Annotated in this window: 35 protein-coding genes; 16 read left to right on the plus strand and 19 right to left on the minus strand. The window is 72.2% G+C overall.

What is annotated here, in order from left to right:
• Positions 1-354 precede the first annotated feature (354 nt).
• Positions 355-1,362 carry a stage II sporulation protein M gene (locus AB0C46_RS37320; protein WP_362833560.1) on the minus strand — a complete coding sequence of 336 codons (1,008 nt, stop codon included), beginning with the start codon at positions 1,360-1,362 and terminating at the stop codon, positions 355-357.
• Positions 1,363-1,475: 113 nt separating this feature from the next.
• Between AB0C46_RS37320 and AB0C46_RS37325 the strand changes: the two genes are divergently transcribed.
• On the plus strand, positions 1,476-2,612 hold the full coding sequence (locus AB0C46_RS37325; RefSeq protein ID WP_362833561.1) for an RDD family protein: 1,137 nt from the start codon (positions 1,476-1,478) through the stop codon (positions 2,610-2,612).
• A gap of 751 nt (positions 2,613-3,363) precedes the next feature.
• Here the strand turns inward: AB0C46_RS37325 and AB0C46_RS37330 are convergent.
• Together AB0C46_RS37330 and ahcY are read right to left on the minus strand one after the other, a co-directional pair.
• Positions 3,364-3,978, minus strand: a complete 615-nt coding sequence (locus AB0C46_RS37330) for a hypothetical protein (RefSeq protein ID WP_362833562.1) — start codon at positions 3,976-3,978, stop codon at positions 3,364-3,366.
• 174 nt (positions 3,979-4,152) lie between these two features.
• A complete protein-coding gene (gene ahcY, locus AB0C46_RS37335; RefSeq protein WP_362833563.1) occupies positions 4,153-5,610 on the minus strand; it encodes an adenosylhomocysteinase in 1,458 nt (485 codons plus the stop codon).
• A 455-nt stretch (positions 5,611-6,065) separates the two neighbouring features.
• Between ahcY and AB0C46_RS37340 the strand changes: the two genes are divergently transcribed.
• Positions 6,066-8,402 (plus strand): fructose-specific PTS transporter subunit EIIC, encoded by a 2,337-nt coding sequence (locus AB0C46_RS37340; RefSeq protein WP_362833564.1) that lies wholly within the window; start codon positions 6,066-6,068, stop codon positions 8,400-8,402.
• 586 nt (positions 8,403-8,988) lie between these two features.
• On the opposite strand, the gene AB0C46_RS37345 is transcribed toward AB0C46_RS37340, so the two are convergent.
• The 6 genes from AB0C46_RS37345 to AB0C46_RS37370 form a co-directional block, all read right to left on the minus strand.
• Positions 8,989-9,951, minus strand: coding sequence for a cation diffusion facilitator family transporter (locus AB0C46_RS37345; RefSeq protein WP_362833565.1), 963 nt, complete (start codon positions 9,949-9,951; stop codon positions 8,989-8,991).
• 168 nt (positions 9,952-10,119) lie between these two features.
• The gene (manA, locus tag AB0C46_RS37350) at positions 10,120-11,367 is read right to left on the minus strand and encodes a mannose-6-phosphate isomerase, class I (RefSeq protein WP_362833566.1); all 1,248 of its coding nucleotides are present in this window, start codon (positions 11,365-11,367) and stop codon (positions 10,120-10,122) included.
• Between the two features lie 75 nt (positions 11,368-11,442).
• Positions 11,443-12,579: an SIS domain-containing protein gene (locus AB0C46_RS37355; RefSeq protein WP_362833567.1), complete on the minus strand. Its 1,137-nt coding sequence runs from the start codon at positions 12,577-12,579 to the stop codon at positions 11,443-11,445.
• A gap of 77 nt (positions 12,580-12,656) precedes the next feature.
• Positions 12,657-12,854: a Trm112 family protein gene (locus AB0C46_RS37360; protein WP_362833568.1), complete on the minus strand. Its 198-nt coding sequence runs from the start codon at positions 12,852-12,854 to the stop codon at positions 12,657-12,659.
• 186 nt (positions 12,855-13,040) lie between these two features.
• Positions 13,041-14,399, minus strand: a complete 1,359-nt coding sequence (locus AB0C46_RS37365) for a phosphomannomutase/phosphoglucomutase (RefSeq protein ID WP_362833569.1) — start codon at positions 14,397-14,399, stop codon at positions 13,041-13,043.
• Positions 14,400-14,561: 162 nt separating this feature from the next.
• Positions 14,562-15,002 carry a DUF3499 domain-containing protein gene (locus tag AB0C46_RS37370; protein WP_362833570.1) on the minus strand — a complete coding sequence of 147 codons (441 nt, stop codon included), beginning with the start codon at positions 15,000-15,002 and terminating at the stop codon, positions 14,562-14,564.
• A gap of 259 nt (positions 15,003-15,261) precedes the next feature.
• Here AB0C46_RS37370 and AB0C46_RS37375 point away from each other — a divergent pair, with 259 nt between their 5' ends.
• Positions 15,262-15,720 carry a metallopeptidase family protein gene (locus AB0C46_RS37375; RefSeq protein ID WP_362833571.1) on the plus strand — a complete coding sequence of 153 codons (459 nt, stop codon included), beginning with the start codon at positions 15,262-15,264 and terminating at the stop codon, positions 15,718-15,720.
• A gap of 33 nt (positions 15,721-15,753) precedes the next feature.
• Here AB0C46_RS37375 and AB0C46_RS37380 read toward each other — a convergent pair whose 3' ends face one another.
• The 3 genes from AB0C46_RS37380 to AB0C46_RS37390 form a co-directional block, all read right to left on the minus strand.
• The gene (locus tag AB0C46_RS37380; protein ID WP_362833572.1) at positions 15,754-17,310 is read right to left on the minus strand and encodes a DUF5719 family protein; all 1,557 of its coding nucleotides are present in this window, start codon (positions 17,308-17,310) and stop codon (positions 15,754-15,756) included.
• Positions 17,307-21,197: a glycosyltransferase gene (locus tag AB0C46_RS37385; protein WP_362833573.1), complete on the minus strand. Its 3,891-nt coding sequence runs from the start codon at positions 21,195-21,197 to the stop codon at positions 17,307-17,309. Before AB0C46_RS37385 ends, AB0C46_RS37380 begins: the two co-directional genes overlap by 4 nt.
• Positions 21,198-21,514: 317 nt before the next feature.
• Positions 21,515-21,778, minus strand: a complete 264-nt coding sequence (locus AB0C46_RS37390) for a WhiB family transcriptional regulator (protein ID WP_003983763.1) — start codon at positions 21,776-21,778, stop codon at positions 21,515-21,517.
• A 693-nt stretch (positions 21,779-22,471) separates the two neighbouring features.
• Here AB0C46_RS37390 and AB0C46_RS37395 point away from each other — a divergent pair.
• The 3 genes from AB0C46_RS37395 (at position 22,472) to AB0C46_RS37405 (ending at position 25,408) form a co-directional block, all read left to right on the plus strand.
• Positions 22,472-22,981, plus strand: coding sequence for a cysteine dioxygenase family protein (locus AB0C46_RS37395; protein ID WP_362833574.1), 510 nt, complete (start codon positions 22,472-22,474; stop codon positions 22,979-22,981).
• Positions 22,982-23,123: 142 nt separating this feature from the next.
• Positions 23,124-24,080, plus strand: coding sequence for a 2-phospho-L-lactate transferase (gene cofD / locus AB0C46_RS37400; RefSeq protein WP_362833575.1), 957 nt, complete (start codon positions 23,124-23,126; stop codon positions 24,078-24,080).
• Positions 24,077-25,408, plus strand: a complete 1,332-nt coding sequence (locus AB0C46_RS37405; protein ID WP_362833576.1) for a coenzyme F420-0:L-glutamate ligase — start codon at positions 24,077-24,079, stop codon at positions 25,406-25,408. The genes cofD and AB0C46_RS37405 overlap by 4 nt, the downstream gene beginning before the upstream one ends.
• Positions 25,409-25,426: 18 nt before the next feature.
• Here the strand turns inward: AB0C46_RS37405 and AB0C46_RS37410 are convergent, their stop codons facing one another.
• From AB0C46_RS37410 to AB0C46_RS37420, 3 genes are all read right to left on the minus strand, one after another.
• Entirely contained in the window at positions 25,427-26,332 is a 906-nt protein-coding gene (locus tag AB0C46_RS37410) for a DNA-3-methyladenine glycosylase 2 family protein (RefSeq protein WP_362833577.1), read from the minus strand.
• Positions 26,333-26,620: 288 nt separating this feature from the next.
• A complete protein-coding gene (locus AB0C46_RS37415; protein ID WP_362833578.1) occupies positions 26,621-27,703 on the minus strand; it encodes an NDP-sugar synthase in 1,083 nt (360 codons plus the stop codon).
• A gap of 313 nt (positions 27,704-28,016) precedes the next feature.
• A complete protein-coding gene (locus AB0C46_RS37420; RefSeq protein WP_362833579.1) occupies positions 28,017-29,363 on the minus strand; it encodes a peptidoglycan recognition protein in 1,347 nt (448 codons plus the stop codon).
• A 129-nt stretch (positions 29,364-29,492) separates the two neighbouring features.
• On the opposite strand from AB0C46_RS37420, the gene AB0C46_RS37425 reads away from it, so the two are divergent.
• The 4 genes from AB0C46_RS37425 (at position 29,493) to AB0C46_RS37440 (ending at position 35,410) form a co-directional block, all read left to right on the plus strand.
• A complete protein-coding gene (locus tag AB0C46_RS37425; RefSeq protein ID WP_362833580.1) occupies positions 29,493-30,254 on the plus strand; it encodes a TIGR03089 family protein in 762 nt (253 codons plus the stop codon).
• 160 nt (positions 30,255-30,414) lie between these two features.
• On the plus strand, positions 30,415-31,653 hold the full coding sequence (locus tag AB0C46_RS37430; protein ID WP_362833581.1) for an LCP family protein: 1,239 nt from the start codon (positions 30,415-30,417) through the stop codon (positions 31,651-31,653).
• Positions 31,654-31,877: 224 nt separating this feature from the next.
• A complete protein-coding gene (locus tag AB0C46_RS37435; RefSeq protein WP_362833582.1) occupies positions 31,878-33,650 on the plus strand; it encodes an LCP family protein in 1,773 nt (590 codons plus the stop codon).
• 71 nt (positions 33,651-33,721) lie between these two features.
• On the plus strand, positions 33,722-35,410 hold the full coding sequence (locus tag AB0C46_RS37440; RefSeq protein ID WP_362833583.1) for an LCP family protein: 1,689 nt from the start codon (positions 33,722-33,724) through the stop codon (positions 35,408-35,410).
• A 100-nt stretch (positions 35,411-35,510) separates the two neighbouring features.
• Here the strand turns inward: AB0C46_RS37440 and AB0C46_RS37445 are convergent, their stop codons facing one another.
• A complete protein-coding gene (locus AB0C46_RS37445; RefSeq protein ID WP_362833584.1) occupies positions 35,511-36,542 on the minus strand; it encodes a glycosyltransferase family 2 protein in 1,032 nt (343 codons plus the stop codon).
• A 298-nt stretch (positions 36,543-36,840) separates the two neighbouring features.
• Between AB0C46_RS37445 and AB0C46_RS37450 the strand changes: the two genes are divergently transcribed.
• The 3 genes from AB0C46_RS37450 to AB0C46_RS37460 are packed head-to-tail and all read left to right on the plus strand — an operon-like array spanning position 36,841 to position 39,376.
• Positions 36,841-38,301: an LCP family protein gene (locus AB0C46_RS37450; protein WP_362833585.1), complete on the plus strand. Its 1,461-nt coding sequence runs from the start codon at positions 36,841-36,843 to the stop codon at positions 38,299-38,301.
• Positions 38,298-38,756 (plus strand): hypothetical protein, encoded by a 459-nt coding sequence (locus AB0C46_RS37455; RefSeq protein WP_362833586.1) that lies wholly within the window; start codon positions 38,298-38,300, stop codon positions 38,754-38,756. The genes AB0C46_RS37450 and AB0C46_RS37455 overlap by 4 nt, the downstream gene beginning before the upstream one ends.
• A 38-nt stretch (positions 38,757-38,794) precedes the next feature.
• Positions 38,795-39,376: a VanZ family protein gene (locus AB0C46_RS37460; protein ID WP_362833587.1), complete on the plus strand. Its 582-nt coding sequence runs from the start codon at positions 38,795-38,797 to the stop codon at positions 39,374-39,376.
• Here AB0C46_RS37460 and AB0C46_RS37465 read toward each other — a convergent pair.
• A complete protein-coding gene (locus tag AB0C46_RS37465; protein ID WP_362833588.1) occupies positions 39,327-39,881 on the minus strand; it encodes an acyl-CoA thioesterase in 555 nt (184 codons plus the stop codon). The two genes, AB0C46_RS37460 and AB0C46_RS37465, sit on opposite strands and share 50 nt — an antisense overlap.
• A gap of 273 nt (positions 39,882-40,154) precedes the next feature.
• Here AB0C46_RS37465 and AB0C46_RS37470 point away from each other — a divergent pair, with 273 nt between their 5' ends.
• Positions 40,155-41,438 (plus strand): LCP family protein, encoded by a 1,284-nt coding sequence (locus tag AB0C46_RS37470; protein WP_362833589.1) that lies wholly within the window; start codon positions 40,155-40,157, stop codon positions 41,436-41,438.
• Between the two features lie 62 nt (positions 41,439-41,500).
• On the opposite strand, the gene AB0C46_RS37475 is transcribed toward AB0C46_RS37470, so the two are convergent.
• Entirely contained in the window at positions 41,501-42,676 is a 1,176-nt protein-coding gene (locus AB0C46_RS37475; protein WP_018087089.1) for an acyl-CoA dehydrogenase family protein, read from the minus strand.
• A gap of 209 nt (positions 42,677-42,885) precedes the next feature.
• On the opposite strand from AB0C46_RS37475, the gene AB0C46_RS37480 reads away from it, so the two are divergent.
• On the plus strand, positions 42,886-44,253 hold the full coding sequence (locus AB0C46_RS37480; protein ID WP_362833590.1) for a UDP-glucose/GDP-mannose dehydrogenase family protein: 1,368 nt from the start codon (positions 42,886-42,888) through the stop codon (positions 44,251-44,253).
• A 15-nt stretch (positions 44,254-44,268) separates the two neighbouring features.
• Here the strand turns inward: AB0C46_RS37480 and AB0C46_RS37485 are convergent, their stop codons facing one another.
• Entirely contained in the window at positions 44,269-44,820 is a 552-nt protein-coding gene (locus AB0C46_RS37485; protein ID WP_362833591.1) for a CGNR zinc finger domain-containing protein, read from the minus strand.
• A gap of 73 nt (positions 44,821-44,893) precedes the next feature.
• On the opposite strand from AB0C46_RS37485, the gene AB0C46_RS37490 reads away from it, so the two are divergent.
• Positions 44,894-45,262, plus strand: coding sequence for a VOC family protein (locus tag AB0C46_RS37490; RefSeq protein ID WP_362833592.1), 369 nt, complete (start codon positions 44,894-44,896; stop codon positions 45,260-45,262).
• The last annotated feature ends 136 nt before the right edge of the window (positions 45,263-45,398 follow it).

Genomic DNA, 45,398 nt, shown 5'->3' on the forward strand with positions numbered 1-45,398 from the left:
TTGGAGCGGGTCGGCCGTTTCGCTTTCGCTTTCCGGCCTTTCCGACTCTACCAGATCCGTTTCGGTCCGTTGCCGGTCCGAATTCGTTTCCGATTCCCCGTCGGGGGGGTGCCTTTTGGCTTTTCCGACTTTATCAGAAGGGATTCGGCCGAATTGATCGGCCGGGGCTTCCGGTAAGTGGTCGGTTGCGCTTCGCCGAATTGAAATTCCGGCCGAAGCGGAGAAGAGACTAACCGTTGCGGATGAACTTGTCCAGTTCCTTGCAACCGTTCGAATCTACCTCCCCCTGCTGCCCGTGTCAACGGGTTTGTGGGGCGAAGGGAAGATTAGCAGGTCAGCAGGGCTCGATGCACATCACGCGGCGGTCGGCAGGGCCGCTTCGCGGTCGGAGAGGTCGACGTCGCCGGTGGCTCCGGCGCGTACTGCGCGGCCTCCCAGGACGTAGACGTACAGGAGGAAGGCCAGTTCGGCGGCTATGCCGATGCCGATGCGGGCCCAGGTGGGGAGGCCTGAAGGGGTGACGAAGCCTTCGAGGGCGCCGGATATGAAAAGAACGGCGGCGAGTCCGATGGCGACGCCGAGGGCGGAGCGGCCTTCCTCAGCCAGCGCCGTACGGCGAGTGCGTGGGCCGGGGTCGATGAGGGTCCAGCCCAGGCGGAGGCCGATGCCGGCGGCGACGAAGACGGCGGTCAGTTCGAGGAGGCCGTGCGGAAGGATCAAGCCAAGGAAGGTATCGAGGCGGCCCGCTGAGGACATCAGGCCGATGCCGACGCCCAGGTTGAGCATGTTCTGGAAGAGGATCCACAGGACGGGGAGGCCTGCGAAGGCGCCGAGGACGAGGCACAGGGCGACGGCCTGGGCGTTGTTCGTCCATACCTGAGCGGCGAAGGATGCGGCGGGGTGGCTGGAGTAGTAGGTCTCGTACTGGCCACCGGGGCGGGTCATGGCGCGGAGGTCCTCCGGGGCACCGATGGCTGCCTGGACCTCGGGGTGTGCGGCTATCCACCAGCCGATGAGAGCGGCGACCGCGGTGGAGAGGATCGCGGTGGGGATCCACCACTGGCGCAGGCGGTAGACGGCTGCGGGGAAGGCCGTGGTGAAGAAGCGGGCGGTGTCGCGCCAGGAGGCCTTGCGGGCACCGGTGACCGCACTGCGGGCGCGGGCCACGAGGGATGTGAGGCGGCTGGTCAGCGTGGGGTCGGGGGCGCTGGAGAGGAGGAGGGAGAGGTGTGTGGTGGTGCGTTGGTAGAGGGCGACCAGTTCGTCGGCCTCGGCTCCTGTGAGGCGGCGTTTGCGGCGCAGCAGCGTTTCGAGGCGGTCCCATTCGGCGCTGTGGGCCGTGACGAAGACATCGAGGTCCATAGGGTGTCGCTCCTCGCAGCGCCGTGGGTGAGTGCCGGGTCAGCTTGGCAGACTGGCCGTGTCCGGCGTGGGGTGGGCGGGATTTCGGGGATCGAGAGGGAGTGGGGCGCGGCGTGAGTGAACTCGTCACGGGTGAAGCGGTGGTGCTCGGGCTGCGGCCCGCCAGGCTGCCGAGCCGGGGGCTGGCGGTGGCGGTCGATGTGGCCGTGGCCTGGGTGATCTACATCGGCATCTCGCTGATGCTGGTGAGCGCGACCTCGTCGATGGACAGTGCGGCGGTCGCGGCCGTGTCGGTGGCGGCCTTCGTGCTGGTGCAGGCCGGGATCCCGATCGTCGTCGAGACGCTGAGCCAGGGCCGGTCGCTGGGAAAGGTGATCTGCGGCCTGCGGGTCGTACGGGAGGACGGCGGACCGATCCGGTTCCGGCATGCGTTGGTGCGCGGGGCGATGGGGGCCATCGAGATCGTGATGACGATGGGAGTGGTGGCGGCCATCGCTTCGTTGGTGTCGGCGCGGGGGCGCCGGGTGGGTGATGTGTTCGCCGGAACGCTGGTCATCCGGGAGCGGATGCCCGTGGCGGAGGCCGGGACGGCGCTGCCGCCACCGCCTCCGTGGCTGGTGGCGGAGCTCGGGGCACTGGATCTTTCGCGGGTCCCCGATGGGTGGTGGCTGACGCTGCGGCAGTACCTGGCGCGGATGGGACAGCTGGATCCGCAGGTCGGCGGGGCGATGGCGGGGCGACTGGCGGAGGACTTGCACGGATTCACCGGGGTGCCGGGTCCTGCGGGGGTGCATCCGGTGGCGTATCTGGCGGCGGTGGCCGGGGAACGGCAGGCGCGGGAGTCGCAGCGGGCGTTCGGGGGGTCGGCGGTGGCCGGTCCGTCGGGGGTTGTCGGGCCGTCGGGGATTGTCGGGCCGTTGTCTGCGGGGTGGGGAGAGGGGGGTCCCGGCGGGTGGTCCGGTGCTGGGGGTGGTGGGGCTCGGGCCGGTGAGTCGTGGTCGTCGGTCGGGTCCATGGAGGGGGCGGGGGAAGTCTTGTCGTCCGGGCGTGGGGATGTGGCGTCGGCGGCGGGCGGGGCCTGGGCTCCGCCGGGGGGTGGAGCAGGGGCTCCTGGGGCTGTGGCTGGTGACGGGGTGATGCGTGGTGACGGTGCCGGGCATGCGGGGGCGCCGGTGCGGGGGCGTGCGGGTGATCAAAGGGACGGTGGAGGAGGGCGGCTGCCGCGTACGGGGTTTGCGCCGCCGGTGTGAGGTGGCCGGGAGTGAGTCGGGGCGGGGTGTGCTGGGCTCGCGGCAAAGGAACGGCCCGTCCGGGGCCCGTGGGCGCGGTCGGCTGCGGCCTCCGTCCCGTTCTCCGTCCCGTTGCCGGCGGTGAGCGCGTAGAGCACGGTGTCCTGGCCCTGTGGGTTGCAGGGGGCCGCACGCTCAAGGCGTAGGTGCAGCTGCATGCGCGGGAGGGGACGGCGGGTCGGGATGGGGCGGGGCGGCAGCTGAGGACGCCGCCGGGGTGGGGCAGTCGTGCAGTGTCCGCGGATGCGCCGTGGCAGCGGTGTGCCGGGAGCGGGCCGTTGCGCCGACCGTCGTCGCACTCGGCGGGCGGCGATTGGGGGCTGAGCAGCGGGGCGATGTGTCGGGGGTAAGGCGGTGTGACGCGTCGGGGTTCCGGGGGCGCGTCGGGGTTCCGGGGGTGTGCCGCGTTCGGTCTGGCGCCCAGTGGAGGCCAGTGAGCTGATCCGGTGCGGGCGCGGCGGCGGTGGCTTACGAACGGGCTTGGTGTGCCCGGGCTGTGCCCGGCAGTCGGCTGCCGGGTGTCGTGCCGGGGCAGCTGGGGACGGTGGGACCCCTGCACTCAGCCGCTGCATGACCTGAGTTGTGGGGGCGGGGGCCAGCCGTCGGCGCACTCGGCGTGCGCGGTGTGCTCGGTGTGCTCGGTGTGCTCGGTGTGTGGACTTGGCGCTGTTCACGGGAGGGGTGAGAGCGGCGGAGCCGAGCGGGTGGTGGGTCAGGGGAAGGTCGACGGTGGGGATTCGAGGGATTCGAGTTCGATGCCGGGGGCGGAGAGGACCACGTCACCCGCGATGTGGACGCTGTGCTGTTCGCCGGTCTCCAGGTCGTTGACCTGGTATTCGTCGGCGATGAGCGGGGCGTTGTCAGTGGCGTGTGGTGTGCTTTTCAGCAGGGCCCAGGACTGGTCGAGCGTGCGGGGGGCGAGGACGGGGGGTGTGAAGGCGACTAGGCGAGTGCGGACGGCGCCGGCGCCGAGGGCGGGGCGCAGCAGGCGGGCGGTGGCGATGAGGAACGCGGGGGACGCGCCGGTGAAGGCGTGGGCCGGGACATTGCCTTCGGTGGCGTGTTCACCGGTCGGGTCGGTGCGTACCCAGGTGACGCCGTCCAGGGCGGCGGCGCGGACCTGCCAGGCGGAGGCGTGCAGTTCCAGGCGGATGGGGCGGCCGAGTTCGTCGAGGGTGAGGTCGACGGAGCCGATGTGGTCGCCGGACGGGTTGACGATCTGGGAGACATAGCGCCAGCCGGAGGGGCCGGTGGCGCAGTGGAAGTGCTCTTCACCCAGGGGGGTGTGATCGTGCGGGTCGTGGAGGGAGTAGTGGCCGCGGGGCATGAGGGGGTGCAGTCCTTCGGCCGGCGACGGGCCGGTGAGTCGGGGATGGCGGGTCTGTATGGGGACCTTACGGGCCAGGCCCCCGCCGCGAGGGGCGAGGGCCTGGTGTCACCGGCTGCTGTGGGTGAGCACCAGCTGGTCAGGGGAGCTGACCGGCCGGTGTTCGCCGCTGGATCAGTAGCGGTAGTGGTCGGGCTTGTACGGGCCCTCGACCTGGACGCCGATGTAGGCGGCCTGCTCGGGGCGCAGCTCGGTGAGCTTGACGCCCAGCGCGTCGAGGTGGAGCCGGGCGACCTTCTCGTCGAGGTGCTTGGGCAGCACGTAGACGTCGGTCGGGTACTCCTCGGGCTTGGTGAACAGCTCGATCTGGGCCAGCGTCTGGTCCGCGAACGAGTTGGACATCACGAAGGAGGGGTGACCGGTGGCGTTGCCCAGGTTGAGCAGACGGCCCTCGGACAGCACGATCAGGACCTTGCCGTCGGGGTGGGTCCAGGTGTGCACCTGCGGCTTGACCTCGTCCTTGACGATGCCCTCGAGCTTCGCCAGACCGGCCATGTCGATCTCGTTGTCGAAGTGACCGATGTTGCCGACGATCGCCTGGTGCTTCATCCGCGCCATGTGCGACGCCATGATGATGTCCTTGTTGCCCGTCGTGGTGACGAAGATGTCGGCGGTCTCGACGACCTCCTCCAGGGTGGTGACCTGGTAGCCGTCCATCGCCGCCTGCAGCGCGCAGATCGGGTCGATCTCGGTGATGATGACCCGGGCGCCCTGGCCGCGCAGCGACTCCGCGCAGCCCTTGCCGACGTCGCCGTAGCCGCAGACCACGGCGGTCTTGCCGCCGATGAGGACGTCGGTGGCGCGGTTGATGCCGTCGATCAGGGAGTGGCGGCAGCCGTACTTGTTGTCGAACTTCGACTTGGTGACGGCGTCGTTCACGTTGATCGCCGGGAAGAGCAGGTCACCGTCGCGGTGCATCTCGTAGAGACGGTGCACGCCGGTGGTGGTCTCCTCGGTCACACCGCGGATCTCGGAGGCCAGGTTCGTCCACTTCTGCGGGGACTCCGCCAGCGTGCGGGTCAGCAGCTCCAGGACCGCACGGTGCTCGTCGCTCTCCGCGGTCTCGATCGCGGGGACCTTGCCGGCCTTCTCGTACTCGACGCCCTTGTGGACCAGGAGGGTGGCGTCGCCACCGTCGTCGAGGATCATGTTCGGGCCGCCGGTGGGCGAGTTGGGCCAGGTCAGCGCCTGCTCCGTGCACCACCAGTACTCCTCCAGGGACTCGCCCTTCCAGGCGAAGACCGGGAGGCCCTGCGGCGCGTCGGGCGTGCCGTTCGGGCCCACCGCGATGGCCGCGGCGGCGTGGTCCTGGGTGGAGAAGATGTTGCAGGACGCCCAGCGGACCTCGGCGCCCAGAGCGGCCAGGGTCTCGATCAGGACCGCGGTCTGCACGGTCATGTGCAGGGAACCGGTGATGCGGGCACCGGCCAGCGGCTGGGTGTCGGCGTACTCCTTGCGGATCGCCATCAGACCGGGCATCTCATGCTCGGCGAGGGTGATCTCCTTGCGGCCGAAAGCGGCGAGGGACAGGTCGGCGACCTTGAAGTCCTGGCCGGTGGCTGCTGTCGTCATGCGGGCTGCTCCTCGAGCGTCGAGGTGGATGGGCGGGCAGTCTGCGGCGCGGGCTGGGGTCCCCCCAGCTACCACTGGGAGAGTTCGAGCGTACGCGGAAGCGGACGCACCTCTCCCCCTGGCCACAGCGCAGTCCGTCGGAGGCCCTCTCTCCCTCGGCCGGTCCGCGGTGCGGGCCGCCCGACCGCCATCAGCAGCGACGTCTGGCACTGGTCACGAATCTACACCGATCGGCCCAGTGAACCCCAGCCCGGAGGGGCCGGTCCGGTGTGGTCCCGGCCATGGAGGGGCGCGGGAACGGACCGTGATTCCCGGGTTCGGGTGGGCCGGCGACCGCTATGCCGGCTGCCGCGGACCGGCGGCGTCGGAGGGGTTTGCGGGCGCTGTGCCGTCATGCAGGATGCCTGGAGCGCGGGACCACTTGCACGACCGCGCGCACGAATAAGGAGAGCCACGTGACCACCAGTCCAGCTGAGCCCCTCAAGGGCGCGGGGACGAGCGGGCAAGGGCTGAAGCTGCTCGCAGTGACCGCCTGCCCGACCGGTATCGCCCACACGTACATGGCCGCGGAAAAGCTGGCCCAGGCGGCCCGGTCCCTCGGGCACGAGATCAAGGTGGAGACGCAGGGCTCCATCGGGGCTGAGAATCTCCTGTCTGACAACGATGTCAGGGACGCGGACGCCGTGATCATCGCCGCGGACAAGGACGTCGACCGCAGCCGGTTCCTCGGCAAGAGGGTCTTGGCAGTCGGGGTCGCCGAGGGCATTCGCCACCCCGAGCAGCTGATCGAGCGGGTGCGGAGCGCACCGGTGTACGGGGGCGAGGAGGGCGCCGGGGCCGGTGCGGGGACCGACGCGGCCCCGGCTCGCGGAGGCGCCGGCGGCGGCAAGGAACGCAGCGTCGGGTACAAGGCGCTGATGAACGGCGTCAGTTACATGATCCCGTTCGTGGTGGTCGGCGGGCTGCTGATCGCGATCTCGCTGGCGCTGGGCGGGCATCCGCAGGCCGGCGGCGGTCTGGTGATCCCCGACGGTTCGTTCTGGAAGCACGTCAATGACATCGGCGTCATCGGCTTCACGCTGATGGTGCCGGTCCTGTCCGGCTATATCGCTTATGCGATCGGCGACCGGCCCGCGCTGGTGCCGGGCATGATCGGCGGCTGGATCGCCAACACCGGCTCGCTGTACGACTCCAAGGCGGGCGCGGGCTTCATCGGCGCGATCGTCACCGGCTTCCTGGCCGGCTATCTGGTGCAGTGGATCAAGAAGGTCGAGGTCCCCAAGTTCGTCCGGCCGATCATGCCGATCATCGTGATCCCGATCGTGGCGACGACGGCGCTCGGACTGTTCTTCATCTACGTGATCGGCAGGCCCATCTCCTGGGTGTTCACCCATCTCACCGACTGGCTCGGCGGGATGACCGGGTCCAGCGCGATTCTGCTCGGTGCCCTCCTCGGCCTCATGATCGCGTTCGATATGGGCGGTCCGGTCAACAAGACCGCGTTCCTGTTCGGTGCGGGACTGATCGCGTCGGGCAACCAGACCGTGATGGGCATGTGTGCCGCGGCGATACCGGTGATGCCGCTCGGCCAGGGGCTGGCCACGCTGGTCCGCCGCCGCCTGTACTCCGAGCAGGAGCGGGAGACGGGCATGGCGGCGCTGTTCATGGGGCTCTTCGGGATCTCGGAGGGCGCGATTCCGTTCGCCGCGGCGCGGCCCGCGCAGGTCATACCGGCGAACATGCTCGGTGGTGCGGTGGCCGGCGCCCTCGCCGGGATGACCGCGGTGACGGACGCGGTGCCGCACGGCGGCCCGATCGTGGCGGTGCTGGGTGCGGTCGGCGGCGTGCCGGCGTTCTTCCTCGCCGTGGTGGCCGGCACCGTGGTCACGGCGCTGACGACGGTGATGCTGGTGGATGTGGCGGAGCGGCGGAAGGGCGGGGTGAGGGCGGATTCCGGTGCTGACGTGCGTGCGGATGTGCATGCGGATGTGCGTGGCGATGTCGCCGCCACCACGGGTTTCCCGGCGGCCGCCCGTGCGGTGCCGGTGGCGGCCGGGGGCGGGGTGAGCGCCGGAGCCGTTGGCGGTGTCGGCGTGGCGTCCCGTACGGGCGCGGCGGCGGTTTCCGTTCCCGCGCCGCCTCCCGCTCCGGAGCGGGAGGCGGACGGCCCGGCCGCTGACACCGCCGTCACCGCCGACACCGCCGTCACCGCCGTCACCGCCGTCACCGCCGTCACCGCCGTCACCGCCGTCACCGCCGTCACCGCCGTCACCGCCGTCACCGCCGTCACCGCCGGCCACGATGTCAGCGACGACGCCCCCGACGCCCCCGACGTCGAGGTGCTCTCCGGTTACCTCACCGCGCAGACCGTCAAGACGCAGCTCGTTGCCGACGAGAAGGAAGCGGCGATCCGCGAGATGGCCGAACTGGTGGCCGGTACCGGCAAGGTGGCGGACGTCGACGAGCTGGTCCGGGTGGCGCTGGCCCGTGAGGCACAGGGCACGACCGGGCTCGGTGAGGAGATCGCCATCCCGCACGCCAAGACGGACGCGGTGACCGCTCCGGTCGTCGGCTTCGCACGGTCGGCGGACGGCATCGACTGGGGTTCGCCCGACGGCACCCGCGCCAGGCTGGTCTTCCTGATCTCGGTGCCGGAGGCGGCGGCCGGGGACGAACATCTGCGCATCCTGGCGCTGCTGTCGCGGAAGCTGATGGACGCGGACTTCCGGGCCCGGCTGCGGGGCGCGGAGGACGAGGCGGCGGTTCTGCGCGTTCTCGGGGAGATCCAGTAGGGCGTGGGCGAACACATCCCGTAGGGGAGGCGCGGGCCCCCTGCGGAGCCTCAACGTGGTGGGGTCGGGGCGGTATTCCCGTGGCTCGTGGCATTCCTGTGGCCCGTGGCATTCCCGCCCCTGGCGGCACTCTCGTGGCCCTCGGCACTCCCGGGGCTCGCAACGTGGTCGACGGGGCTCCGTGGCTCGCAACCTGGCCGACCGGGCTCCGTAGCTCGCAACCTGGCCGACCGGGCTCCGTAGCTCGCAACGCGGGGCCACATGGCTGGGCGTCGTACGTCGAAGGCCCCCGCGCTCCTGGGGAGTGCGGGGGCCTTGCCGTGTTCTGGAGGACTGGGCGGCCCGGTGGGTCTGCGGGGCTTGGCCATCGTCCGGAGGGCCGGGGCTCAGTCCGGTGAGCCTGCGGCCGCTCAGCAGTCCACCAGACCGGCCGGGCCCATCGGGTCGGCTGGGCGACCGGACTCACCGCCCAGCAGCCCCAACGACTCAGCAGCCCCCAGCCGCCCCGCCTGCCCCAGCCGCCCTGCCTGGCCCAGTCAGCCCGCCTGGCCCAGTCGGCCCGCCCGGCTCAGTCAGCCCGCCCGGCTCAGTTTCCGCCCGAGGTCTTGGACGGGTCGGCGCCGGCGGCGGCGGCCGTGGCCTCGTTGTAGATGTCCGGCTCCAGGTAGATGACCCGGGCGATCGGCACGGCCTCGCGGATGCGGGCCTCGGCGGCATTGATGGCGTCCGCGATCTCGGTGGCGGTGCCGTCGTGCTGTACCGCGATCTTGGCAGCGACCAGCAGCTCCTCGGGGCCGAGGTGGAGCGTCCGCATGTGGATGACGCGGGTGACGACCTGGCCGTCGACGACCGCGGCGCGGATCTTGGCGATCTGCTCGGGGCCGGCCGCCTCGCCCAGCAGCAGCGACTTGGTCTCCGCGGCCAGGACCAGGGCGATCAGCACCAGCAGCGCGCCGATGCACATGGTGCCGATGCCGTCCCAGACGGCATCGCCGGTGGCGAGGGTCAGGCCGACGCCGCCCAGCGCGAGGACCAGACCGACCAGTGCACCGAAGTCCTCCAGCAGCACGACCGGCAGCTCGGGGGCCTTGGCGCGGCGGACGAACTGGGCCCAGGTCTGCTTACCGCGCAGCTCGTTGGACTCCTTGATGGCCGTACGGAAGGAGAAGCTCTCGGCGATGATCGCGAAGACCAGGACGCCGACCGGCCAGTACCAGTTGTCCAGCGCGTGCGGGTCGTGGATCTTCTCGTAGCCCTCGTAGAGCGCGAAGACGCCGCCGATGGTGAACAGGACGATGGAGACCAGGAAGCCGTAGATGTAGCGCTCGCGGCCGTAGCCGAAGGGGTGCTCGGCGGTCGCCGCGCGCTTGGCCTTCTTGCCGCCGAGCAGCAGCAGGCCCTGGTTGCCGGAGTCCGCGAGGGAGTGCACGCCTTCCGCGAGCATCGAGGACGAGCCGCTGAAGGCGAAGGCCACGAACTTCGCTGCGGCAATCGCCAGGTTGGCGCCCAGCGCCGCAACGATCGCCTTTGTCCCGCCTGATGCGCTCATAGGTGCCGCATATCCCTTCCGTCGTCCGGGCTTTACCGCCCCTTTAATGCTGTGCGGCGGTCATTGTTGCAGCCCGGCCCGGAGCAGTCGCCAGGAGGCCACCTGGCGGACGGTTTCCGGCCGGTCGTACGGGCTTCCCGGGGTGTGCCGCCCCGCGCAGCGGCGGGGCTACGCCACCACCGTCGCGCGGAAGAGCGTGCCGTCTCCCGCGAGGGTGATCCGCTCGCCGGCCGGTACGAACGCGGACTCACCGGGGGCCAGGGTCAGCCCGGCCCCGGACCCGGACCCGGCGTCCGCCTCCGCCCCCGCCTCCGCGTCCGCCTCCGCCCCCGCTTCCCGCAGCTGGACGGTGCCCGCCGTGCACAGCAGGATCTGCGGCGTACGGGAGGCGAGCGGGTGCGGTGCGGCGCCGGGGGCCAGCGCGAAGCGGGAGAGCCGGAACTCGTCGATGGGGGTCTCGTAGACCTCCTCGCCGTTGACGTCCTCGGGGCGCAGCACGCCCGCGTCACCGGCCTCGAAGCGGACCACCCGCAGCAGTTCCGGTACGTCCACGTGCTTGGGGGTCAGACCGCAGCGCAGCACATTGTCGGAGTTGGCCATCAGCTCGACCCCGAGGCCGCTGAGGTACGCGTGCGGGATGCCGGCGCCGAGGAACATTGCCTCGCCGGGCTGGAGCCGGACGTGGTTGAGCAGCATGGCGGCGAGCACGCCGGGGTCGCCCGGGTAGTGGTGGGCGAGGCCGGCGTATGCGGCGTAGGCGTCGGCGTGCGGTCCTGCCTTGGCTGCCGGCTGGTCGATGGCGACGGCGACGCGCTCGACGGTCCCGGCGATCGCATGGTGCTCGGCGCTCAGTACGGCGGTGAGGACCTCGCGCAGCGCGTCCTCCTCGGGGGTGGCGCGCAGGATGTCGATGTAGGGCTTGAGGTCGTCGACGCCCAGGCCCTCCAGGAGGTCGGCGGCCTGCGCCGGGTGCCGGAAGCCGCACAGACCGTCGAAGGGGGTGAGCGCGACGATCAGCTCGGGCTTGTGGTTGGCGTCCTTGTAGTTGCGGTGGGCGGCGTCGATCGGGACGCCGCGCCGCTCCTCGTCGGCGAAGCCCTCCTGGGCCTGCGCGAGGTCGGGGTGGACCTGGAGGGAGAGCGGCGAGCCGGCCGCGAGCAGTTTGAGGAGGAAGGGCAGCCGGGGGCCGAAGGCGCGGACGGTGTCGGCGCCCAGTTCGGTCCCGGGGGCGGCGTCGATCACCTCGGCCAGGGAGACGGGGCCGGTGCCGCGGTCGATGCGGGAGGGGGCGCCGGGGTGGGCGCCCATCCACATCTCGGCCTGGGGTTCGCCGGTCGGTGCGGTGCCCAGGAGCTCCGGGATGGCAGTGGTGGAGCCCCATGCGTAGGGGCGCACGGTATTGGCGAGGCGGTCCATGGAGCGGCTGCTTCCTGACGGTCGTACGTGCTGCGGGGTGCTACGGGCCTGCGGGTGCGGGCCGACCGTCAAAGATCACTCGGTCCCGGCGAGCGCCAGGTAAACGGCGGCGAAATCCACGATGGCCAGTAGCTCAGCGGCCTTCTCCAGGTCGCTGCCGGCGTCGGCTTCCAGCTCGCTGACGGCCGTGTCGCGTTCCTCGGCGAGTGCCTGGGCGGCGCGGGTGGCGGACAGCCGGCCCGGCTCCTCCTCGCGCAGCAGCACGACCCTGGCGTGCATCGCGGCGGGCTGTTCGACCCGGTCGCGGAAGAAGTCGTCCGGGTCGGCGCCGGCGGCCAGGGCGCCGGCCAGCAGGGTGCGGTGGGTGGCGAGCGCCTCGGGCAGCTCGGCGGCGAGCGCGGGGCGGCCGGCCAGTCCGGCGAGTTCGGTGGCGAAGTGCCGGCCGACGGCGCCGGCGACGGTGCCTTCGGTCCAGATCAGCGGGAGCGCGTCGGCGAGGTCGGCGGCCAGCGCCTTGCCGGGGTTGGTGTACGTGGGGATGGCCGGGCCGCAGCGTTCGGCGAGCTGGTCGAGGCGGTCGGCGAGCTTGCCCAGGGCCTCCGGCGGGGCGCTGAGCAGGCCGATCCGGTCGGCGAGCGAGAGCAGCGGGATGAGCACCGACCAGAGGGTGCCGGGGGCGGCCGGCGGGGCGCCCTCGACGTCGAATTCAGCGTCGTAGGGGGTGGTCGCCAGGGGGACGGCGAGGCCGCGGGCCTGGGTGACGGCGTCGGCGAGCGGGCCGCCGGCCGGGGTGACGGCGACGACGGCGCAGCCGCGGCGGGAGGCCTGCTCGACCAGCTCGGCGAGGCCGGGGTCGGCGGCGTCCGGGCCGGGGAGCAGCAGCAGGTCCAGGGGTCCGGCCCAGCCGGGCAGCGCCCAGCGCAGCGCACCGGGCAGCGGGGCGACGCCGGTGGGCTGGAGGTGGGTGACCGGGCAGCTGCCGCCGCCGAGCGCCCTGAGGAGGTCCGCCACGCCGGCTGCGGCCGGGCCGGGGCCGGCGACGAGTACGGCGCGCGGCCGCCCGTCGGGGGTCAGCTCGGGGATGCCGGACTCGGCGGCGCTGCGGGCCGCGGTACGGACCCGGGCGCCGGATTCGGCGACGCCGCGCAGCAGGCCGAAGCGGTCGGCTCCGGCCAGCGCGTCAGGGGTGTCGAGGAGTGACTCGTCGAGCATGGTGGGCGCGGCCTCCGAATCGCCGGAACGGGCGGGGGTGTGCCGGGCGGTGCCGGGGCGGGCCCGGCGGCGCCCGGTCAGGCGGGGCGGCGGGCTTCGTCGACGAGGAGTACGGGGATGCCGTCCCGGACGGGGTAGGCGAGGCCGCAGTCGCCGGAGGTGCAGATCAGCTCGGGGTCGGAAGCGGGACCCGGGGAGTCTCCGGTCCGGTCCTGGAGCGGGGCATGGCACGCCGGGCAGGCAAGGATCTGGATCAAGCTGGCTTCGACCGGCATGGAGGCTGCTCCTTCGGGGCGGTTGCGGCTTGGCCAGCGTACCGCCGGACGGGGGGAGGAGGCTTGCTCGACGGGGATTCGGGGTGGTGCACGGGGGTGCGGGCGGCAGAGATGCCGCTGCCGCCCGCCCCCTCGGTGCGGTGCTCGGGTTCCCGCCGCGGTCGTCGTGCGGCGGGGCGCCGGGGGTCAGCCGCGGATGATCGCCAGGGCCTCGTCGCGGACCCGGTCGGCGGTGGCGGTGTCGCGGGCCTCGACGTTCAGCCGGAGCAGCGGCTCGGTGTTCGAGGCGCGGACGTTGAACCACCAGTCGTCGGCGGTGATGGTCAGCCCGTCCAGCTCGTCGAGGGTGACGCCTTCGCGGCCCTCGTAGGCGGTCTTGATCGCGGCGAGCCGGCCGGTCTGGTCGTCGACGGTGCTGTTGATCTCGCCGGAGGCCGCGTACCGGTCGTACTGGGCGACGAGCTGCGACAGCGGGCCCTCCTGGCCGCCGAGGGCCGCCAGGACGTGCATCGCGGCGAGCATGCCGGTGTCGGCGTTCCAGAAGTCGCGGAAGTAGTAGTGCGCGGAGTGCTCGCCGCCGAAGATCGCGCCGGTGGTGGCCATCTCCTCCTTGATGAAGGAGTGCCCGACGCGGGTCCGGACGGGCTCGCCGCCGTTCTCCTTGACGACCTCCGGCACCGACCAGGAGGTGATCAGGTTGTGGATGACCGTGCCGCCGGGGTGCTTGACCAGCTCGCGGGCGGCGACCAGGGCGGTGATCGCGGACGGGGAGACCGGGTCGCCGTTCTCGTCGACGACGAAGCAGCGGTCCGCGTCGCCGTCGAAGGCGAGGCCGAGGTCCGCGCCGGTCTCGCGGACGCGCGCCTGGAGGTCGACGATGTTCTTGGGATCCAGCGGGTTGGCCTCGTGGTTCGGGAACGAGCCGTCCAACTCGAAGTACATCGCGTCCAGTTCGAGGGGCAGGCCCTCGAAGACGGTCGGTACGGTGTGGCCGCCCATGCCGTTGCCCGCGTCCACCACGACCTTCAGCGGGCGGATGCCGCTCAGGTCCACCAGGCCGCGCAGATGGGCGGCGTAGTCGCCCAGGACGTCGCGCTGTGTGATCGTGCCGGGTGCGGCGGCCGGCTCCGGGGCGCCCTCGTCCGACCAGCGCTCGACCAGCGCGCGGATGTCGGCGAGGCCGGTGTCCTGGCCGACGGGGGCCGCGCCGGCCCGGCACATCTTGATGCCGTTGTACTGGGCCGGGTTGTGCGAGGCGGTGAACATGGCGCCGGGCAGGCCCAGTGAGCCGCTGGCGAAGTACAGCTCGTCGGTCGAGCAGAGACCGATCTCCGTGACGTCCGCGCCGCGGGCGGCCGCGCCGCGCGCGAAGGCGCCCGACAGGCCGGGCGAGGAGGGCCGCATGTCGTGTCCGATCACGATCGCGTCCGCGGCGGTGATCTCGGCGAAGGCCGCTCCGAACAGCTCGGCCAGGGGTTCGTCCCACTGGGTGGGGACGACGCCGCGTACGTCATACGCCTTCACGATCTGCGACAGATCAGTCACAGCCAGCCCTCCTGGAGAGTCTCTATGTAACTCCCAACCTACCGGGCGGCCCTGTGTGAGGGCCGGGCATCCCCGTGCCCGGGGCACTGCGGCGCCGCGGTTGCCCGGAAGCGGCGGGCGGGCGGGTGCGGTGACGGGGGCCGGGGATTCCGCCCTCGCCGGTCAGGAATCCGGTGAGCGCAGCACCCGGAGATGGCCGCGGCGGGCGACCTCCATGGGGTGGGTGTCGCGGCCGCCGGGGGCGTGGGTGCCGCCGGCGGCGCGTTCCTGGGGGCGGGCCGCTTCGCGTACGGCATTCGCCAGGGCTTCGAGATCGTCGCCGCTGGGGCGGGCCGGGCCGGAGTCGAGCGCGAGGCGGACGACCTCCCAGCCGCGGGGCGCGGTCAGCCGCTCGGAGTGCTCGGCGCACAGGTCGTAGCAGTGCGGTTCGGCGTAGGTGGCGAGCGGTCCGAGCACAGCGGTCGAATCCGCATAGACGTACGTCAGCGTTGCGACGGCGGGGCGGCCGCACGCAGTGCGCGAACAGCGACGTACAGGGCTCACGACGTTGGACGGTACCGCACTCTTGAGCGGGCCGCGATGACTCTCCCCCGGCTCACCCAACCGTGTCGTCCCGCTTCGTCCGATGCGTCTGACCTGCACCCGCTCGACCTGACCTGGACCGGCCGGGCCGGGACGGACCGCGTAGGGCGCGGAATCCCGTCACAACTCGATGCATTTCCTGCCATTCCGGCGTCGATCTGCGATCTCATACAGAGATGCAAACGAACACAACGCGGACACGTGCGGTCAGTCGACGACATGCCACGTGTTGTCGCGCTCCCCGGTGTCCGGGGGTCCTTGACGGCTACGCTCGATGTTGATGGACAGCCCTGTACCTCCCCGACCGCCGGAGCCGCGGCTCCGCCGCCGCGACCGCCACGGCCGCGGCATGCGCGGCCCGATCGCGCCGCCCCAGGTGCCGCTGTCGGTGACCCGGGCCGAGGCCTTCGTGGATCTTGTGTATGACTCCCGGGACCGGCTGGAGCGGCGCTGGCCGCAGCTCTCCCAGGTCGACTTCCTGGTCCTGGAGGTGCCCGGTTTCGGCCCGGACGACGGGCCGGACGCGACCGCCGACGCGGAGACCGTGCCGCTGGGGCGGATGCTGCCGGCCGCGGGCGGACATCGCGACCGGATTGTGATCTACCGGAGGCCGGTGGAGATCCGTACGAAGAGCCGCGACGAGCGGGCGATGCTGGTCCACGAGGTGGTGGTCGAGCAGGTCGCCGAACTCCTGGGGCTGGCCCCGGAGTCGGTGGACCCGCGCTACGGCCAGGAGTGAGGCCGCCGCGCGGGTCCGGTGACGGGTCCGCGGTCAGTTCGTGAGGACCGACAGATCCTGGCCGGCGGTCGGGACGAGGACCGAGCCGCGGTCGTCGGGCAGCGGCTGGACGGTGAACGCGGGCACCCCTCCCTGGGGGCGGGCGAGCATGCGGGCCGCGTGGACAGGACCGCTGCCGGGCTCCGGCTCCACCGTCAGGGCGTAGGTCCCCTTCAGGCCCTGCGGGCGGGGCGGTTCGACGTCGAGGCTGGTACCGCCCTTGACCGTGTAGGTCTTGGTGGCCGGGGTGCCGCCGCCGCTGCCGGCCGACGCGGTGACCTTCACCTTGGCGTCCTTGCCCTTCTCCGGCGCGACCAGCGAGAGGGTGCTGCCCCGGTCGCGGTTGTCGGCGGCGGTGGCGCGCTTCTCGACCGGCCGGGTCGCGGGGATGAACGCCATCTCCTGCTTGGCGCCCTTGCCCCGGGTGACCCGCAGCGCGGCCGTGACCGGGGCCTTGGAGTCACCGTCGGAGGGCGTGAGCACCAGCGAGCCGGCCTCGCCCTTGGTGAGGTCCTTGAGATCCACGGCGGTGGTCATCCCGCTCTTGAGGTGCAGGGTCTCCAGCCCGGCCGGCGTGATCAGCCCGGTCGGGGTGGCCAGTTGCACCTTCAGATCGGCGTCGGACTCACCGGGGGCGAGAGCGACCAGCCGGACCGAGGTGGCGTCCTTCGGGACGCCGGGCAGCACCACGCTCGGCGACGGGTCGGCGGCGGGCGGCAGCCAGTCGCTGCCGAGCTTGCTGTCGCTCGCCTGGACGGCGGCGCCGACCCGGCCCTCGCGGGCGACGACATGCAGCGAGGCGTTGGTGGTCGGGGTGGTGGTCAGGGTGGAGAGCAGCACCGGGACCGTGGCGTGCGGCGGCACCGAGATGTCCTCACCCGCCGAACCCGCCAACGACCCGTCCTTGCCGTGGAGTTCGAGGTCGACGACGGCCGGGGTCGCATCGGGGTTGGTGAGGTGGACGTAGTCCTGGCGGTCGGTGGCGGTGCTGACACCGGGGAACCAGAACGTGGTGTCGGGAGTGGTGCAGCTCAGCCCGAGGAGGCCGCGGCCCGCGCCGGCGGCGACGGAGCTGGTCTGCTGCACCGTCCAGCCGGGCGCGAGGGTGCCGTCAGCGGCACCCACGAGGGCGGGGGCATCGGGGCTGTCGGTGGTCGCGGTGACCGGCTTGCCGGCCTCCTGGAGGGGCACGACGGGCTTGGTGTCGCGGGGGGCGACGGTCTGCCCGGCGGCGGCGCCCTTGCCCTTGCCGTTCTTCTTGCCCTTGCCGCCGGTGTCCCGCACGGTACCGGCGGGCAGCAGCTCGGCGGTGCCCTTCTTGCCGTCCGCGCCGGCCGCGGCGCCCTTGGGGGCGAAGGCGGTGTAGGCGGTCTCGCCGACCTCGGAGGAGGTCGGGGCCGGGCAGAGCAGCGCGGAGCGCTGGACGGGCAGCCGGCTGCTGCCGCGGGGGGCGTCCCGGTCGCCGCCGTCCGGGGCGGCCACGGCGGCGACGCCGGTGACCGCGGCCAGCGCGACGGCCACGCCGATCAGGGACATCATGGTGCGCTTCACTGCTGGTCGCTCCCGTCACGGCGCGGCTCGGGATAGGAGCCGGAGTACCCCGGGTACTCGGTGCCGTCGTCGTAGGGCTGCTGGTGCTGCGGCCCGCCGTCGCCGTACTGCTGCTGCCCGTAGCCGTACGGGTCGTAGGCGCCCGCCTGGAAGGGGTCCGCGTACGGGTCGGGGGCCTGGTAGGGATCGGCCGGCGGGTACGGCTGGCCGTACTGCCCGGCCTGGTACGGGTCGGCGGGTGCGTAGGGCTGCTGTCCGGCCGGGTCGGCGGGTGCGTAAGGCTGCTGTCCGGCCGGGTCGGCGGGTGCGTAAGGCTGCTGTCCGGCCGGGTGGCCCGGTGGCACGGCGCCGTCCGGTACGCCCTGCTGGGCGGCCTGCCACTCCTCGTAGGACGGCTGCTGGGGCACCGCCGCATACGGGTCGCCGGGGGCCGTGGGGGCGGTGGGGGCGCCCGCCTGGACCGCGTCCTGGGCGGGGGGCGCCGGGGCGGCCATCGGGTCGGCGGCCGGGGCGGGCGGCTGCTCGCCCCCGCGCGCCGCGGGGCTGCCGGGCCCGGCGCCCTCGGGGGCACCGGCCGCCTCGGCCTGGGCCCGCAGGCGCCGCGCCCGGCGGCCGTCACCGGACACCGCAGCGGCCTGGGCGGCGGCCGTGTCCTCCGGCAGGTCGTCGTCGATCTCCCGGCGGCGGCCCGGCAGCGCCAGCACCACCAGGACGACGGCGAGCAGGCCCTGGGCCCACAGCCAGAGGGTGTGGCCGATCGGGTTCTCGTGGGTGAGGTCGAGGGTGCCGCCCTCCGCGGGGAGCGCGAAGCCCTGGGCCCAGCCGTCGACGGTCAGGGGCTTGAGCGGGGTGCCGTTGAGGGTGGCCTGCCAGCCCTCGTCGGCGGCGTCGGCGAGGCGCAGCACCCGGCCGACGTCACCGCCGGTCACCTTGGTGTGCGCCTCGACGGGGCCGGACGGTACGGCGACGGGTGCGGCGGCCTCGCCCGCGCTGGTGCCGTCCTTGGCCTCGCCCGGGACGATCGAGACCCGCGAGACCCGGCGGTCGACGCGCCACAGGGCGCTGCCGTCGTCCTGGCTGAGCCGGGTCAGGCCCGGGGTCGCGTCCAGCACCCGGCCCATTTCGCGCGGCGCCCCGTCCCTGACCAGGACATAGCGGACCGCATAGCCGCCGAGCTGGTTGGTCTGGTCGGCGCCGGAGCCGGCCACAAGGTGGGCGACGATGCCGCCGAGCCGCTTGTCCTCGCCCGCCGAGGCGGCCAGATCGGCGTCACCGAGCCGGGCACCGGAGCCGCGGACGAGGGAGTAGTCCACATGGCCGGGCGAGCCGTCGAGGACCAGGGTGCGGGCCCGGTCGGCGGTGCCGGACTCCTCGGCGACGAACGCCGGGACCTGCTCCGGGGTGCGCCGCTCCAGCGGACCGGAGGCGCCGGTGATCATCCAGCTGGCCGCGGCGTAGACGGGGGCGAGCACGGATGCCAGCGCGATCAGCACGGCGACCGGCTGCTTCCAGCCGAAGCCGAGGCTGGCCATCCGGGTCCGGATGCCCTCGGCGCCGATCGCCGCGGCAGACAGCAGCGCCAGGCCGTAGACCAGCATCGCGGGCCCGGTCCAGCCGGAGCCGTTGCCCAGCGCCGCGAGCAGCAGCCCGGTCAGCGCCACCGCCCAGGCGGTGCGGATCGCGCGCTGCCGCTCGTCGCGCAGGGTCGCGGCGAGCGCAGCCAGCACGATGCCGAAGAGCAGCACCCCGCCGGCGGCCTTGGGACCGCCGGGGCTGAGCCCGATGAGGTCGAGCACGGAGGCGGAACCGGCGCCGTAGTCGAGCCCGGCCTCCTGGAAGAAGCCGGCAGGCCGGCTCAGCAACGACAGCGACCAGGGCGCGAGCACCACGAGCGGCACCACGGCCACGACCAGGAAGCGCAGCCCGTAGGCGAGCAGCTGGTCGCGGTTTCCGTCGAGGAAGCGCAGCACCAGCAGACCGATGCCGAGCAGCACCGCGATCGGCCAGACGACCGGGGTGAAGGCCATGGTGAAGGTGATCAGCAGCGTGTACGCCCAGGTGGCGCGCCAGCCGGGCCGGGTGCCGGAGGGCAGCCGCAGTCCGCCGGCGGCGATCGCGGCACGCGCCATCAGGGGCAGCAGGATGGCGAGCACCGCGGTGCCCAGCCGGCCGCCCGCCAGCGCGCCGGCGGCCGCAGGCAGGAAGGCGTACGCGATGCTCCCCCAGGCCCGCAGCAGCCGGGAGGCGACCAGCGGGCGGGAGGCGAAGTAGGCGGTGAGTCCGGCCAGCGGGACGGAGCAGACCAGCAGCAGGGTGACGGCGAAGCCGGTGCTGCCGAAGAAGATGCTCGACACCAGGGCGACGATCGCCAGGTAGGGGGGCGCGGAGGCGCTGCCGCCGACGCCGACCGCATGCCAGCTGTCGAGGTAGGCCGACCACAGGTCGGACACGCTGCCGGGCGCGGGCAGCATCGCACCGCCGGTCAGTGCGCCGGAGCCGAGCAGTCCGCGGCAGGCGACCAGCGAGACCAGCAGGAGCAGGAGGAAGAGCACCGGGGCCGGTTTGCGGGCGATCCGCTTGAGCCGGGCGAACTGCTCGACCTCCAGGAAGTCGGCGTCATCGCCGCCGGGCCCGGACTCGACCGCGCCGTGCCGGCCGGCCGAGGCCACATCCGGCGCGGCGCGCCCGGCGAGGTTGCCGGCGACCTGTTCGACGGTGGCCCGGACGGTCGCGCCGGGGGGCGGGAAGAGCGGCCGCAGCTCGCTCGCGTCGACCGCGGGCCGGCCTCTCCGCTTGCGTGCGGCGAGGATCTTGCCGGGCCGCAGCAGGGTGCCGAAGAGTCCGGCGAGTTCATCGAGCGCCTGGCCGGGGACCTTGCCGACGAGGTAGGCGAGCACCCGCAGGAAGGTGCCGGTCAGCAGCCGCAGCAGGACGTACGGAAGGGTCGCGCCGCGGGTGTTGGCGAGCAGGGTGTAGACGGCGCCGGCCTTGTCGACGCGGTGCGGGTTGGCGACCGAGCGGCCGACGCAGTCGATGGGGCGGCGTTCGCGGGCGGACGCCTCGGCGTGCCGCAGGATGGCTTCCGGCGCGACCAGGACCTGATGCCCGGCGGCCTGGGCGCGCCAGCACAGGTCGACGTCGTCACGCATCAGGGGCAGCCGGCGGTCGAAGCCGCTCAACTCCTCGTAGACATCACGGCGGATGAGCATGCCGGCGGTGGAGACGGACAGCACCGGGCGGACCTGGTCGTGCTGGCCCTGGTCCTGTTCGCGGCGGTCCAGGCCGGTCCAACGGCGGCCGCTGCGCGCGATGCTGACCCCCGCTTCGAGCAGCTGCCGGCGGTCGTACCAGCTGCGCAGCTTGGGGCCGACGATGACGCTGGAGGGGCTGGCGTCGGCGACCCGCAGCAGCTCGGCGAGCGCGTCCGGCTCGGGTGCGCAGTCGTCGTGCAGCAGCCACAGCCACTGGACCGGTTCGCCGTGCGGCAACTCCGGCATCTCGTACGCCTCGTCGCGCCAGGTGCGGCTGACCGGGTCCCAGCCGCTGGGCCGGCGCAGATACGGCAGATCGTCGGGGGTGAGCACGGGGGCCGTGCGGACGGCTTCGTCGACGGCGGTGCCGAACCCGGAGCGGCGGGCGAGGTGCAGCACCCGCTGGTCCCCGATGGCCTCGGCGAGCAGCTGGGCGGAGTTGTCCGCGCTGCCGGTGTCGGCGCCGATGACGTTCTGCACCGGGCGCTCCTGGCCGAGCAGGCCGGTGAGCGCGTCGGGCAGCCAGCGGGCACCGTCATGGGAGACGATCACGGCGGTGACGACGTGCCGCGGGAACTCTGGGGTGGCAGCTGCGTATGAGGCGGCCTGGGCCGCCGACTGGCTGTGCACGGACATCGAGGTACGGGCCCTCCGGACCCGGGAGTTCGAAGGCCCGCGGCGAAGTCGCGCTGGGCCCCCGCCCCCGGAAGACACTGCGACGGACTACGAGGCGACGCGCGCGCCCTGTAGGGCGGCGGCGCATCTCGGACGGGGCCCCACACTAATGGTTCGCGCCGGTGCCCCGACCGGGTCCGTACACAGCAGTCCGCCTCCGGCGAGCAGGTCGCTGGAGGCGGAGAGTTCGCTATAGGGGGATATGGGGAGTTGAGGGGGTGCGGCGGCGTGGTCCGGGAGGCCGCGCGCCGTCGGTCCGGCCGGCTGCGCTGTCATCGTCAGACGGCGGCCTTCTTGAGCCGGCGCCGCTCGCGCTCGGACAGACCGCCCCAAATGCCGAAGCGCTCGTCGTTGGCGAGCGCGTACTCAAGGCATTCGGACCGGACTTCGCAGGCGAGACAGACCTTCTTGGCCTCGCGGGTGGAGCCACCCTTCTCCGGGAAGAAGGACTCGGGGTCGGTCTGGGCGCACAGTGCGCGCTCCTGCCAGCCGAGCTCCTCATCCGCCTCCTCGACCAGCAATTCCTGGAACAGCTCGGTCATGTGCGCCCCTCGTCTGTCTTTACGTCCCCGTGATCAAGCCGTGATCGATTTCGGCTGAACGACACGAGTGAAATTACAAGTGTGGTGATCCGGGCCAGTCAAGCCGAGATCTGCTATTGAGCCTCTTATTCACTCGGCGGAACCAAGCGGATGCGGAAAGTGTTCAAATCAGTAAAAACCAGGACACTTTCCCAGGCGTGCCACCCTGCACGTCCTCTTCACTCACCAAGACGCGATCAGGCGGCGTTCACGTTGCACCCCGCGCGCCGAAGCGGGGGAGATCACAGACCGATCACGGGACCGCAACGGCGTTTGAAAGCGCGGTTGCCGGTCGATGTCTCCGCGTCCGTAGCTGCACAAACCTTTCGCCGGGCGGAGCAACCGGATGAGGTGAAAGATTTATGGCAAACCAGACATCCAGTTGACATCACGTCGCGGACCCGGTCTCCTTGACCCCATGCCAGCGACTCCCGCGCTCCGACTGACCCGTGCCTACGGGTCGCTCTGCGCTGCGCAGTCCCGCTGTCGCTGTTCCAGCTGTTGAAGCCACTGAGCTCCAGCCTTTCCGCTCGCACCACCCCGCAGCGCCCCTGCTCCGTGTCGCCGCGCCGCGCTCCCCACAGGGAAAGCCCGCGCCGGCGCCGCAGCCCCGTTCGCGTCACCCCAGCACTTCCGCCGAGGAACCCGAAACCCATGAACAGCGACGTCCAGATCGCCGGCGACCCGCTCGCCATCCCCCACCTGCTGCCGCCCGTCCCCGCCCACCCGGCCACCGTCGCCGGCTTCGCGGGGCTGGCCCGCTCCCTCGCCGCCGACCGCGCCGCCTGGGCGCCACTGGTCCGCTACGACGCCACCACCCGCTGGTACCACCGGCTGCGTACGGGACCGGGCTACGAGGTGTGGCTGCTCAGCTGGGTGCCCGGGCAGGGCAGCGGGCGGCACGACCACGGGGCGTCCTCCGGTGTGCTGACCGTCCTGGAAGGCGAGTTGACCGAACACGCCGAGGACGGGCCCCGTACGCTCACGGCCGGCGCCCAGCGGGTGTTCGCCCCCGGCTACGTCCACGAGGTCGTCAACGACGCCCTGACGCCGGCCGTCAGCCTCCACGTGTACTTCCCGGGGCTGACCAATATGCCGATGCATCCCAGCCAGGCCACGGACGCCGGCGCCGCCACCACCCCACCCGGGGTACCGGCCCCCTGACACCGCCTCGCCCCGCCCTGCCACGCCCACCCGTCGCCCGGCCACCACCCCTCATCGAGTCAGCCTTCGGCTGACACACTGCCCACCCGTCGCCCGGCCACCACCCCTCATCGAGTCAGCCTTCGGCTGACACACTGTCTCTATGCGAATCGTGGTTCTGGCCGGCGGTATCGGCGGCGCCCGCTTTCTGCGGGGACTGAAGGCAGCGGCTCCGGACGCGGACCTCACCGTCATCGGGAACACCGGCGACGACATCCATCTGTTCGGGCTCAAGGTGTGTCCCGACCTCGACACCGTGATGTACACGCTCGGCGGCGGCATCAACGAGGAGCAGGGCTGGGGCCGCGCCGACGAAACCTTCCGGGTGAAGGAGGAGTTGGCCGCCTACGGCGTCGGCCCCGAGTGGTTCGGGCTCGGTGACCGGGACTTCGCCACCCACATCGTGCGGACCCAGATGCTGAGTGCCGGATATCCGCTCAGCGCCGTCACTGAGGCACTGTGCGCGCGCTGGAAGCCCGGTGTGCGGCTGCTGCCGATGTCCGACGACCGGATCGAGACCCATGTGGCCGTCGACGAAGACGGCGAGCGCAAGGCGGTCCACTTCCAGGAGTACTGGGTGCGGCTGCGCGCCTCGGTGCCCGCACATGCCGTGGTGCCGGTCGGTGCCGATCAGGCCAAGCCCGCGCCGGGCGTGCTGGAGGCCATCGCAGCGGCAGATGTGGTGCTGTTCCCGCCGTCCAACCCGGTGGTCAGCATCGGGACGATCCTGGCGGTGCCCGGTATCCGGGAGGCCATCGCGGACGCCGGGGTGCCGGTGATCGGGCTCTCGCCGATCGTCGGCGGCGCCCCCGTCCGCGGAATGGCCGACAAGGTGCTGGCGGCGGTGGGGGTGGAGGCGACCGCCGCGGCCGTCGCCCGCCACTACGGGTCCGGGCTGCTGGACGGCTGGCTGGTCGACTCCGTCGACGCGGGTGCGGTGGCCGAGGTCGAGGCGGCCGGTATCCGCTGCCGGGCCGTGCCGCTGATGATGACGGATCTGGACGCCACGACCGCGATGGTGCGCGAGGCGCTGGAGCTGGCCGCGGAGGTCCGGGCGTGAAGGACGCCTCCGAGGTGCCCGCTTACCGGGTGTGGGCGCTGCCGGGAGTGCCCGAGGTGCGGCCCGGCGACGACCTCGTCAAGCTGATCGCGGCGGCGGCGACCGCCGAAGGGCTGCCCCAACTCGCCGACGGTGACGTGCTGTTGGTGACCTCGAAGATCGTCAGCAAGGCCGAGGGCCGGGTGGTCGAGGCCGCCGACCGCGAGGCGGCGATCGACCAGGAGACGGTGCGGGTGGTGGCGCGCCGCGGCACCCTGCGGATCGTGCAGAACCGGCAGGGGCTGGTGATGGCCGCGGCCGGTGTCGATGCCTCCAACACCCCGTCGGGGACGGTGCTGTTGCTGCCGGAGGATCCGGACGCCTCGGCGCGCGCCCTGCGCGCCGGCCTGCGCACCGCACTCGGCGTCGACGTCGGTGTCGTCATCAGCGACACCTCCGGCCGGCCGTGGCGCAACGGGCTCACCGATGTCGCCATCGGCGCGGCCGGGGTGCGGGTGCTGGACGATCTGCGCGGCGGCACGGACGCATACGGCAATCCGCTCAGCGCGACGGTGGTGGCCACCGCCGACGAGCTGGCCGCCGCGGGCGACCTGGTGAAGGGCAAGGCGGCCGGACTGCCGGTCGCGGTGGTGCGGGGTCTTCCCCACGTCGTCGGGGAGCACGACGACATGGCCGGGGCGCGCGTCATGGTGCGCAGCCCCGAGGACGACATGTTCCGGCTGGGCACCTCGGAAGCCGTACGGGAAGCGGTGACGGCACGGCGTACGGTCCGCGCCTTCACCGGCGAACCGGTCGACCCGGGGGCGGTCCGGCGCGCGGTGGCGGCGGCGGTCACCGCCCCGGCGCCGCACCACACCACGCCCTGGCGGTTCGTGCTGCTGGAGTCGCCGCAGGCGCGGGTGCGGCTCCTGGACGCGATGCGGGACGCCTGGATCGCGGATCTGCGCCGGGACGGCAAGTCGGAGGAGTCCATCGCCAAGCGGATCCGGCGCGGCGATGTGCTGCGCGCCGCGCCGTATCTGGCGGTGCCGTGCATGGTGACGGACGGCTCGCACCCCTACCCCGACGCGCGGCGGAGCACGGCGGAGCGCGAGATGTTCATCGTGGCCAACGGCGCGGGGATCCAGAACTTCCTGGTCGCGCTGGCGGGCGAACACCTCGGCTCCGCCTGGGTCTCGTCGACGATGTTCTGCCGGGACGTCGTCCGGGACGTGCTGGGGCTGCCGGCGGACTGGGAGCCGATGGGGGCGGTGGCCATCGGACGTCCGGCGGCGGCACCGCCGCCGCGCCCGGCACGGACCGCCGACGACTTCGTCGTCGTGCGCTGACCCGCGCCCGCGCGCCGGTCACAGCCGGGCGATGTCCCCCACCGGGAAGCGCGGGGCGCGGCGCGGCGGGACGCGGCCGGACAGCAGGATCAGCCGGGCGGCGCGGTGCCGCTGGCCCTCGTAGGGCGCGAGGAGTGCGAGCATCTCCTCGTCCGTGGTGCCGCGGCGGCCGGTGAGGGCATAGCCGATGATCTTCGGCAGATGCAGATCGCCGACCGTGATCGCGTCCGGGGCGCCGAGGGTGCGCTGCAGCGTCTCCGCGGCGGTCCAGGGGCCGATGCCGGGCAGCGCCGTCAGCCGCCGGGTGGCGTCCGCGAGGTCCATCCGCGCGGCCTCCTCCATCCGGCGGGCGGCCCGCACGGCACGCAGGATCGCGGACGAGCGCTTGGCGTCGACGCCCGCGCGGTGCCACTCCCAGGAGGGGATCAGCGCCCAGCCGCGCGGCTCCGGCATCACCCGCATCCGCGCCCAGGGGCCGGGGGCGGGCTCGCCGTGCCGCTGCAGCAGCAGCCGCCAGGCGCGGTACGCCTCGTCGCTGGTGACCTTCTGCTCCAGGATCGAGGGGATCAGCGACTCCAGGACCAGGCCGGTCCGCGCGAGCCGGACACCGGGGTGGCGGCGGCGGGCCTCATGGACGATGCGGTGCCGGGCGGTCAGCTGCGCCGGGTCGTCGGCCTCCCCCAGCAGCTCGGGGAGGCGCTCCAGCAGCCAGTCGGCGCCCGGTCCCCAGGCCTCGGCCTCGACCTGGCCGGCGGCGGGGCGGGCCGCGATACGGAGCGTGCCGGGGCCCTCGGGGGTACGGCAGGCGCGCCACAGCTCGCCGTCGCGCACCGCGAACGCGGGGTCGCCGGGGCCGCGCTGCAGCACACCCAGCGTGCGGTGCAGGTCGAACGGGCCGGGCGGGTCCCAGGTGCGGGCGGGCATGCGGCCAGGTTAGGCGATGGGGGTGACGGCGGGGGCGGGCCGTCGGGGGTGGGTGTAGGGGGTGGGTGCAGGGGGGCCGTAGGGGGTGGCCGAACACATTCCGTAGGGGTGGTGAGTGCCCCCTCGGGGCCCACAACGTGGTGGTGCCGGGCGGCATTCCCGTGGTGGGCCGCTCCTGTGGTGCGTCACTCCTGTGGTGCGCCGCTCCCCTGGTACGCCGCTCCCCTGGCGCCGCTCCCGTGATGCGCCGCAGGAGCGGCAGGAGCCGCAGAAGCGGCAGGGCGTGGCCTACTGGTCGGACGAGAAGCGCACCGAGCCGGCGGGGATGTCGGCGTCGCACCAGATGCGGATGCCGTCGCGCAGTTCGTTGTCGGCACCGATCCGCGCGCCGTCGCCGATGACCGCACCGTCCAGGACCGTACGGGCCCCGATGTGCGCGCCGGCGCCGATCAGCGCGTCACGGATCCGGGCGCCCGGCTCGATGACCGCGCCGTCGAGGACGGCGCTGCCGTCGATCTCGGCGCCGGCGCCGATGACGGTGCGCGGGCCGACGACGGTGCCGCCGGTGAGCTTGGCGTCGGCGGCGACCTCGGCGGTCTCCAGGATCAGGCGGTCGCCGCAGCGGCCGGGCACCGCCGGGGACGGGGCGCGGCCGAGGACCAGATCGGCGGAGCCGCGGACGAAGGCCTGCGGGGTGCCGAGGTCCAGCCAGTACGTGGAGTCGACCATGCCCTGGAGGTGGGCGCCGTCGGCGAGCAGGCCGGGGAAGGTTTCGCGTTCGACGGAGACCGGGCGGCCGGCCGGGATGGTGTCGATGACCGACCGGTTGAAGACATAGGCACCGGCGTTGATCTGGTCGGTGACGATCTCCTCGGGGGTCTGCGGCTTCTCCAGGAAGGCGGTGACCCGGCCGGTGTCGTCGGTGGGCACCAGGCCGAAGGCGCGCGGGTCCTCGACCCGGGTGAGGTGCAGCGAGACATCGGCGCCGGAGGTGCGGTGGGTGCCGACGAGGGCGGCGATGTCCAGGCCGGTGAGGATGTCACCGTTGAAGATCAGTACCGGGTCGTCGGGCGCGGAGTGCAGCCGCGAGGCGACATTGCGGATGGCGCCGCCGGTGCCCAGCGGCTCCTGCTCGGTGACGTACTCCAGGTGCAGGCCGAGCGCCGATCCGTCGCCGAAATACGGCTCGAAGACCTCGGCGAGGTAGGAGGTGGCGAGGACGATGTGCTCGACGCCGGCGGCCCGGGCGCGGGCCAGCTGGTGGGTGAGGAACGGCACTCCGGCCGCCGGGACCATGGGCTTGGGCGTATGCACCGTCAGCGGGCGCAGCCGGGTGCCTTTGCCGCCGACCAGGAGGATCGCTTCAGTCACCTTGTCGTCTCTGCTTCCTGCTGGGGTCGGCCGATCGGCCGACCAGTGTAGGCAGACGGGCCTGCGGGCGCCCTCGGCGGTGGGGGTGCCCCCGTGCCGTTCCGGCCACGGGAGGAGCGCGGGCCCGGGAGTGCGAACGTCGTCGCGGCCGGGGCCGCTCCGGCCCTGATCCGCCGGACAGGACCTGAGACGTGCCGGCGGCCGGAATGGTTGAGCGGCCCCCTGCATGAGCGGCCCCCTGCACCGTGCACCGTGACCGACCTGTGCAAAGCCCGGAAGGTGCCGTCGTGCCGGCCGGCAGCGGATCAGCGGATCAGCGGCTCTGCAGGGCGGCCGCGGCGACGCGGGTGGCGGCGAGCTTGTCGTAGAGGTGGACGCCGGGGCAGTCGGTGGTGAAGCCGTCCCGGTGGCCGGAGATGACGTGCAGGGGGACCTTGGTGCCCTTGGGGAAGCGGTTTCCGCCACCGGACAGCAGCTTGACGGTGGCGCGCGGATCGACGCTGTAGAGGCCGAGCTTCCAGGCCGTCAGACGGGCGATGGCTTCGACGGCGGGCTGCGGCGGCTCGTCGTCGGTGAAGGTGCCGAGGACGGCGATCCCGGTGCTGTCGGTGTTGAACCCGAGGGTGTGGGCGCCCATCACGGCTTTGGCGACGCCGCCCGCGCGGCCCTCGTAGACCGTTCCGCACTTGTCGATGAGGAAGTTGTAGCCGATGTCCCGCCAGTGGTTGCTCTTGACGTGGAAGCGGTACATGGCGCGGATCAGCGAAGGGGCCTCGGTGCATTCGTAGTTGTTGCCCGAGCCGCTGTGGTGGACGAAGGCGGCGCGGACGGTACGGGTGTAGGTGAAGGCCTTCTCGCGCAGCTGCTCGTCGGCGCCCCAGCCGGCCCGGGTGACGATCCGCGGGCGCGGGCCGACGTAGGTGCGGGCCGCCGGCGCCCCGTCCGCCGCGTCGATGTCGGTCTGGGAGGCGGCCTGGTCGAGTGCCGGGATCTCGGTGGCGCCGAGCGGGGCGAGCTTGGTGTTGGCGGCGGAGGCCGCGGTGGCCTCGGGGGTGAGCGGGGCCGGGGGGTCGGCGTGTGCGCCGCGGACGGCACGCGGCGCCCTGCCGGGGTCGACGAGTTCCAGCCGCAGCCCGCCGGGGAGGGTGGCCCGTGCGCGGTTGCGGGACTCGGGGGTGATGCGCAGTTGGACGGCGTCGGAGTCGCCGACCCACAGCGGCGAGGTGCTGCCGCGTACCGCGCTGTCGTGCCGCTCGGCGGAACCGAGGTCGGGGGCGTCGTCGTTGTGGACCTGTACGTCCTGCCAGCCGGACCAGTCGTGGCTGCCGCTGGCGCGGGTGCGGACCTGGACCCGGCCCCGCAGCTCGGCGGCGGCGTCGTCCCAGACGACTCCGAGGAGGGAGAACGGCCGTACGGTGCGGGCCGGCAGGCCGAGTGGCTGGGGAGTGGGCGCCGGGGTGGTGTCACGGGCGTCGGGGCGCGGGGCGGGTGCGCCGAGCGCCGCCACCGGCAGGGACTGGGTGCTGCCCGGCAGCTCACCGGAGCGCGTGGGGCGCGGCGCGGCGGCGGGGCCGGCGCTCGCACCGGCCGTCGGTGCGAGGGGCAGGGCGAGGGCGGCGGTGCACACGGCGCCGAGACAGATCGCAAGGAAGGGGCGCATGGACAAAATCCTGGACATGGCCGGAGCGAACGCGCCAACGGTGATCTGACGGGGCATCGGCCGATCCGGTGGCGCGGGCCTGCCGGGCCCGACCCGCCGCCAACCGCCGCCGCGGCTACCCTGGCCGCGATGAACGCCACCGATCGCACCCCCGCCGACCTGCTGAGTTCCGCGCTCGCCGCGGACCCGGCCCGCCCGCTGGTGACCTTCTACGACGACGCCACCGGCGAGCGCGTGGAACTGTCCGTCGCGACCTTCGCCAATTGGGTGGCCAAGACCGCCAACTACCTCCAGGGCGACCTGGCCGCCGAACCCGGCGACCGGCTCGCGCTGCTGCTGCCCGCGCACTGGCAGACCGCCGTCTGGCTGCTGGCCTGTTCGTCCGTGGGCGTGGTGGCGGAGGTGGACGGCGATCCGGCCGCCGCCGATCTCGTCGTCGCCGGGCCCGACCGGCTCGATGCGGCGCTCGCCTGCTCCGGCGAGCGGGTGGCGCTGGCGCTGCGCCCGCTGGGCGGCCGCTTCCCGCAGCCGCCGGCGGGCTTCGCGGACTACGCCGTCGAGGTGCCGGGCCAGGGTGACCGGTTCGCGCCGTTCGCGCCGGTGGACCCGGGTGCCGCGGCGCTGGTCGTCGGCGGCGAGGAGCTGACCGGGGCCGGCAGCGTGGCGCGCGCGCTGGCCGACGCGGGCGCGGCCGGGCTGCCGGAGGTACCGCGGGTGCTGTCGGGGCTGGGGTACGACACCTGGCAGGGCCTGTCGTACGGGCTGTACGCGCCGCTGGTGACCGGCGGCTCCGTGGTGCTGTGCCGCCACCTGGACCGGCTGGGCGCCGAGGCCGCGGCCGACCGGGAGAACAGCGAGAAGATCACGTTCCGGGCGCCGCTGTCGCACTGAGAAACGGCGCTCCCCCGTCCGGCGGACCGGACGCCCCCAGGGCGGGCCGGTACGTCCGTTTCGGTCCATGATCTTGAGTACGTACAACCCTGCGCGGGTTTCGTCCGTCTCTTGTTCCGTCCGGGCCCTGCGTGCGGGCGCGACGCCGACTCCGTGAGGGATGGACGCACAGGTGACCGATACCCCCGAGCCCCCCAGGTTCGCCGGCTGGGCCGCGCGCCCGGCCGGGGGGCCGGGAGCGGGTGGGCCGGGGCCGCCGCGCGTCCCGCCGCACCGATGGCACTGGCGTCGCTGGGCCGCGCTCGGCATCGCCGGTTTCGTGCTGGCCGGGGCCGGTACCGGCTGGGCGGTGTACGCCAAGCTCAACGGCAATATCCACACCGACAGTGCCACCGAGCGGGAGCTGCGGAAGTGGGAGTCCGAGCGGCCGCCGGCGGGCCCGCCGAACGCCGGGAACGTGCTGCTGATCGGCTCCGACAGCCGTAACGGCGGCAACGGCAGATACGGCCACAGCCGCGGGCAGCGCTCGGACACCACGATGCTGCTGCACCTCGCGGCGGACCGGAAGAGCGCCACCGCGGTGAGCATCCCGCGGGATCTGATGGTGGAGGTGCCGCACTGCAAGCGCCCGGACGGTACGGAGACCGAGCCGCGGCCGGCCCAGTTCAACGGGGCGTTCGCGGCCGGCGGCCCGGCCTGCACGATCCGTACGGTCGAGAAGCTGACCGGGATCCGCATCGACCACTACCTGATCATCGACTTCGTGGGCTTCACGAGGATGGTGGACGCGGTGGACGGTGTGGAGGTCTGTCTGCCCCGGCCGGTCCACGATCCCGAGGCGCATCTCACGCTGCCCGCCGGCCGGCAGACCCTGCACGGTGAGGCAGCGCTCGGTTACGTACGGGCACGAAAGAGCCTGGGCAACGGCAGCGATACCCAGCGCATGGAGAGGCAACAGCGATTTCTTGGCGCACTCGTGAAGAAAGTGCAGAGCAATGGTGTCCTGCTCAATCCGACCCGGCTGTATCCGGTGCTGGATGCCGCGACGAGTTCCCTGACCACGGACACCGCGCTGGCTTCCCTGAGGGGGCTGTACGAATTGGTGCGCAGCGCCCGCCGCATTCCCACCGACCGGATCCAGTTCATGACCGTGCCGCGGCAGGAGTACCGCCTGGACCCCAACCGCGATGAGCTGGTGCAACCGGACGCCGGACGGCTCTTCGGGCAGTTGCGCAGGGATCTTCCGGTGACCGTGACGCCCCCGCACGACGCCGGGGAGGAACCGGTCCGCACCGGAAACGGATCGTCGGACGACCGGCCGGGCGAACCGCCCGCGCCCTCGCCGAGTTCGGGCCCGACCTTTCCCGGGACGACGGCGGAACACGGGATCTGCGAATAAAGATGCCGCAAAACAAGCCGACGACTCGAATGGATTGGGCGGATTGCCCAGTTGTAGGTAAGTGGAATTTGTCACGAGCGTCGCGGGGCGCTGAACTGGGCGGATAGTGTGAGCGATCCGGTCGCACGACCAAGCTGACCGATGACCGAGCAATGCACGATCGACCGACCCGAGCGCCTTGAGGGGATGGCGCCGCGTGGCACCGACGGAGGATTCAAGGCACCGTGGACGCGCAAGGCCGTGGGCGGGCGGGCGACAACAATGTCGATCCCGCCGATCAGTGGGTGTTCGATCCGGACACCGGCAATTACGAACTGCGGCTTGACCCTGCCGGTCAAGCCGCCGCTCGGCCCTCCGACCGCACTGCGGCCGGCAGACGCGCCGCCCGGAAGCGGGACGCCGATGCCGGCGACACCGACACCCGTCCGCTGCCGACCCAGCGCGAGCGCCGGGGCGGGAGCGCGGCGGACGGAGACAGCGAGCAGCCGGCCGGCGGCCGGGCAGCGCGCCGGGCCGCCGCCAACCGCACGGCGACGGCGACAGCGGCGGAGGCGGGCCCGGCGAGCCGCCGTAAGCGCAGGCCGAAGAAGTCGGGGAAGAAGCGGGCGCTGCACTGGACCGCCGGTGTGGTGGGCTTCGTCCTCGTCGCCGGCTGCGGCGCCGCGTACTTCATCTACCAGCAGCTGGACGGCAACATCTCCAAGGTCGACGTCGGCGTGGAGAACGACGCGGTGTCCGACGGCCCGGTGAACCTCCTGATCATCGGGACCGACTCCCGCTCCGGGAAGGGCAACGGGGGCTACGGCGACGCGGGCAGCGTGGGGCACGCGGACACCACGATCCTGATGCACATCTCCAAGGACCGGACGAACGCGACGGCGATGAGCATCCCGCGCGACATGATCACCGACATCCCCAGCTGCCCGACGAAGCAGAAGGACGGCTCGACGAAGAACATCCCCGGTCAGCAGGGGGTGCGCTTCAACACCAGCCTGGGCCAGGAGGGCCGGGATCCCGGCTGCACCTGGCGCACCGTCGAGAAGATGACCGGGCTGAAGATCAACCACTTCATGATGGCCGACTTCAACGCGGTCAAGGAGCTGTCCAACGCGGTGGACGGCGTCGAGGTGTGCGCGGCCAAGGACATCAACGACCCCAAGTCGCACCTGAAGTTGAAGGCCGGCCGGCACACCGTCAAGGGCGAGCAGGCGCTGGCGTTCGTCCGTACCCGGCACACCGTCGGCTTCGGCAGCGACCTGAGCCGTATCGAGCTGCAGCAGCAGTTCCTCAGCTCGCTGATCCGCAAGCTGAAGTCCAGCGCCTTCAGCAGCCCCGGCAAGCTCTACGACGTCAGCCAGGCGGCGACCAAGGCGCTCACCGTCGACACCGGTATCGGCACCGCGAGCAAGCTGCTGGACTTCGGTACCGACCTGAAGAAGGTCGACATCGACAAGGTCACCTTCGCCACCGTGCCGGTGCTGGACAACCCCGACGACCCGGCCACCGTCATCCTCGACAAGGCCAAGTCGGACCCGCTGTTCGCGATGGTGCGGGCGGACCACACCCTGGCCAAGGGCAAGAAGGGCAAGGGCAAGAAGTCCGGCCCGGTCAAGAAGGCTCCGCCCGAGCGCGTACGGGTCGATGTCACCAACGGCGGCGGGCCGATCGGCTCGGCCCAGGAGACCGTGGACTGGCTGCAGAACAAGCAGGGCGCCAAGCTCGCCACCAACGCCGGCAACGCGCCGACGAAGCTGGCCGCCACCCGCCTCGAATACGGGCCCAACCAGGCCGACCAGGCCGCCGCGCTGGCCGACTGGATGGGCCTGCCCAAGAGCGCGCTGAAGAAGTCCGGGCAGAACGCCGGCGACCGCCAGCCGATGAAGCTCGTCCTCGGCAAGGACTTCAAGGCACCGGGTTCACCGATCGAGGCGCCGACCGAAACCCCGGACGGGGTGCAGAACGTCAATGCAGATGACAAGAACATCTGCGCAAAGTGAAGTGAGCGGGATCCGGCCGCCCCGCCGAGGCGCCGAGCGCACCACCGGACGGAAAACGGGGAGAGGGCCGAATGGGGCAGAGCAGTGTGCGGGGTGACCGGTCACGTCGGAGACGCCGGCCGGAAGCAGCGGAACCGGTCCGGGACGACGGCCACTACGAGGACAAGGGGCTGCCGCCGGACGCGCCCGGCTGGACGCCTCCCGAAGGCGGCGCCGTGCCCCCCGCGGACGGGGACGGAGAGGTGCCCGCCGACGGCGGCGGGCACCGCAAAGGGGGGCGGCCCCGCCGCAAGGTGCTGCGCTGGACCGCCCTCACCCTCGCCGTCCTGATAGTGGGCGGCGCGGGTGCCGGGTACTGGTACTACGAGCACCTCAACGCCAACCTCCGCAAGGCCCCGAGGTCCCTGGGCGGGGGCGGCCTGCAGAAGCCGGACCCCAACGCCTTCGGACAGAGCCCGCTGAACATCCTGCTGCTGGGCTCCGACGGCCGGAACAGCGCCAAGAACATCGAGCTCGGCGGCGCCCGGCAGGACGCGGACCGCAAACCGCTCGCCGATGTGCAGATGCTGCTGCATGTCTCCGCGGACCGCAGCAACATGTCGGTGATCTCCATCCCGCGGGACACCCGGGTGACGATCCCCCAGTGCACCGACCCGAAGACCCACAAGGTCTATCCGCAGACCTCCGGGGCCATCAACGAGTCGCTCCAGCACGGCGGTCCGGGCTGCACGCTCGCCACCTGGCAGGAGCTGACCGGCATCTACATCGACCACTTCATGATGGTCGACTTCGCCGGCGTGGTGGACATGGCGGACGCCATCGGCGGCGTCCCGGTCTGCGTCGACAACAACGTCTACTCGCACGACAGCAAGGGCCACGGCAGCGGGCTGAAGCTCACCAAGGGCACGCACTCGGTCAAGGGCGTCCAGGCGCTGCAGTGGCTGCGCACCCGTTACGGCTTCGAGGACAACACCGACATCGGCCGGGCCAAGGCCCAGCACATGTACATGAACTCGATGGTCCGTCAGCTGAAGGAGGACGCCAAGCTCACCAACCCCGGGGAGCTGCGCGACCTGGCGGAGGCCGCGACCAATGCGCTGACCGTCGACGACGGCCTCGACACCGTCAAGAAGCTCTACGACCTGGGCGGCGATCTCAGCCGGGTGCCGACCAAGCGCATCACGATGGTCACCATGCCCTGGCAGTACGGTCCTGGCGAGTCCTATGTCATGCCCAAGCCAGGCGATGCGGAGGCGACCTTCGGGCTGCTGCGCAACGACACCGCGCTGGACGGCAAGGACAGGAAGAAGAAGGCCACGCCGGCTCCGAAGCCCGCAACTCCCAAGGGCCAGCTGAAGGTTGTGGTGCAGAACGGCACCAACAGCACGGTGAACGGCCCGGTTTCCGGCCGCGCGTCGGTCATCCAGCAGCAGCTGTCCGGCCTGGGCTACACCGCGGCCGGCACCGACTCCGCGCTCACCACCCAGGCCGACACCACGATCACGTACCGGGACAAGGCCCAGCGGGGCGACGCGCTGGCGCTGGCCAAGGCGCTCGGACTCCCCAAGGACGCGGTCCGGGAGTCGAGTTCGGCCACCGGGATGCGGCTGGTGGTCGGCAACGACTGGCGTACCGGCTCGGCGTACCCGAAGGAGCCGGGCGACGAGAAGGGCGCGGACAAGGCACCGGACAGCGCGGACGCGCTCAACGGTGAGGACACCAAGGCCTGCATGAAGGTGAATCCGCAGTACAGCTTCTAGGCGGGGGGCCTGGTCCGGGCGCGGGGTCCTGGCCTGGGCGGGGGCGGCCCGGCTGCTCGGCGTCGGGCGCCCCCGGCTGCTCGGCCTCGGCCGCCCCGTACTACTCGGCCTCGGCCGCCGGAGCCATGACCGCCGGGCGGCGGCTGGCGATGACCTTCTTGGCGAGCGAGCGGGGGCTGGTCAGGAAGCCCGCGCCCCAGGCCATGTGCATGGTCGCCAGGGCGACCGGGATCTGGGCGCGGGCCTTCAGCGACAGCCCCTTGCCGGCCGGCACCGAGCCCGCGGTGATGGCGGCGAGATAGCCGGCCGGGACGACCAGGCCCCAGGGGGTGACGGCCGCACCGACCACCAGGCCAGCCGCGATGGCGCACACCGCGGTCGGCGGCGCGAGATAGCGCAGATTGATCGAACCGGCGTGGTAGCGGGCCACGACATGGCGCCACTTGCCGTAGTCCTTGTACTGCTTGGCCAGCGCCTTGATGCTCGGCCGCGGGCGGTACTGCACCTTCAGCTCGGGCGAGAACCAGATCTGCCCGCCGGCCTCACGGATCCGGAAGTTCAGCTCCCAGTCCTGGGCGCGGATGAACTCCTCGTTGTAGCCGCCCTGCTGCTCCAGCGCCTCGCGCCGGAACACCCCGAGATAGACGGTCTCGGCAGGGCCGGCCTGACCGCCCGTGTGGAAGGCGGCATTGCCCACGCCGATCTTGGAGGTCATCGCGGCGGCGACCGCCTCCTCCCAGGCGTTCTCGCCCTCGGCGTGCATGATGCCGCCGACATTCGCCGCGCCGGTCTCCTCCAGGAGGCGCACGGCGGTGGCGATGTAATTCGGCGAGAGCATGCCGTGGCCGTCGACGCGCACCACGATCGGGTGCCGGGACGCCTTGATCGCGGCGTTCAGCGCGGCGGGGGTGCGGCCGGTGGGGTTGGGCACGGTGTGCACCCGGGCGTCCTCGGCGACGAGCTCGGCGGCGATCTCGTCCGTACGGTCCGCGGACGGGCCGAGGGCGATCACCACCTCCATCTCACCGGCGTACTCCTGCTCCAGGATGTGCCGGACCGAATTGCGCAGGTGACGTTCCTCATTGAGCACCGGCATGATCACGGAGACGGCCGGGGGCTGCTGCTGCGGCATGGTTCCTCGGGGGTACGTCCCGTGGCGAGCCGCCAGCGACGGCAGCGCCCGCCGGGAGACTGCAGAATCGCGCCCACGTTACCGCGAATGGCAGACACCCCCGGACGCAGCCGGGTGGCCGGGCGCCGGATGCCCGGCGTGTGGTGCTTTGCAGCCGATCGTATGGACCTACGGTGTCCTCGTCCGATTGATCAGCATTCGCCCCGCTCTCGTTTCCCCGCCCTCGTTTCTCCGCTCTCGTTCTGCCCGCTTCCCGCCGGGCCCCGATCACGCCCGCCCAGCCGCGGAGGTGTCCCCCGTGACCGCGCCGTTCCGCTCCCCCCGTCCGGCCCGGCGCCGGGCCGCCCGGCCCGGTGCGCGCCGGCGCCCGTCGGGCCCGCGCTGGGGGCTGCGGATCGGCGCCTTCGCGTCGGTGCTGCTGCTGGCCGCGAGCGGCGTGGGGCACGCCGTGGTCACCGGCGTGGAGAGCGGCATCGGCCGGGTGGACGCCTTCAAGGGCATGAGCAACCGGCCCGGGGGCGGCGACGGGCTGAACTTCCTGGTCGTCGGCACGGACGGGCGCGACCGGCTCACCGCCGCGGAGAAGCAGAAGTACCACCTGGGCGGTGCGCCCTGTCACTGCACCGACACCCTCATGCTGGTCCACCTCTCCGCCGACCGGGACCGCGCCAGCGTGATCAGCCTGCCCCGCGACTCCTACGCCGAGGTCCCCGCGCACACGGACGCCGTCACCGGCCGCCAGCGCGCCAAGCACGCCATCAAGCTCAACGCGGCCTATGCCGAGGGCGGCCCCAGCCTCACCGTGCGGACCGTCGAGCACATGACCGGGGTGCATATCGACCACTACCTGGAGGTCGACTTCACCAGCTTCATGCGCAGTGTGGACGCGGTCGGCGGGGTGGAGATCTGCACCGTACGGCCGCTGCGCGACAGCTTCACGGGACTGGATCTGCCGGTCGGCAAATCGCGGCTCAACGGCGGTCAGGCGCTGCAGTACGTGCGCTCGCGGCATCTCGACGGCTCCGCCGACCTCGGCCGGATGCAGCGCCAGCAGCGCTTCCTGGCCGCCCTCATCCACAAGATCACCTCCTCCGGAGTGCTGATGAACCCCATCCGCTTCAGGGACGTCGCCGACACGATGCTCCGGTCCGTACGGGCCGATTCGGGCTTCGGGGCCAACGACCTGGTGGACCTCGGGCAGGCGATGCGCGGCTTCACCCCGTCGTCCTCGGAGTTCACGTCCGTGCCGCTGCGCGCTGTGGCCCAGCCGGTGCCGGGCGTGGGCTCGACCGTGCGCTGGGATCCGGTGCAGGCGCCGAAGCTCTTCCGGGCGATCCGCGAGGACCAGCCGATCACGGTGCCCGGGGACCGGAAGGAGCCGCAGGCCAAGGTGGTGGACATCCCGCCGGGCCAGGTCCAGGTGCGGGTCGGCAACGGCACCGACCGGGCCGGGCAGGCCGCCACGGTGGCCAGGGAGCTGCACGCCACCGGCTTCGCCACCACCGTCCCCGGCAGCTCCGCCCTCGGCAAGGTGCCCCGGACGGTCATCGCCTACGACCCGCGCTGGGACCGCTCGGCCCGCTCGCTGGCCGCCGCGCTGCCCGGTGCCGAGCTGCGGCCGGTGGCCGGGCGGGGTCCGGTGATGCAGGTGACCGTCGGCCAGGGCCATACGGCGGTGCAGCGGGTACGGGCCGAGGAGCCGCCGCAGAAGCCGGGCCGGATCTCGGCGATCACCGGGGACGAGGCAGTGTGCCCATGAGCGTCCCCGCACCCCGCCGCACCCTGCCCGGCCCGCCCGTGCGCCGGCCGGACGCCCGCTGCCGTGCGCGCCGGGTCACGGTGGCCCTCGCCGCGCTGGGCCTGGTCGCGGCCACCGCCGCCGCAGCGCCGCCGGCGCCTCCCGCACCGACCGGCTGCGGGGATCTGGTGCGCGGCCAGCTGTGTCTGCAGGGTCCGGTGGGGGCCGACGGGATGTACACCGCGACCTACCGGCGGCACGGGTCGGCGGCCGGCCTCGACGAGATCATCGTGCGGCTCGGGTACCAGCGCAAGAACGACCGGATCACCGCCTTCCCCGGCTGGTTCGGCACCCGGCGGACACAGGGTGGCGCCGTCGGGCTGAGCGGCCGGGTGGAGATGCTCGCGGATGAGTGCATCCGGGGCGTCATGGAGCGTGGGGAGACGTTCTACGTCACCAAATGGAGCTGCAGCTGATGTCCGGGATGTTCGAGCGGTCCTGAAAGGGGCGCACTGTGTGGCAGGTTGTGCTGGGCATCACCCCCACCACGGTGACGCTCTTCCTCATGATGGCGCTGGCGGCGGCGGTCGCGCTCGCCCTGTGGACGGCGCTCGTCCCCGACGGCGGCGCCCCGCGCACCACGGCCCGGATGCTGCTGGCCGGCTGGCTGCTGCTGCTCCTGCTGGCGACGCTCGCGCCCAGCCAGCCGGTCGGCTCCGGGGACGCGACGGTGTGGTGGCGGCCCGGTGAGGGGCTGTTCGACCTGGGCGCCCAGCTGGAGCCCGGGGAGCTGGAGATGCTGGTGCGGCGGCAGATCGCCAATGCCGCGCTGTTCGTGCCCGCACCGCTGCTGCTGCGGTTCGCCGCGCCGCGCGCGTCGGCCGCCGTGGCGTTCCTGCTGGGTGTGGGTCTGTGCCTGGTCATCGAGACGGCGCAGCTGCTGATGCGGGCCGGGCGGATCGCCGATATCGACGATGTGATCTGCGCGGCGGCCGGCACCGTCATCGGCACGGGGCTGGCGCTGGCGGCGCAGCACGGGGTCGCCGTTATGCGTCGTCGAGGCCTTCCGCGGCGCGCCGTTCGCGCAGCTCCATGATCGCGCGCCGCCGGGCGAGGCGATGTGTCCGGCGGATCTGTGCCTCCTGGTAGCGGCGCTGGTCGCGCTCGGTCTCGGGGAGCACCGGCGGCACCCGGCGCGGCTTGCCCTGCTCGTCGACGGCGGCGAAGACGAGGTAAGCGGAGCCGACCTGCTGGGCCGGGCTGGATTCGTTCCAGCGCTCGGCCAGGACCCGTACGCCGACCTCCATCGAGGAGCGTCCGGTCCAGTTGACCTGGGCGCGCACATGCACGAGGTCGCCGATCCGGACCGGTTCGAGGAAGGCCATCTCGTCCATGGAGGCGGTCACGGCGGGCCCGCCGGAGTGGCGCCCGGCCACCGCGCCCGCCGCATCGTCGACGAGCTTCATGATCACGCCGCCGTGCACCGTTCCCAGGAGGTTCGTGTCGCCGGCCGTCATGATGTGGCTGAGCGTGATGCGGGACACGGAAGTGGGCTTGCCCACCACTTCTCCCTCGGGGTGGTCGGTGACGAGTTCGGTCATGGAGCCAGCCTAAGCGGGCGCCCGTACGGCACCGCCCCGCACGGATCGTGAGACTGGTCTCGCCGTTTCCGCAGGTCCGTGACACGGGTCTCACCGCCTCCGCCGGAAACCATCCGGAATGGTTGCTTCCATTCGTGCAGGTCGGAATGGTCACGTCCGCTAGCGGTATGCGGCGGAAGGGTGCCGTAGCTTTGCATCAGCTCTGCAACAGCACTGGCCCGATCCGGCACCCGCACTATGGAGACCGCCGCTGCGGCATGCACACTTCCCCGTATGAATGAGTGGCCCAATGGGTGGTCCGGCGACCAGAGCGGCAACCGGTACGGACACGGCAGCGGCGGTGCCGAGCCGGAGGGTGCGCGCGCCATGCCCCAGGTGCGGCGCGACGCAGGCCCCGGCTATCAGCGGAGTGAGCCTCCGATGCCGCCGTCGATGTCCCCGCGCAGGGGCGCGGCCGTGCCTCCGCAGCAGTCCCAGGGCTACGACGACGCATACGACGGCTACAACACCGGCCAGGTCTACGGCGGTGGCCGCGGCGGCGGTGCCGGCTACGACGAGGGCCACGGCGGCCGGCCGCGCCCCCACTGGGGCAAGCGCATCAAGTGGACGGTCATCACCCTGGTAGCGGTGCTGGCGGTCACCTCGGTCGCGACCTACTTCTGGGCCGACGGCAAGCTCCGGCGCAAGGTCGACCTGAGCAAGGTCATCGACCGGCCGGAGACCGGCGACGGCACGAACTACCTGATCGTCGGCTCGGACAGCCGCGCGGGCATGACCGCCGAGCAGAAGCGCAAGCTGCACACCGGCTCCGCCGAGGGCAAGCGCACCGACTCGATGATGATCCTGCACGACGGCAGCAACGGCCCGACGCTGATATCCCTGCCGCGTGACTCGGACGTGGAGATACCCACGTTCGTCGGCTCGGACTCCGGCAAGAAGTACCCGGGGACGGGGCGGCACACCAAGCTCAACGCGGCCTACGCCGAGGACGGCCCCGAGCTGCTGGTGCGCACCGTCGAGTACAACACCAAGCTGCACATCGACCACTACGTCGAGATCGGCTTCGCCGGCTTCGCCAACATCGTGGACGCCATCGGCGGGGTCGAGATGGACCTCCCCAAGGCGATCAAGGACAAGGACTCCGGCGCCGACTTCCCGGCCGGCAAGCAGACCCTCAACGGCCAGCAGGCGCTCGCCTACGTCCGGACCCGGCACGCCTTCGCCCAGCAGGACCTGGACCGTACGAAGAACCAGCAGAAGTTCCTGGCGACCCTGGCGAGCCAGACCGCCACCCCCGGCACCGTCCTCAACCCCTTCAAGCTCTACCCGACGATGAGCGCCGGCCTGGACACGCTCGTCGTCGACAAGGACATGAGCCTGTGGAGCCTGGGCGAGATGTTCTTCGCGATGAAGGGCGTCACCGGCGGCGAGGGCAAGTCCATGAACATGCCGACCTCCGGCAGCAACGGCGGCAACCTGGTCTGGGACAAGGCCAAGCTCCAGCAGCTGGTGCAGCAGCTCAACAACGACGAGAAGGTCACCGTCAGCAGCAACTGACCGGATGCACGAGGGCCCCGGACCGCCGCTGCGGTCCGGGGCCCTCTGCTGTCCGTGGGTGCCTACTGCGGCAGGTTGCGCGCCATCACGATCCGCTGGACCTGGTTGGTGCCCTCGTAGATCTGGGTGATCTTGGCGTCCCGCATCATCCGCTCGACCGGGTAGTCACGGGTGTAGCCGTAGCCGCCGAGCAGCTGGACGGCGTCCGTGGTGATCTCCATGGCCGCGTCCGAGGCGTAGCACTTGGCCGCCGCGCCGAAGAACGTCAGGTCCTCGCCCTTGCCGCCGGCCGATATCCGCTCGGAGCGGGCGGCCGCGGCGTAGGTGAGCTGACGGGCCGCCTCCACCTTCATGGCCATGTCGGCGAGCATGAACTGGACGCCTTGGAAGTCACCGATCGGCTTGCCGAACTGCTTGCGCTCCTGGACATAGCCCTTGGCGTAGTCCAGAGCGCCCTGGGCGATGCCGAGGGCCTGGGCCGCGATGGTGATGCGGGTGTGGTCCAGGGTCTTCATGGCAGTGGCGAAGCCGGTGCCCTCCGCGCCGATCATGCGGTCGGCGGGGATCCGGACGTTGTCGAGGTAGACCTCGCGGGTCGGGGAGCCCTTGATGCCGAGCTTCTTCTCCGGGGCGCCGAAGGAGACCCCCTCGTCGCCCTTCTCGACGACGAACGCCGAGATGCCCTTGGAGCGCTTCTCGGGGTCGGTGACGGCCATCACCGTGTAGTACTCGCTGACGCCGGCGTTGGTGATCCAGCGCTTGACGCCGTTGAGGATGTAGTGGTCGCCGTCGCGGACGGCCTTGGTCTTCATACCGGCCGCGTCCGAACCGGCGTCCGGCTCGCTCAGGCAGTACGAGAACATCGCGTCGCCCTTGGCCAGCGGGCCCAGGTACTTCGCCTTCAGCTCCTCGGAGCCGGAAAGGATCACCGGCAGCGAGCCGAGCTTGTTGACCGCCGGGATCAGGGAGGACGACGCACAGACGCGGGCGACCTCCTCGATGACGATGACGGTCGCCAGCGCGTCGGCGCCGGCCCCGCCGTAGGCCTCCGGTACGTGGACGGCGTGCAGGTCGTTGGCGACCAGCGCGTCGAGCGCCTCCTGCGGGAAGCGGGCCTCCTCGTCCACCGCGGCGGCGAACGGCGCGATCTTCGCCTCGGCGAGCGAGCGCACCGACTCGCGGAGCATGTCGTGCTCCTCGGACGGCCGGTACAGATCGAAATCAGCGGTTCCCGCCAAGGTTTCTCACTCCCCTGTGAGCTGAATGCCAGTGCTAACTACCGTTAAGTAACCCGTTACGTCTCCGGATTCTAGGCGCCGAACCCGGCTGCGGATACGTGAGGTTGCCGACAGTTACCCAAGCACCGCCTGCGCGGCCGGCGTGGGCCAATCCCGGCCCGACTATGCTCGGTCAGCGCCGTTTTCCTCAGTATGCGTCTGGAGCATCCATGCCCCTCAAGATCACCGTGATCGGCACCGGCTACCTCGGCGCCACCCACGCCGCGGCCATGGCCGAGCTGGGCTTCGAGGTGCTGGGCCTGGACGTGGTCCCCGAGAAGATCGAGATGCTGCAGCGGGGCGAGGTCCCGATGTACGAACCGGGTCTGGAGGAGCTGCTGCGCCGCCATGTCGCCGGGATCGAGGGGTCGAGCGGCCGACTGCGCTTCACCACCTCCTACGAGGAGGCCGGGGCCTTCGGCGATGTGCACTTCGTCTGTGTGAACACCCCGCAGAAGCACGGTGAGTACGCCTGCGACATGTCGTACGTGGAGAGCGCCTTCGACGCGCTGGCGCCGCATCTGACCCGGCCCACGCTGGTGGTCGGCAAGTCGACGGTGCCGGTGGGCAGCGCGGCCCGGCTCGCCCGGCGGCTGGCCGCGGCCGCCCCGGCGGGCGAGGCCGCCGAGCTGGCCTGGAACCCGGAGTTCCTGCGCGAGGGCTTCGCCGTCAAGGACACCCTGCACCCGGACCGGATCGTCGCCGGAGTGGTCGGCGTGGGGGCACCTCCCAGCGGTAGCTGGGGGAGGGCCGAGGAGCTGCTGCGTGAGGTGTACGCCACCCCGATCGCCGAGGGCTCGCCGTTCATCGTCATGGACTACCCGACGTCCGAGCTGGTGAAGACCTCCGCCAACTCCTTCCTGGCGACCAAGATCTCCTTCATCAACGCGATGGCGGAGGTCTGCGAGGCGGCCGACGGCGATGTGGTGAAGCTCGCCGAGGCCATCGGGCACGACGACCGGATCGGCAAGAAGTTCCTGCGGGCCGGCATCGGCTTCGGCGGCGGCTGCCTCCCCAAGGACCTGCGGGCCTTCATGGCACGCGCCGGTGAACTCGGGGCCGACCAGGCCCTGACGTTCCTCCGTGAGATCGACTCGATCAACATGCGGCGCCGCGGCCACATGGTCGAGCTGACCCGGGACGCGGTCGGCGGCGGCTTCCTCGGCAAGCGGGTCGCCGTCCTGGGCGCGACCTTCAAGCCGGACTCGGACGATGTCCGCGACTCCCCCGCGCTCAATGTCGCCGGCCAGATCCACCTCCAGGGCGGCCAGGTGACGGTGTACGACCCCAAGGGCATGGAGAACGCCCGGCGGCTCTTCCCGACGCTGGCCTACGCGGACACCGCGCTGGAGGCGGTGCGCGGCGCGGATGTGGTGCTGCATCTGACGGAGTGGCGCGAGTTCCGTGAGCTGGACCCGGCCGCCCTGGGCGAGGTGGTCGCCGAGCGCCGCATCCTGGACGGCCGGAACGCCCTGGACCCGGCGCTGTGGCGCAAGGCCGGCTGGACGTACCGCGCACTGGGCCGCCCGCAGGCGTAATCCCCCGGCCTCCGCCTACTCGGACTCCGCGCGCCGGGCGCGGTAGGTCCGCATCTTCGCCCGGCTGCCGCAGACCGCCATGGTGCACCAGCGGCTGCGGCCGGCCGGGCTCTTGTCGTAGAAGACCCAGCGGCAGTCATGGGCCTCGCAGGCCTTGAGCCGGGTCCAGGTGCCGCCGGCGACCGCGGTCGCAATGCCCGCGGCGACCAGCGCGGTGAGGTACCCCGCGCCGCCGAGCCCGGCGGCCGGGCGCAGCGCGGCGCCGCCGTCGGGCTGTACGGCCAGGACGAGCGGCGCGGCGGCCAGCATCCGGTCCAGCGTCCGGGCTGTCCCCTCGGGTACGGCGGTGCCGGAGGTGTGCGCCAGACAGACCTCCCGGAGCGCCTCGCGCAGCTCCTGCAGCTCCCCGAGCGCCGTCGCCCCGCCACGTCCGGGCACCCCGTGATCGTGCAGAAAGCCGCCGAGGCCGCCGTCGGCGGTCAGCGTGTCCTCGCCGGTCTCGATATCGAGGGTGTTCACCAGGTCCTGCACCAGCCGCAGGGAATCCGGAGCTGTTCGGGATGCCACCCTTGCGATGTTACCGATACCTGGCATCATGCAGTAACGAGGTTACCGGTTGGAGTGATGAGGAGGTAACGCCATGAGCCTGATCAAACTCGGCGTCGTCGCACTGGACTGTCCCGACCCCCGGGCGCTCGCCAACTTCTACGCCGAGGTACTCGACTGGCAGGTGACCGGAGGCGACGACGAATGGATCGAGATCGCCGGCCCGGCCGGCCGCACCCTCGCCTTCCAGCAGGTGACGGACTTCCGGCCCCCGCAGTGGCCGGGCCAGGACGTACCGCAGCAGCTGCACCTCGACTTCGACGTGGCACGCGCGGACCTCGACGAGGCCGAGCGCAAGGTCATCGCCCTCGGCGCGAAGCTCGTCCAGCGGGACGCTGAGGGCCGCGACTGGCGCGTGTACCTGGACCCGGCGGGGCACCCCTTCTGTCTTTGCCTCAAGTAACCGTTCCGCTGCGCTTTGCCTCGGGCCCACGTTTTTGGCTGTCTCGCCGTTGCGCCTGGCGGCGGGCCGGGTCCGCTGCGCGGGGCTGTCGGGGTGCGGTGACGGGCCTCCGCGGGTGGGGGTGTCCGGACTGCTT

The sequence above is a fragment of the Streptomyces sp. NPDC048637 genome (assembly GCF_040650675.1).
GTDB lineage: Bacteria > Actinomycetota > Actinomycetes > Streptomycetales > Streptomycetaceae > Streptomyces.

Excerpts from the sequence above, each read along its gene's own strand:
- AB0C46_RS37375 (WP_362833571.1), top strand. The coding sequence starts at position 15,262 with ATGGACAGCCCTGTACCTCCCCGACCGCCGGAGCCGCGGCTCCGCCGC.
- AB0C46_RS37420 (WP_362833579.1), bottom strand. The coding sequence starts at position 29,363 with ATGCGCCCCTTCCTTGCGATCTGTCTCGGCGCCGTGTGCACCGCCGCC.
- AB0C46_RS37440 (WP_362833583.1), top strand. The coding sequence starts at position 33,722 with ATGGGGCAGAGCAGTGTGCGGGGTGACCGGTCACGTCGGAGACGCCGG.
- AB0C46_RS37455 (WP_362833586.1), top strand. The coding sequence starts at position 38,298 with ATGAGCGTCCCCGCACCCCGCCGCACCCTGCCCGGCCCGCCCGTGCGC.
- AB0C46_RS37360 (WP_362833568.1), bottom strand. The coding sequence starts at position 12,854 with ATGCCGGTCGAAGCCAGCTTGATCCAGATCCTTGCCTGCCCGGCGTGC.
- cofD (WP_362833575.1), top strand. The coding sequence starts at position 23,124 with ATGCGAATCGTGGTTCTGGCCGGCGGTATCGGCGGCGCCCGCTTTCTG.
- AB0C46_RS37445 (WP_362833584.1), bottom strand. The coding sequence starts at position 36,542 with ATGCCGCAGCAGCAGCCCCCGGCCGTCTCCGTGATCATGCCGGTGCTC.
- ahcY (WP_362833563.1), bottom strand. The coding sequence starts at position 5,610 with ATGACGACAGCAGCCACCGGCCAGGACTTCAAGGTCGCCGACCTGTCC.
- AB0C46_RS37355 (WP_362833567.1), bottom strand. The coding sequence starts at position 12,579 with ATGCTCGACGAGTCACTCCTCGACACCCCTGACGCGCTGGCCGGAGCC.
- AB0C46_RS37470 (WP_362833589.1), top strand. The coding sequence starts at position 40,155 with ATGAATGAGTGGCCCAATGGGTGGTCCGGCGACCAGAGCGGCAACCGG.
- AB0C46_RS37480 (WP_362833590.1), top strand. The coding sequence starts at position 42,886 with ATGCCCCTCAAGATCACCGTGATCGGCACCGGCTACCTCGGCGCCACC.
- AB0C46_RS37425 (WP_362833580.1), top strand. The coding sequence starts at position 29,493 with ATGAACGCCACCGATCGCACCCCCGCCGACCTGCTGAGTTCCGCGCTC.
- manA (WP_362833566.1), bottom strand. The coding sequence starts at position 11,367 with ATGGACCGCCTCGCCAATACCGTGCGCCCCTACGCATGGGGCTCCACC.
- AB0C46_RS37410 (WP_362833577.1), bottom strand. The coding sequence starts at position 26,332 with ATGCCCGCCCGCACCTGGGACCCGCCCGGCCCGTTCGACCTGCACCGC.
- AB0C46_RS37465 (WP_362833588.1), bottom strand. The coding sequence starts at position 39,881 with ATGACCGAACTCGTCACCGACCACCCCGAGGGAGAAGTGGTGGGCAAG.
- AB0C46_RS37430 (WP_362833581.1), top strand. The coding sequence starts at position 30,415 with ATGGACGCACAGGTGACCGATACCCCCGAGCCCCCCAGGTTCGCCGGC.
- AB0C46_RS37395 (WP_362833574.1), top strand. The coding sequence starts at position 22,472 with ATGAACAGCGACGTCCAGATCGCCGGCGACCCGCTCGCCATCCCCCAC.
- AB0C46_RS37390 (WP_003983763.1), bottom strand. The coding sequence starts at position 21,778 with ATGACCGAGCTGTTCCAGGAATTGCTGGTCGAGGAGGCGGATGAGGAG.
- AB0C46_RS37345 (WP_362833565.1), bottom strand. The coding sequence starts at position 9,951 with ATGAGCGCATCAGGCGGGACAAAGGCGATCGTTGCGGCGCTGGGCGCC.
- AB0C46_RS37320 (WP_362833560.1), bottom strand. The coding sequence starts at position 1,362 with ATGGACCTCGATGTCTTCGTCACGGCCCACAGCGCCGAATGGGACCGC.
- AB0C46_RS37330 (WP_362833562.1), bottom strand. The coding sequence starts at position 3,978 with ATGCCCCGCGGCCACTACTCCCTCCACGACCCGCACGATCACACCCCC.
- AB0C46_RS37490 (WP_362833592.1), top strand. The coding sequence starts at position 44,894 with ATGAGCCTGATCAAACTCGGCGTCGTCGCACTGGACTGTCCCGACCCC.
- AB0C46_RS37385 (WP_362833573.1), bottom strand. The coding sequence starts at position 21,197 with ATGTCCGTGCACAGCCAGTCGGCGGCCCAGGCCGCCTCATACGCAGCT.